This window comes from Leptospiraceae bacterium, from assembly GCA_024233835.1.
Taxonomy (GTDB): Bacteria; Spirochaetota; Leptospiria; order Leptospirales; family Leptospiraceae; genus JACKPC01.
In genome coordinates, this window is record JACKPC010000002.1 from 1065414 (window position 1) to 1123084 (window position 57671).

The window sequence follows — 57671 nt, forward strand, 5'->3', positions numbered from 1 at the left end:
CCATCGAAAACCAGATGGGCGAAATGGTAAAAAATGCCCAGGAAGCAAAACAGGCAAACGAAGAAGCCAAGAAAGCTATCGACAATATAAGCGCTGCTGCTGAAGAAGCAGTTAAATCCATTACAGAAGCATCTTCTGCCTCAGAAGAACAGGCCAAAGGTTTACAGGAACTTTCCGAAGCCATTGAAGAAATTGCAGCTTTAGCAGACGAGTTGCAAAGTTAGGTGCCAGCTATGGAAACAGTAATGGAAAAGGAGAACCTTAAACGGAACGAAACTCAAATAGCCACGTTTTTTATAGATAAAGAGTTATTTGGCATTGGGATTCACAGGATAAAAGAAATTGTGCGTTATCCTGAAATTACAAAAGTTCCCAGGGCAGCAAAGTATTTAAAAGGACTTACTAATTTAAGAGGTAATGTTCTTCCGGTGATTGATTCAAGAATAAGGCTTGGCTTACCTGTCTCAGATATTACCGATCGTTCAAGGGTTTTGGTACTTGATATTAACAATTCTCTTGTAGGTGTTATTGTTGATAGTGTAAAGGGTGTGGCAAGTCTAGAAGATGTAAGAGTTGAAGTCCCTCCCGCGATATTATCATCAGGAGTTGATGGAAAATTTATCCAGAATGTAATTCATTCAGAAAAGAATGATACAATCATTATGGAGTTAGACATCAGTACTCTATGTGACTTTGAAGCTCAAAAAATTGAATCCCAAAAGATTTCAAAAACTATTGATACAGCGGAAACTTCAAAAAAAGTAATCAGCGAAGAAAAGCAGCTTGTTACTTTTCTAATCGGTCAAGAAGAATATGGATTAATTATTCAATCCGTAAGAGAGATACTGAGAGTCAGTAGAATTACAGAAGTACCGGAAGCTCCCAAATATGTTCTCGGTGTATTATCCGTGCGAAATAAATTATTGCCCATTATTGATATTCGAAAACTTTTTTCACTTCCTTCCCTGGCTGAAAATCGGCTTGATGAAATTAGAAAAATCGAAGAATCCTATAAGACCTGGTTAAAAGCCTTTCAGTTTTCACTCGATTCGGAATCTATTTCAGCTCGCGACATCAAAAAACTTCAAACTTTGAACTGGATAGAATCGATTCGCACTTCGAGTGAAGTTATTGGAAAACTTTTGCAGAAACTACGTTTTCTTCATCAAGACCTGATCTATCATTCTGAAAAACTTCAGAAGGAAAAGCAGAGTATTGATTCAGAAAAAACCCAGAAATACTTAGCTACTTATATCATTCCAGCTTATGAAGAAACCTTAATCATTTTAAATAATCTTCAGGAAGTATTTCAGCATGAGCTAAAAGAAGATCAGAGAATTTTAGTAGCTGATATTTTTGGAGCTTCCGTTGGAGTAATGGTGGATAGAATGCAACAGGTAATTCGGGTACCTGAAAATATTATCGATCCACCTCCAAAACTTTTGAATCATGAGAAATCCGATAATTTACAGGGGATAGTAAAGCTTCAGGACGGATTAAGATTAATTTTATTATTGGATGAGAAACATCTATTCGATGAGAAGCTGTTAAAGTCAATTCAGGATCTGTCAAATACCTCTGAAGAAGAAATTTCTGATGATACAGAGAACAAAGGAGAGAAAACTTTGCAACACGATGAAGTCCAAATGGTAACCTTTAAACTCGATAAAGAAGAATTTGGTCTATACATTTCTGATGTTCGGGAAATAAATAGGTTAGAAGGGATTACCAGGGTACCAAATGCTCCATCTTTCGTAGAAGGCATCTTGAATCTTCGTGGTTCTGTAATTCCGGCCATTGATTTAAGAAAGCGATTTAATCTTGAGTCCATTCAGCATAATGAATCAACCCGTGTGATTATTGTTGATATTGAAAACAAAACCACAGGTTTAATTGTTGATTCGGTTTCCGATGTCATTCGAATCTCTAAAAATATTATTGAAGATCCACCTGAGATTCTAAGCTCAAACGTTGAAACAAGATTTATTGCCGGAGTCGGGAATCTGGATAAAGAAGGAAGGTTTATCATGATTTTGGATGTAGACAAAATTTTTGATGAGGAAGAAAAAGAAGAACTTCAAAAACAATAGGTTTATAACTCAAAGATTATGCCAGATTTACAAAAGAAGATCAAAGTTTTGGTTGTTGAAGACTCAGCCTTTATGCGAAAACAGTTAAAAACTATTTTAGAATCAGATCCGCTAATGGAAGTTCACCTTGCGAGAGATGGCGAAGATGGAGTGAATAAAGCCAGAGAACTCAAACCGGATGTGATTACTATGGATATAAATCTACCGGGAATGGATGGTTTAACTGCTATGCAACACATTTTGCATGACAACATTTGTCCCGTAATTATCGTAAGCTCCCTTTCACAGGAGGGAGCTATGATTACTTTTGAAGCTCTTGAGTTAGGAGCCTTTGATTACGTTCCTAAACCCGGAGGAACAATTTCTTTAAACATAAGAAAAGCCAAAGAGGAAATCATTTCTAAGGTAAAAGCAGCAGCAAAAGCTGGAGCTGTTAATCGTATTCGCAGAAGGATGCATCATCTTCGAGAAAGTTCTCCGGCAAACCGAGTTAGTCCTGTTAAAAAGAAAAATATTACAACTTCTTCGACAAATACGAATGTAAAAAAAGCAGTGTGTATAGGTATTTCTACCGGTGGACCGAAAACTCTATCTGAAATCATTCCTTTAATTCCGGAAAATTTTGGAGCCGCTTTATTCATTGTTCAGCATATGCCAGCCAATTTCACCACATCTTTTGCCAATCGTTTAAATGACTATTCTCAAATTCCTATTAAAGAAGCTGAAGCCGGAGATACGATTCAATTAAACCATGGTTATATAGGTAGGGGTGGATACCACTTACTTCTAAGAGAAAAACCAAATGGAGAAAAGCAAATTCGCCTTTCTCAGGAACCCGAACACTTTTTTATTCCTTCAGTAGGAATCATGATGGAGTCAGTACTTAGTGTCTTTGGTAAAAATACTATAGGTGTTCTTATGACAGGAATGGGTGATGATGGAGCAGAGGCAATGTTGCATATTAAAAAATCAGGTGGAATCACAATCGCTGAAAGTGAAGAAACTGCCGTAGTCTTCGGGATGCCCAAAGAAGCAATTGATAGAGGAGCTGTAGATATTATTGTCCCTAATTATAAGATTATCGATGAAATACTTAAAGCGGTAAAGGATCTGGATAGAAGATGAAAACAAAAGAAGAACTGCTACTCGCAATCTCAAGCTCGGAAGAATCTACCCGTTTATACGCTGTTGAAGATATTGCAGATTCCAAATATTCGGACCTGGCTATAAATTTAGTTAAACGACTGTCAATAGAAAACTCAGCAGCAGTAAAAAATAGTATTATTTCCGCTCTACAAAAATTAGACTATTCTCCTTCCTATCCGGAGCTTTTTGCTTTTTTCTCTTCCCCGGATGCATTCTTGCGAAATTCCTCTGTTAGCATTCTATCGTCTTATGGAGAAGAGGCTGCTATTTTTTTAACTTCTTACCTTGACCATTCAAATAGAGAAGTGCGAAAGTTAATTATCGACTGCCTGATGGAAATAGTGAATTATCATCCACACACTCGCTCACAAGTTCTGGATGTAATGCGGGCCTGCCTTCATGACCCCGATGTCAATGTGGTTATAACCGCAGTAGAATATATTGGCAAACTGGGAGATAAGGAAAGTTCGGATAGCCTGATAGAGCTATTTCAAAAAACAAATATTCCAATGCTCCGCTCTTCCATTCTGGATACTATTTTTATACTGGGTGATGAATTTATATTTAATAAAATGTGCGATTTACTTATTTCGAATATTGATAATTTAAAATTCCTCTTTCTACCTCAAATTCTTAGGTTTTTAGCCGGAACAAAGAGAAATGAAGAATTTACCTCACTAATTAATTCTCTTGAGAAGCCCGAAATCTATGCAGATGATATAATTAAAGCCCTCTCCTGGATCAAGAAAGAGAAACAGAATGATTACTTTTACCAGTGTTGCTTTCCTATTATAAAAAACCTTATTCCCAAATTGGAAAATAAGGAATCAAAATTTAGCTTCGCTTCTTTACTGTTAGATTCGGAAGATCCGGAAATTGTTTTTTTTCTAAACGAATGGAAAGAGAATGATTTAGAATTAAATAAATTTTTAGAGGAAAATAAACTCCTATAATTTTTTACAATCAGGAAAATAAGTTGAAACAGGACTCTTCATATATATCAATAGACGAATTTGAAATCTTATCCAGTTTTATCTACCGTAAAAGCGGTATCAAATTAGAAAATAATAAAGCATATTTTATGAATAATCGTGTTCAGAAGCGATTAAAAGATTTGAACTTTGCAAGTATTTCTGACTACATTCGATATCTTAAATTCTCAGATAGAGACGGCAAAGAACTTCAGCAATTACTAAATCAGGTTACAATAAATGAAACTTTCTTTTTTAGAGATTATCCTCAACTGGAAGCTTTTGTTGAATGTTTAAAAGATGTAGTAAATAAAAAAATGGAAACCAATCACTACTCACTAAACATTTGGAGTGCCGGTTGTTCGACAGGAGAGGAACCTTATACCTTATCTATAATCCTCCATGAAATTCTTGATGATATTGATAAATGGAAAGTTAAAATCATAGCCAGTGACATAGATGAAGAGGCCTTACATAAAGCCGAAAGCGGTATATATGATTACAGAAGTTTAAAAGAGACACCGGAGGAATATATCAATACATATTTTTCCTTTGAGCCCTCTATAAACAAATATTCAGTTCAAAAAAATATACGTTCAAAAATAAACTTTGAACATTTGAATTTAAATGATAAACATAGTATGAGAAGTAAAAATAATTTTGACATTATCTTTTGTAGAAACGTATTAATTTATTTCGATGATGAATCCAGAAAAAGAGCCGTAGAATATTTTTATTCAGCTTTAAACAAAAACGGTTACATTTTTCTTGGCTCAAGTGAATCTATGGGCCGTATCACTTCCGCCTTTAAGTTATTACGGATAAACAATAAATATCTTGTATATTCAAAGGAATAACAATGAAAAAGATTCTTGTTGTAGACGATTCTCCAGTTGTAAGAAATTATCATATGCTTATTTTAAAGAAATATGGTTACGAAGTCAATGGAGCTGAAGATGGAGTTGAAGCTTTAGAAAAATCTTTAAAAGAAAATTTTGATCTAATTCTTTGTGATATTAATATGGCAAACATGGATGGTTTAACCTTTATACGAAAGTATCGAGAACAGGAAAAAGAAACTCCGATTATTATCATTTCAACCCAGGAAGAAGAACACCAAAAGACTCAGAGTTTTGATGCGGGTGCGAATTATTATATTGTAAAACCGGTTATTCCGGAAAAGTTAGCGGAGCACATTAAGCTCCTTATAGGTTAATTATGAAACTTACGATTAAACTTCCTTCAAGTTGCACAATTCGAAATGTGGAAGAGGTAAGGGAGAAAGTGTTTGATAAATTTAAAGGCCTTGAAAAACTTAATCTAATCATAGATGTAAATGATATAGAAAAATTGGATACGACTTTTTTTCAATTTTTACTTTCTATAAAAAAATATGTAGAGATGAATAATTCCGAATTTCATATAATAGGAAACTCAGAAAGTCTACATAATATTATGTTATATTACGGGATACAACTATAAGGAGAATTGCGAGTATGGCAAGAAAAATTTTAGTTTTAGACGATGCTTCCTCTATGAGATCACTTTTATCAATTACTCTGAAACAAATGGGCTTTGAAGTAGTTCAGGCCATTGACGGGAATGATGGAATAGAGAAATTAAAACAGAATACTGATGTAGAATTAATTTTTTCCGATTTAAACATGCCGGGTAAAAATGGAATTGATTTTGTTAGAGATATAAAGTCTATGCCGGCATTTAAAACAATACCGGTGGTAATGCTAACAACAGAAAGCCATGAAGATAAAAAAGATGAGGGGAAGAAAGCCGGGGCTATGGCCTGGATAGTAAAGCCATTCAAAGTTGAAACCATACAGGCTGTTGTTAAAAAAATTCTGGGTTAATTATGGAAAAAGAACTCGAAGAATATAAAAAGCAGTTTTTTCTTGAATCAAAAGAACTACTAGAAACTGCTTCAGATAATGTTCTTAAGATAGAAGCTAATCCAGAAAACAAAGAACTTATCAATTCTTTATTCAGGGCAATTCACACAATTAAGGGTTCTGCAGGGAGTTTCGGATTACAAAAAATCTCAGAGTTCGTACATTACGTTGAAAATTTAATCGGTTTAATTCGAGATGATAAAATAGTGGTTAACTCGGAAATAATTGATTTGATACTTGATTTATTAGATTACACGAGTGAAATTTTACAAGAAAGTGAAGCCGGAAATGATTTTACAATTGATGATATTTATATAAATAGTATTTTTACATATACCGGAGAGCAAAAGTCCTTAAAAAGTCCGGAGGATAAATCTACTAAAACAAAAGTTATTTCAAAAAAGAAATTATATATTGCGGAAGGGGTGTTAAGAGACCTACAAGATAAATATAGTTTTGGTATGCGAGCCTATAAAATTTTACTCCATTATACTGATGAAGAGTTATCTAATGGATATGATCCTTTTGTCCTTTTGAAAAATATATATACCAATTCTATAGAATATATTTGTTTAACTGAAATTTCAGTTCCCTCTCTTCCTGAGTTTCAAATAGGTAAATTATATCTTAATCCGGTAATATATATACTTACTCGCGAACAACCTGAAAATATTTTAGAATTAGCCTTTGACGAATCCTTAATTGAATTATATGAGTTTACTGAAGTTTTCGAAGATAAGGTATCTTCACAAGAAAAACAGAAATCTATAGATACCGAGATAGATTTAAGCAATATAGATGAAGATACCTTAAATGAATTTTTAAATGGAATTGATGATATTTACAATTATCTTCAACCGAGCCTACTTGAGTACGAGAAGACCCAATCCTTAGAAGAACTTAAAAAAATTTATCGCTATATACATACAATAAAAGGAGACGCTTCCTATCTCGGTTTAAATGACATCGTGGAAGCGAGCCACGATCTTGAATCCTATATTGAGGAATTAAAGAGTTCGGAAAAAAAACCTGAAAAAGTCGATATTGAAATGATATTCGTGAGTATTGATAATATCTTTCACAAGATAATCAATATAAATAATCGTATTCGTCGTTCTACTAATATTTCAGATAACTTTTATAATAAAGGAGATAAGGGTAATAATGATTCTGAGTTTTACTCTTTAAGTCCGGGTTTAAAAGAAGCTTTTTTTGAACATTTAGAACAAATATGTGGTGTTATAACTACTAAACTTTCTAACTTGGATGAGATAAATAATCAATCCATTATATTACGTTTATTGAAAACAATTGAGCATTCAAGCAAGTTTACATCTATCCAAACTCTCAATTCACTCGTGAATGCTTCTATAATGCTATTTAGTGAGAATCCGATTCGCTTCAACCTTCTCAAAGAATCTATAAAAGATACTCTTATCTTCATCCAAGGCTTTCTCGGTCAGAGTAAAAAACTTGGCCAAATACTTATTGATGAGAACATTATATCTAAAGAGGATCTGGATTTTGCTTTAAAGAAACAGAAGCCAATTGGTGAGATTTTGCTTGAGACTGGAAAACTAAAAGAAGAAGATCTACAAAGTGCTCTCAAGAAACAAAAATTAATGGAATCCGGAAGACAATTAAAACATAGCAGTATTTCTCTTATAGAAGGAAGTTCTTTTATGAGAGTAGACGAGCACAAGATAGAAAGTTTTTTCAACCTTATCGGTGAATTGATTGTAGCCAGAAATACTTATGACTTTTATCTCGGAGAATTAAACTCTAAGGATCTTCAAGTAAATAATCATAACATTTCCAAAGCCTTAAAAGATAATTTACATGTAATCTCAAGAATAACAAATGAAATGCAAAGAAGCGTGATGTCGCTTCGAATGGTTCCGGTAAAACAGGTCTTCCAAAAGTACTATCGAGTAATTCGTGATATTGCCAGAAAGCAAAACAAAGATATAGAATTGAAAATAGTTGGCGAAAATGTAGAAATGGATAAGAAAGTAGCCGATGCTCTTTCAGAACCCATGGTACATTTAATTAGAAATGCCTGCGATCATGGTATAGAAAAACAAGAAGAACGTAAAAAAGCCGGCAAACCGGAACAGGGACTTATCACCTTAAAAGCATCCTATGAAGGTAATAATATACTCATCCAAATAATTGATGATGGAAAAGGTTTAGATAAAGATAGAATATTAGATAAAGCGAAGATGATGTCATACCCGGTAGATTCCTTATCTGAAGAAGAAATTTATAATCTAATTTTTTTACCCGGTTTATCTACAGCAGATAAAGTTACGGATGTTTCAGGAAGGGGAGTTGGTATGGATGTGGTCATGTCAACAGTGAAAAGTCTTGGAGGAAAAGTTAGGGTTTATTCAAGTCCGAATCTCGGCACCAATACCAGTATATCACTTCCTGTTTCCATGGGAGTTAGTAAAGTTTTAATTGTAGAAACCGGTGGTTCTGACTTTGCAATTCCTCTTGAAAACGTAATTGAAGCTATCAAAATTTCAAAAAAGCAAATTCATATTATTCAGGGAAAATTGGCTTTTTATTATCGAGGGGAAGTTTTGAATCTCGAACGATTCAATTGTATATTAAATAATACACATGTAGAATATAACGATTTGATTATAGATGAAATATTTCCTGTGCAAAATATAGAAATTCCAATAATAGTCCTACGTTCAATTGAAGGAAAATTTGCTATTATTGTAGATAAATTGAAAAAGAATATTGAAATAGCAATAAAACCTGTTCCTAAGCAGTTACAACATATAAATCTAATTAGCGGTGTGACTATTATGGGTGATGGTAGTGTAGTACAAGTAATTAATATTGAAGAAATAAAATAGTTTAGGAGAAGATAGAAATGCAAACCAGTAAGTATATCGCAGAAATACTAAAAACTAATATTGATGAAATTTCCCAAAAGTGGATAATCGGTATTACAGAAGAAGCCCCGCAAATTATCGATCTTTCGGGTAAGGAAATTATAGATAACGAAGCTAAACATACAGTTATTCTTTTAGCTAATTCTCTAGAACAAAGTGACGATTTGGATTCTCAGGAATTTTCCGAATTCAATACCTATATATCAGAGTTAATCAAAGAATTTGCAATTAAAAATATAAATTCAAATGAAATTTTAACTTTCACAAATACACTCAAATACTCCATCCTTCCTTTTTTAAAGACTTCCGACGCTGAAACATATATTTCTAATATGCTTTTTTTAAATAGTATTTTTGATAAGCTTCTATTATTAGTCTTTAGTGTATATGCCCTGACAAATGAGGAAACTATCAAAGAGCAGGCAAAAGCAATTCTGGAGATGTCTACTCCTGTAGTTAAGGTTTGGAATAGAATTATTCTTCTTCCTCTGGTAGGAATACTGGATAGCTCAAGAGCAAAAAAAATGATGGAAGCCCTGCTTACTGAAATCGAGTCTTCTCAGGCAAAAATTGCTATTCTCGATATTTCAGGAATACCCATTATTGATACCCTGGTCGCAAGACACCTGATTAATACAATCTCAGCTGTGAAATTAATGGGAGCAGATTGCATTTTAACCGGAATAAGTTCTAAAATTTCTCAAACCATTGTTCATCTTGGTCTTGATTTAAGTGGAATTGTTACCAAATCCTCCCTGGCAGATGGCTTGCAGCTAGCACTTTCAAGAACCGGGCAAAGTATTCAGTAGGTAATTAATGTGGAAGCAGAAGTTACAATCTTAAAACTAAAGGATACTCTAATAGTCCCGGTTCAAGTAGAATTACATGATAATGCAGCAAAAGCTTTACAGGAAAAGATTTTAATGTCTATAGAAAAAGAAAATGCCCAGGGTTTAATTATTGATATTTCAGGTATATTTATTGTAGATAGTTTTTTAGGTAGGATACTTGCAGAAACTGCAAAAATGGCAAAGCTCATCGGCGCAAAGGTGGTTTTAACCGGTATGAGAAAAGAAGTGGTAATGACTTTAATTCAACTGGGCTTAAACCTAAAAGATATTGATACTGCATTGAATCTGACAGAAGCTCTTGAAAAAGTAAATCCGGAGTTTTTCAAAGGAAATGAAGAATAACTATGAGCAATAATGACAAGCTGTGCGAAGTGCCTATAAACACTTTTGAAGATGTATTATTAGCCAGGAAAAAAGCCAGGGATATAATGGATAAATATGGTTTTCCGGTACTTGAGCAGACAAAATTCATTACAGCAATCTCTGAATTGGTTAGAAATGTAATAATACATGCTAAAGACGGTAAAATGGTAATATTGAGTCTTTCATCCGGTACCAAAAAAGGAATCAAATGTATCGTTTCAGATAAAGGACCCGGAATAAAAAATTTAAATCAAGCTTTAACGGAAGGATTCAGCACAGTAGGTTCTTTAGGTCTTGGATTAGTAGGAGCTCAAAAACTTAGTGATGATTTTAATATCAAGTCACAGGTATCTATAGGGACAGAAGTAATTATTATTAAATGGCTTTGATTAACGTTTTTTTTGAAAAACCTTTATCCATTAAAATAACTGAAGAATATAATGTATTATTCGCCAGGAATTCGATTCGAAATTATGCAGTTTCAGTTGGATTCGAAGATTCTGAATTAGAAAAGATTGAACTCGTCGTTTCTGAATTAGGAATGAATATTGTAAAGTATGCAAAGAAAGGAATATTAAAGGTTAGTAAAATTTCATTTCTGCAATATAAAGGTATTGAAATTTCTGCACTTGATGATGGACCGGGCTTTGATAATATAATTGAAAAAGTAGAAAAAAAAACTCCTGCACTCATAGGAGAATCTCTTGGGGCAGGTCTTTATACAATTTATCATTTAATGGATGAATTTCAGGTTAATTCCCAAAAAAGCAATCACTCTATGCTTGGAACTGAAATTATTGTTAGAAAATGGGTAGATATCCCTTCTTTTATGAAAGTATCAGCGATTTCTCAACCAAGACTTGGTGAAAACAAAAATGGCGATATATTTTTCATTAAAACCCTACCTGAATATATCTTCTTTAGCGTTATAGATGCTCTTGGACATGGTGATGAAGCAGCTCTTGTTGCTAAAAAGGCTTATAATTTTCTAAAAATTTTCTTTTATCTTCCTTTACCCACGATTATTGACGAACTCCATAAATTATTAAATAATACAAGAGGAGCTGCAATTTCAATTTGTAAAGTTATACCTGTTCATCAAGCTATTGAATACATAGGTATCGGTAATGTAGATTTTAAAGTTTATGGCTCAGAAGCTAAAGTTAAAGCATATAATTACCATGGTACTTTAGGTATGCAGATAGAATCTAATCAACATCAAACCTTTTCCTATAACCGAGGTTCTACCTTTATCATGTACAGTGATGGCATTGCAGAACATCGTTTGGAACAAGCCCAGCTTAGACTTCAAACCCAAAATCTTGCTAATTATATAATGGATACATATAATAAAAAACATGATGATGCTACTATCTTAGTACTACGTTAAATCCTCTCCTTTTATTTCTATCTTTACCTCGTTTTCTTCATATCCTATCAATATCCTGGTATCCTTTAAATCCCTATTATTTGCAAGTAAGCGACTTAAGGTAGTAACTACATGCTTTTCTATAGTCCTCTGCAAAGGTCTTGCTCCATATAAGGGATGGAAACCTTTCTGACTAAGATAATCAATAAGAGTTTCCTTATATTCTAATTGTATATTTCGAGAGCTAACTCCATCTCTTTTTTGCAATTTTGCAAGTTCTATATAGGTTATTCGTCTAATAGATTTTTCATCTAAGGGGACAAAAGGAAGTATATAATCGAGACGGTTTACAAATTCGGGTCTAAAAAAATCATAAATAGCCTTTTTATAATCCGGTTGTGTAATATCAAAACCAGGAGATGGTTTACTCTGACTTCCAAGATTTGTTGTCATTATAACTATACAATTTCTAAAACTAACATCCCTTCCTGATACATCACTAAATATTCCTTCATCCATCAAACTTAATAATACATCAAAAAATGATGGATCTGCCTTTTCTATTTCATCAAAAAGTATCAAGCTAAATGGATTAGCTCTAACATGTTGAATTAACTTTCCGGGATTGGATACATTTTCTCCGATTAATCTTTGCATTTGATGAGGATACTGGTACTCACTCATATCAACTCTAAAAATTGGGTTTCTTTTTTTCTGCTGCCCGAAGAAAAATTCAGATAAAGCCCTGGCAGAAGCTGTTTTTCCAACCCCTGTAGGTCCGGCAAATAAAAGGGTTGCAATCGGCTTCTCTGAATCCATTATTCCAAGTTTATAATTGTTTACTACCTCAATCAATTTTTTTATAACTGAATCTTGACCTACTATTCTTTTAAAGAAAAATTCTTGTATATTTAATTCATCTATCAATACATCATTTCTAATGATGGATTCAGGGAATCCTGAATAAGAACTAAATATTTTTTGTATATAAGTTGAATCTAACTCTTTGATATGTTCCCGATGTGCTGCTCTTGCTGAGTTTACAATTAATCTTAAAGCTTTTCCCGGAAATTTTTCATTATGCAGATATTTTTTACTCAATGCAAAAACGGTTTCTTTAGCAGAATCATCTACTGATATCTTATAATTATTATTTAGATAGCTTGAATAATAATTTAGTATTTTTTTTACTTTAGAATAATCCATTTCCTTAACTGATATAATATGAAACAGTGACATAAAGGAAGGTAACATTTGAAATGCTTTTTCATATTCTCCCGGACTTAGATCTCCTATCATACTAAATTTCTTTTCTTTTAAAAATGGATTCAGATAAGCTGCAAGTGAATCAATAGGTGTTTCACCACCGGTATATAGTAATTGCATAAAATCTGTAACAAACAGATAACTATTCCAGTTCTCGAGTTCCTCAGCCAGCCTTTCACAATTCTCCTGCCATTCTCCTAGATATTTTGCATTGGATACAAGACGTTTTGAGTTCGTATTCCAAAAGTGAATTCGAACATCTTCTTTGTCTTCACTATCATCATAAGGTATGTCTTCATCATTTTTAGTCGAGTCAAAAAATAAAGTTCCTGAGGAAGCACCTGCATTTCTTATATTTCCTTGATTCCGACTAACACTTTTTATGACATCCTGTATTATGCTTGTTTTTCCCGTTCCTGAATCACCAACAAAAAGAATATTTTTTCTCTCAGAGTATATAGCCTGCAATGCTTCTTCTATAATTTCTTCTCTCTCATAAGCGGTTGATAAATTAAAACTAATATTCTTCCTAAATAGTTTAATTGGTTCCAGATCTGCAAATTCCGGGATGATTCCATAGTTAGGTTTTTCTATACCTACTTTTGCATCTTTTTTTAATGATATATGCACTTCCATTATTTTAGGATTTTCTTTCATTATATAAGAAAGAGCTTCTTCAGGCATTACATTTCCTAATCTCTGTTGAACCTGTTGGCTAATGAGATACTTCAGTTGCTCTTGTTCAAAAAATAAAAAATCAATACCCATATATGGCAAAAAACAATGAAAATGATAGCCATATTCATTTTTACCGTAATAAGCTGCTACCTTCATTTCTACCTGCTGAGGAAGTATATACGTTTTCTTCTCTTCGTGATATGCAAGAGAAACAGCTACATTGTACATTTTCAGTTCAGGCTTTATAAAAAAATCTTCCTTCTCAATATAATTTTCTGATACAAATTTCTGAATCTCTTTCTTAAAAGATTTTTCACTTTTAACAATAGCATGGAATCCTATTTCAGGAATAGTACCATAGGTATATCCCCTATTTGTTTTCCAGCAAAGCATATTTACACTTTGTTTACTCACCTTATTCCTCTTCTTTTATAATATGTGGATAAAACATCAGTAACCAATCCTCATATTCAGGCTCTTTATAAACTGAAAAACCACTATAGAAATCATTTATAAATCGTATAGTATCTTTACTTAAATCTATATAAGTATCATACTCATTATCGCCATATGCGGAATGATAAGCATAGCTTCGTTTCCATATCAGATTATCCTCATCTTGCCAATTAGATGAAAAAGTGTAATTATCACTCCACACTTCCGGAAAGGTTTCACTTTCAAGAATTTTATAGGAAAAATATATAGGAATAGGTACCTGAAAAGAGCGCAAAAAAATATGAAATCCCTTCTCTTTTGTAATAATCTTTTCTAAGCCCGGTCCTTTAAGAATAATATAAATTGCATTTTCTTTTCGAACATTTTGATAAATAGTATCTGCTTGAACTTTTTCCAAAAACACTTTATATAAGGAACTTAACTTCTCAACCGAGGCAAAGCTTTCTTCACTTTCACTGATAGCTTCGATTTTTATAATAAAATCCTTATCCTTCTTCCTGAACTGGTTAACAAAATAATTCATATATGCGAATTTAATATTCTGAACCAGATCAGGATGATATTCCCGATTGGGCTTAACTTCATCATATTCTTCAAACGACTCTTCAAGCGTTTTTGTGTAATAGGTAACTTCTTTAATATAATCTTCAATCTCCAAATAAGAAAATATTTCTTTCCCCAAATGTTTATCATTTAAGTGATGAGGTTTTTTCATTACCCTTGTGTGTGAAAAAGAAATTTTTGGAGTTTTTATACTGGTGAGTGCATGATAACTGATAACCTCTTCATTGTAATATTCTTCTTCTATAGCTTTACACTCCATCGAATATTCCCAATACAGAGTTCGTTTTTCAATCGGTAACTCTTCAAGAATAGTTTCGATACGTTCCTTCAATTCACGTATTTTTTCAATTATAATTGCTTTTTCCTTAACTTCCCATAAAGATTTATATATTTTATCTCTTGCTTCTGAAAATATATCCTCCGTCTGAAGTTTTATAAACTTTAACTCCGGGGACTTATTTTTATATCGAATTAAAAGAATACTGGCATGTTTTCCTTCAAAACTTGATAACTGTTTGCCTGCAACTTCTACAATATTTTTTTCTAATTGTCGTTTTAAGGATCTAGCTCCATATTTTTTATCTATCACCTTTTTAGTCATTTCCATTAAGGCTTTCCTATCAATACTAAGCATTAATGATCTTTCAATAAATCCATCTCTTTTAATAATTTTAGCTATTTGTAATTGAACTAATTGTTCAATATCCTCATCCTTCAGATTTTCAAATGGTAAAATTTTATCTATTCTATTTAAAAACTCCGGTCTGAAAAAATCCTCACAAGCTTTTCTATATACACTTCTCTTATCTAAATTTTCACTATCAAAACCCGGTATCTTTGTAGCTTCTTCTGCTCCCAGGTTACTTGTCATTATTATAATAGTATTAGAAAAATCAGTTGTTTGTCCATTAGTATCTGTCAGTCTCCCTTCCCCTAAAACTTGTAATAACAAATCATGAACTGAAGAATGAGCTTTTTCTATTTCGTCAAACAAAACTAAACATGTACCAAGTTGTCTTACACGACTTGTAAGATATCCATCCGGATTTGAATAGGATCCAATTAACCTCGATACGGCATCAAATGAGATATACTCATTCATATTGATTCTTACAAAGGATTTATCATCTTCAAATAAGTACTTACATAATAATTTAGCTGATTCAGTCTTTCCCACTCCGGTAGGCCCTATAAACAGTAAAGAAGCAAGAGGCTTTTTCGGTTCATTAAAACCCGCTTTCACCAACTGCACTATATCAACTAATGATCGTTTAGCTTCTTCTTGTCCCACTAATTTTGCATCAAAAAAAGCCTTTACACGCTTTTGTTCTAATTTTCGAGTCGTATCAGTGATTACGCTTTTAAATCGAAAATACTTTCTTACAGCATACTTAATATTATTTTCATTAACCCTACCATATTTTCTTGCGGATTCATAAAGTAAGTTCACCGGAAACGATGGTAAGTCTTTTTTTGTTCTGGTATTTAAAGATTGTTTAATAATCTCAATAAGTGCTTCATTAGAAAAGCGTATTTTATCTTCTTTTTCTAAAAGAACTCTATGGTATTGTAATACATCAATAAGTTCTTCTGTTTGTAAAGTATCAAGCTGTATAGTATAGAATAAATCTGTAAACTTTCTTTTACTTGCTTTGATGCTGGCCCATTCTTCCGGACTGGCTTCTGCAATAACCGCAATTTCACGGTTTTCCATATACACTTGCAAAACATCAGCCAGACTCAACTTGCTCTGAGATGTATGACCCACTCTAAAAAAAGCCGGTAGATTTTTAATATAAAGTCTATCGGTTCTTGGATAGAAAGAGGTTTTTATTCTATTTGTTCTTTCTATTATCTTTGTAATTCGAGTATAATATCGACTCGGTTTTATTATATCTTCTTGCCTATGAATAATATAATCTAAAATGGCTTCAAATCGCCTCTCCCAATAACCTATTATACTCATCCCCGCAATCACTCGTAACGGATCCACATACCAGGTTTTTGTAGCAACATTTTCCCAGCTTGATTTCAACTCTGAACGTAAATTTGTATATTCTGCATTGTGAAACTGTTTCAGTGCCTGGTTGATAACTGAAGTTTTACCGGAACCCCTTTCCCCTAAAATCACAATACAGGGTGGTTTGTCACCTTTTAAGGCTTTTTCAATCTCCCTCACCGCGTTTTCTTGAGAAGGTATCCTTGCATAAGAAGCATTGTAATTCCATTCCATACCTACTTTCTCTATCTCTTCTCTTCCATTAAAACTTCTAAAAATATTTAGCATCGAAAGGTCTTCAGAACTTTTCTTGATCATTTCGAATGGACTGTTTATGAAAAGCTGCATATCAATATAAGTATGAAATTCATTAGTATAGTAATATTTATTGAAATCTATTTCCGTTTCATCCTCTTTAAGTTTATCTCGGAAAAAGTTTAATATAATATCTGTTAATATAATATCTTTTTTATTCTTTCCCTGGCCTATCACCATAATCAGACTATCTAAAGCAGGAATACATACATAGTGGATATTGTTAACAGTAAAGTAAGCCAATAAAAATTTTCCATTTATAATTTTTTTCTTAAACTTTACATAAACCTCTTTTGTCTCTATATGAAATTCAGGACTAAGGCCTGCTAAAATTAGAATATCAGCTTTTTCAAGGTCTGGAAAAAAGTCATTAAATTGTGTCTCAATTTTCTTCTTAAATTTCTTTACAGCTACATCATATTTTTCGTGTTTTACAATAGGTATAGGAAATAAAAGTGGTCTGATAGAATAATTTTTAGATTTCTTCTGTTTAATTAAAACAGGCAATCTTATTTTCATGGAACTCATTTGAAAAATCTCCATAAATTCATAGGATGGTTTTGAATCAAAAATTTCCATAAATCAGATTCTTTAATGTGTAAATTCTTCATATTTTTATCTCTATAAAAAATATCCTTTATCATTCCTGCTTTGATAGTTCTCTTTGGAGTTCCATTCTTTTCTGAATATTTTTTCTTTATAGAAGTGCAAATATTCGTACAATCAGTTGAATAAAAATTCTCCAATTTTTCAATACCAATATAGGCAAATGACTTCTTATTCTTGGTTTGTATACTAAACTTTCCGGCTTCTCCTTCCCAGAATAAACCGGCTCCTTCTCCCTCAAATTCAAGAACAAAAAATGCTTTTTCTGCATCGAAATCAGCGCTGTCTTTACTATAGCTTTGCAGAGCTTCCGGATAGATTTTATTACATATATATATTTCTCTGTTTTCTTCTTGGATTTCTTTAATCTGATAAGTATTCAGATTAAATTTGTAATTAGGATAGTTTTCTTTTATTGCTCTGTGCATAGAAATATAATATTTAAATAAAGATACAGCCATACTTGCTTCTGCATAGATTACAATTTGCAAATATTTTTCTCTATTATGGTAAATATAATAATCTAAACATAAGGAATATAAGCTTTTTTCCCAGTCATTAAATAGAGCAAAAAGATCTTCACCCGGTTTCTCTACATTTAAGCGAGAATCAAAACACAGTCTCTCTAAATCATAAACTTCACTTTCGCACTTTTCATAATTCTTGATAAACTCCTCCCTTTTACGAAAATCATCCCAGGGAAAACTATCCGCTTGCTTTGACTTATTTCTTTTAATTTTCTTTAATTTTTCAGCTTTAGCCTGATCCATTTTAAAGTTATTAAAAAATTCGATATAATGTTTACCATTTAAAATTTCATTCAACTGCCGTCTTTTAGAGGTAACTTTATCCAGGACAGATTTGGAATTTTTTTCTAGTTTCTGATTTTCTATTGAGTTAAGCTTCTTAACCTTAACTTTAATCTCAGAATCATCTTCCACTCTTAAGTCAACTTCATATTCTCCCTGTCCCGAAAATCGGTTAATTTCATAAGATAGAGGCAATAATAATTCATCTTGCAATACACGTTTCACCTGTCTTGCCCCGTAGCGAGTATCTACTGCCCTATTTGAAAAATGTTGTACAAGAGCATTATCATATTCTAATTGTAGATTCTTTTCAATAAAACCACTTCGCTTCTGCATTTCCTGAATTTCCCGTTTTACAATCAATTCTCTTTCTTTTTCTCCTAAAGAAGAAAAAACTACAATTCTATCGATACGATTATATAATTCAGGTCTAAAATATTCACTGATGATCGTTTCATAGCGATTTCCAACTTCCTTTGAGTTTCCGGTTTCCCTGGCAATGCCGGGTGGAGATTTGAAACTTTCCCTTGCTCCCAGGTTAGAAGTCATAATAATGATACAACTACAAAAATTTGCAAGTTCTCCTCTCGAATTAGTTAATCTTCCTTCTCCTAAAATTTGCAAAAGTAAATCATAAAAATCAGGATGAGCTTTCTCTATCTCATCAAACAGCACAACCGCAAATGTGGATTGTCTGATTTTGCTTACCAGGGATGCTTTGTCAGACCCCACATCTCCGGTAAGTCTTAACAAAGAATAAGGATTATTATATTCAGACATATCAAGACGAATAATACGGCCTTCATCACCAAACATGAAATCAGCAATAGCTTTCGCCATTTCGGTTTTACCTACTCCGGTTGGACCGGAAAAAAAGAGCGAGGCTATCGGCTTACTAGAGGGAGATAGGTCTGCTTTTACAGTCAGTAAAGTATCCACTACAGTATCAATGGCTTCTCTCTGCCCGAATAAACGATTTGCAAAGTATTCTCTAACTTTGCCGTCATCTAAGTTCTCTTTGCTCGATAACATAAAAGCAGGAATTCCCGACTCTTGTGAAAAACTTTCTAATACAATATCTTCTGAAATCGAAGATAAATCAATACTACCTAATAAAATTGCTTCCAGGGATCGGATAGTTTTTCCCGGAAATCCTGAATAGGGAAAAAAACGTTTCTGTAAGCGAATTAATTTAGTTATGCTTTCTTCCTGAATATGAATTTTTAATTTCTTTGATAATTCTTGAATAGAGGAAAGGATAATACTTTTCATTATATCATCGGATTTTGTTGGTATCCATAAATTATAAAAGGCGGAGGCAAAGGCCGGATATCGATGGCTAAAAATAGCGTATTCATCAGCTGTACATTCAGCAATAACACAAAATTTTTGTGCTTGAATAGATTCCTTTAATGCTTCTCCAACACTCACCTCATTTCCTTCATATTGACCAATTTCAAAGTATTCAGGAAAATGTCCAAGATATAATACAACATCATCTCTCTCTAACTCTTTAGATAGTTTTTGTAAATTTGTTTGCCATCCACTATCATCTGTCAAACTACGAATAAATCTCGAAGCACTGGTTTCTTTACAAACTCCTTTTTTAATACTTTCTAATTTATGCTTAATAAAATAATATATTAACGCAGACTTACCTGAACCGGAAGGTCCTATAAGCATAATACTTTTTCTTTCATTTTCTTTAAAAACAGAAAGAAGTTCCTCTAATTCTTCTTCCATATGATAAAGTTCAAAATCAGGATGTCTTGGTGATAAAAGAATTTTATTATAATAGGCATCTTTACTGGTAGTACTTTCATTTTTAGATAAATTTGGAAGTTCTATACTTTTGTTTAATAATATTGTATGAAAACCTTTAAAGCTTTGAATACATAAAAATCTTTCGAATTCTTTAAAACGCTTCTTGCGGTTAAACTCAATAAGCAAAGAGGACTGAAGAAGTTCTTCTAATTTATCCAAACTATTAGCAAATACTTCTACATTCAGATAAGGAATTAGGGCCTTATAATTACCGGTCCCCAACTCCCAATAAATATAGTCAAAACTTATTTTTATATCAGAAAAAATATTCTTATGATTTGCTAAAATAGGAAAAGAAATTCGTTTAGAAATAATCTGAGTAGGTGCTTCTAATTGAACTAATTTAATGATTCCCTGCTCAGACGCATATTTCTCCAATAAGTTAGAATAATCTTCCAAAACCCTTCCCGAACTGGTATTCACCTCCAGAAGTTGCCCCGGACTAAAGCAAGGTATTAAAATCCTGCTCTTATTGGGAAGAATGTATTCTGCAATACAAAACTGATAATCAATTTTTTTTGACAATTGTTTGGCCTGTTTTTGTTTTTATTTAATAATGAATGAGTATGCTTTTTCGTCCACCTTAAAATAATGTTTTTAGGATAAAAATAAGGTCTTCTTTTAGTTCCTTATATGTCCGCAGTACTGGCAAACTGCTTTTCCCTGCAAAATCGAATATTTTCCTCCGCAATGCACACAGGACTTTTCTCCAGAGCTTCTTTGAAACAATTGTTTATTGATAAGACGGTTTTTTTGCCTATCATAAACCGATGATATTAAATTATTCTGGCTCAAATACCTGGCAAAATCATATGCTTCTGAATCAGAGACCTGTAAAAACTTTGCGAACTCAGGAATACTTATATCTTTATTTTTGTTAATATAATTTTGTATTTCATTTTTTTCTAATTCATCAAAATGATATAAAGCCCTTTTAGTATTCAACTTTCTTAGATAATACAATGGAACAAATAAAAATAGAAGAAATATATTAATAAGCATAGCGGTCATATATCGTTTTCCTTCTATTAGTTGTTTTGCAAGTACTTCGATATACATAATAGAAATATAAACTGACAAAGCAAAGATTCCTCCTCCCAGAAAAATTCCTAAGAATATATCACCATCACGAGAGCTTGCCTCCGAAGTAATGCCTACCAGCATAAATGTCAGCCCCCAGGTTAATACCGGGAACTTAAACATATTCACTATATAAGAAAAAGTTTCTACTACTACAGGAATCGGTTTTTTCTTTTTCTTTTCACTTATTGACTTATGATATTCGACTTCGCAATACGGACAAGTAATTATATTACCGGTATTTAATTCATTATAAGCACCACAATTTCGACACAACCTGTGACCTTCTTCAAATTGAAGAGCAGAAGGAGAATACACCATATTTTCTTCTTTCTTTATAATCAGCTCTCCTTCCATAGAAGAAATTAATTCATATAAACGTCTTTCACCTACAGGAAAAAGTTTTAAAAGCTCTGTTATATTAAGTTTTCCTTCCTCCTCTACCCTTTCTATAATTTTATAGGAAGAGTTTCCATAGTAAATACTTAATATTTCCCTTGTCCAAACAAAATATACAGTTAAACTTAAGATATATAAATATAATATAGCAGGTTCTAAAGTACTTAGAGGTAGAATTGAAAAATAAAATAAAGGAGAAGCAAAAGGTACATGATAGGATTCTCTCTTTTTTTGTTTTAAAAGATTTTCCAGATGAAAATAAAACATTCCAAATACTATCAGGAGAGTCATATTACCAGCCAGATCCGTTAAAATATGGCTAATTCGATTTTCATCCATTTTTAATGCAGGATTCAATAACCAGAAACGGGACCATTCTAAAAAAAAGAAAGAGACCAGAACAAATGTTGATAGATTTAATAGTCTTATAAATAAAATTGAAAATTGCAAAGGTAAGAATCTACATACTATAGCCAGTACTGATGCCAGTATGAAAATATACGGTAGAACTCTTCCCTGGATAAAAAACTCTTTAAAAAGCGTTTTAAGGTAAGGTCTTTTTATAACCCCCTTAGACAGATGCAAGGTATTCTTTAACCAGGGGGACTTTTCCTCACTTAAATCAAAGCGTAAAAGAATAGATCCATCTCCCTGCTTTAACCACTTATCTTTTGTAATCCAGTTTTCTACATCCCAGGTATTTAAGGAAAGACCTGCCGGGAGTTTTAATCTACATTCAAACATATTTATCTTGATAGGTAAATAGAAAAAAACAAATTCAAATTTTATTATATCCTCATTATTTTCAAACTTTGTAGAATAATAATAATCATAAGAAAAACTTATCTTTTTTGTTCCGGGCTTTAATTCAGGAAAGCGGATATAATTCCGTTCTCCACCATATTTATATTGGCTAAATTCTAATTTGTTTCCTGAAGAGTCTTTTAAAGTAATATTCGAGATTCTTTTTCTTAACGGATACATATAAGGGATAGTTCCCGAGAACAGGGTTCTGTTAATAGAAGGAATACCCTCCTCTCCCGTAAAATGATATGTTTCAGTTACTCGAATAAAATCTTCTTTATGAATAATTAAGTCGACTTCTAAAGTTTGGATCTCTACAGCGAAAACAGGACGGAAAATAAACAGCAGGAATAAAAAAATGAAAAAGCGCATTCGAACCCCCAAAAACTACCCGCGTAGTATAGGGGATATGACTTTTTTTTCAAGAATTTTATTTCTATTTTTTTTGAATTATAGGTTTTATTCGAATGGCCTGCAAACCACTGACTCCCTGCAATTCTTCAAGACTCAATTCTTCTACCTCTTTCTCAAGAAAACCTCGTTCTATTAAATATTCTATATATTCCATATATTCCACATATTCTTTGTGCTGGGAATAGATAATAGATATCATTCCGGGTTGTGTAATTCTTTCCTCGGTATTCTTTACTTTTGCTTTATCAATTCGCTTTTTTAAGATTTCATAACGTATATTATAAGAGCCACTCACAATAAATTGAGTATCTTCCAGTCTATATTGTATACTTAAGGGCATATTCTGCACTAAAATTAAATGGGTTACTTCAAAATCCTCCGAAGTTTCTGATTTCAATTTTTCCGCCACATTTGCTAATCCACATAATACCTTTATCTGCCAGATTCTAAGCTCTTTCAGATACATAGGATCATAGTAATTATTTTCTACGAGAGATTCTCCGATATAAATACTAAAATCCACACCGTCAGTTGCATTTTTCTCGAAATAATGCGGACATACCTTTTGAGCATATACTTCTTCTGTTTCTATATAATCAGATAAACTTTTATTAATAAGGCTTATGTTTTTGTCATACTCTTTACGTTTTTGATATATAGCCCCATGCTCGGAATCTAACAAAGAAATGTATTGATTATACTCCTCCTTCAATTCCGGCTGCAATTTTACAATTTTCTGCAAACCAGGGTCCACTTCAGTTTTAAAATAGTCCACAACAACAGCTTCATCACCGGTTTGAATCCCTTCTTCAAGATGTTGGATTTTCTTATTTATCTTATATATCATTTTATCTATATAGGAAAAAGGCATAAGTGAATAAGCTCCCTTTAACAACTTACGTGCCAGATTTAATTGCAAAACCAAATCTTCCTGTATAGCATGATTTCTTCTACTTGAAGAACCTCGTATATCAGACATGGCAAATAAAGGATATACATTATCAAAACGTATTTCTTCCGGCTCTACCGATTCCTCTTCCAGAGCTTTTTTATGGAGATAGTTCAAAGCCGCCGATTTAAATTTCCAGGAAACTGAAGGATGTATAGCGGTATATTTTTCTTGTATAACGAGTTGTGTATTTCTCTCCATTTCGTCTAGAATTTTTCTTGTAGCCAGGCTGAATAAGGAAAGTACCTGCTCCATTTTTACCTTAAACAATGGTGAAAATAAACCCGGAATATGTGAGAATATTTGTAAAGCTCCAATTAATTTCTCTTCATAGTATAAGGGAGCAATAAAAATGCTCCGAATTCCTTTTTCACCCATTTCTAATTCAATCTTTGATTTTTTCTCCAGCTTTTGCAAATCATCAATAGTTATAGGTGAAGAACTTTCCAACAACCTGACATATAAAGAATCTTTAAAGTCTTCAAAACTCCATTGACTGCATAAAATATGCTTTCTATGAATCGCTTCTTCAATACCTTTGTTTATGAGAAATATTCTATCTTTATCAATGGCTGCAAGACCCAATATTATTTCTTTTATTTGTAAATAGGCTCGGATTTGTTCCTGTATTTTTAGAAACTTTTCAAATGATGTTAATGCATCTCCTTCTATTAAACTTTCTCGTAGAGAAGAAATAAGTTGATGCTGCGTTAATTCTATCGCTCGAACCAATAATAAACCTTTAAACTCAAAATTATTTAGATCTATATATTGTCTCCAAACAGTTAAGTTATCCGCATTACTCTTTATATGTTCCAGTTCTTCTGAACTCAGAACCGATATTTCTTTTTTCTTAACAATTTCAATATAGCAAACGTCAAGATTTATTAAGAAATAATTTAACAATCCTGTATCCTTATTCTGAACCTGAAAAACTTTTTCTACTCCTAATTCAAGCTGGAGACCGTAAAACTCCTTTGCAATAAAAAGATAAGCGTTTAACTCTTTAAAATCTTCAATGAATCCTGTACCATAAGAAAGAAAAAGCCTAAATTGTTTTTCTGGTGTTACAAATAGTTCTTCGAACTCAGAACTTGCATAAATAACCACATTATCAAACGGTTTTAAAATGCCTATATATTGTTTTTGAGAATTTACAATCGGATGTAAGAGATCAAGTATATCCTTATATTCTAGTATATTTACCTCTTCACCTGTTTTTACTAACTGTCTATCTTCGATAGAGTCTATGATACTTTTTATATAGCTTCCCTTTTTATCATCATTTACCAACTCTGTAAGTTTACCAATTAAAGGTTCAAAGGAAATTTCAGCATGAATATTAATTTTTTTTTCCAGAGTTTCAATCATAGTAATTCCTCCATTTAGTAAACAAATCGACTTTCATTATCTTAAGACATTTTAAAAAACATAATTTTACTTTGTAATTCCTTAACTTTCAACATTAAACTTTCAGAAATTTCTGTTAATTCAGCAGAAGCATTGAAAGTTCCGGCACTTTCAGCTCGTATCCCTTCTACGCCTTTCACAATCTCATCACTTGTCTCAATTTGCTCAGCAGTAGCTTTTGAGATAGCATATGTAATCTTTAGAGATGACTGAAACGATTGATTAAACTGCTCTCCGCTTGTTAACTGATTTTCTAAACGATTATTAATTATATCTACTTCTTCCTTTGCCATAAGTACTTTATTAAAAATATCTTCAAAAGCTTCAGCAGATAACTGCGTGGATTGTTTACCATCGAGGACTTTTTTATTTGCCATATCTGAAAACTTTGCGATTTCATTTGAGTTCTTCAAGGTTTTCTCAGCTAATTTAGAAATTTCAGATGCTACAACGGCAAAACCTCTTCCGTATTCACCGGCCCTGGCTGATTCTATAGAAGCATTTAAAGACAGGAGATTTACTTGATCGGCAATATCAGAAATGGACCGAACAATATCGTTAATTTTATTAGTAGTCTCATGAATGTCTTCCATTTTTATATTAGTCTGGTTTATGGCTTCTTTACCCTTTTCAACATAATCCAGGGTTAATTTGGAAGCATCAATAGCTTTAGCGGAAGAGTTGGAAAGTTCTACTGCTTCTTTTTGCAACTGGGTCTGTAATAGCTCTGTTTGTTTAACAATTTCAACTGATGTTTTAGTTATAGAATCAATTCCTTTTATGGAACTCAATATAATTCCTAATGCCTTTGATATACTTTCAACAGATTCTGATTGGCTTTTAGTACCTGTATTTAAGCTATGACTACTTCTATCTAATCGTTCTGCATATATAGCAACATCGTTTGATAAGATTAGAACGGAAGAAATAACTTTTTGAATAGACTCGACAACTTTTTTTATATTTAATATCATCTTACCAAATTCATCGTTCGTTACTATAGGAATCTTTCCGCTCATGTCTCCCCTCGCTAATTTATCCAGGGTTCCGGAAACTCTATTAATTCCAATGTTGATAGAAGTTGATATACTATTTACTGATATAAACACTGTAATCAAGTTAAATGCTAAAAGAACAAATATATGAATAAGAATGTTCTTTATAACTAAATCTCCTACAGTCACAAAATATAATAAATATCCAATAATTGCTGTTGTAATGATGACTAAACCTAAAACAAGAAATAGAATTCTTCTTGTTATACTAAAAGAATCAGTTGTCAGGTTTTCAACTTCAATTTCACTCAGTTCTGATGATGATATAACTTCAGCTAAAAAAGATTCTGTGATAAAATAGGCAACTAATGCGGAAATTGGAATCGCAGATAATATAGCAACAGGAAGGGCTAACATCTCTACAAATTTTAACTCAGTTAAATTAATAAAAATAATGAATGCACTTCCACCCGCTACTATCCAGCGAATACTTATATCAAATAAGACAACTAAGGGAAATTCCAGTAACTTCTTTTTTAGTTCTTTTTTCTCATCAAGAGTTCCGGAATGATCATAAACTTTATTCAAAAGAGGAATTAACTTAACTTTTCGAATAATAAGACCAATCACAATTCCAAAAATACTTCCCATAATTGCCGCTATTCCAAGAGCATATATTTTCTCTTTCACTAAATCGAGACAAATAAAACCAAAATAAACAACAATAGGAACCGGTGCTGAGTATATAAATAATTCTATCCGAAAGAATAATCTTATAAACGAAAGCGTAGATAAGTTCATAGATACATAATCTATTCATATTGAAAAAAGATACAAGCTTTTTATGGAAAAAGTTTATCAATCACATCATAAAATTCCTTAGCACCCAGAATGGAGAAATGATTTTTACCTTTTATTAATGTCGAGCGAAGCCCCGGATTTTCTTTTTTACGAAAGACTTTATCTCTTAGATATTCAAGACTTGTTCTTTCGACTATACCATCACCAAATAAAGAGTCAAACCGCCCATTCCCCTCCGAAAAAAAAGAGTAAATTTGGTAAGCATCTATATTATCAAGCTCTCCATAGTAATGACTCATTGCATATCTTCTTATCTGGGCAGAACTCTCCCAGTCCTCTTTTCTGATAACACCATGAGATAAATCTTTGATTCCATCACTACGCATATTTCCAATCATCCCAATTAGCTTAAAAGCTGTATCAGGAGAAACTTCCATAAGAAATCCGAACCAGAAACCAATTTTTTCCAGGTAAGACCCTCCATCCGGTGAACTAATTAAAAGTACCTTTTTAATTTTATTTAACCAGGGTTTTTCAAGTTGCATAGCACGATATAAGGTACTCCTAATAATCAATCCTCCCTGGCTATAGGCAATAATATGCAAATTCGGTTCATTGGATTGAGAAAAATATTCATCTAATAACTCTAATAAATAGTCTCCGTTTTGAGAGGTATGAAGTCCATGGTTAAAGCGTATAAATAAAGGAGGATAAGATCTCCTCAATAAACTATCCGCAAGCCCTAAAGATACCTGCTTTTTTTCCTCTACTATTTCTTCTTTATCTAACCAGACCGTTTCATCACAAAATAAACCCGGTATATATAATATAGGTGTTTTCCCGTTTTCCTTTATAATAGATTCAATGGCTTCTCCTACACTAATATCCACACCTTTTTTGCGAAAACTCATTTTAATGTGACTTAAACTATAACTATTATGATGAGAACTTCCTAATATACTACTAATTGCTTTATTATCATAAATAAAATCAATAGCAAATTTTCTGGCAATTTCTAAAGATTCAGAACTAATCGAAAAAGCAAATTCTACGTGCTCCATGGAAGAATCCATTGCATTTTCCACTACATCTTTAGAATACCTCACATTATCACGAGCTATTTGTAGACCCTTTTCCCAGTCTTCTACGAAGAAGAAAAATAATGATAGGAAATGTAACAGATTTCCGGTCAGGTGTAAACTTCCTCCCGCAATTTCTTTCCCACTTAGCAAAGCTAATTTACTCAACTGCTCTGCAAAGCGAACAGAACCTTCTGAAATTGAATGTAAAAATTGTATAATCGGAAGCATTACACCTTCTCTTCTTTAAGTTTCTTTTGGAATGTAACAGGCTCTCAGAACTCGATCTTCCTCTTCAAGCCCCGCTTTATCCCAGGATAAAATAGTGGCCAATTTTTGCATAATCTTTTTATGCTCTTCTTCTACGGGCAAACCCGGTATTCCTACTCCCGATCGACGTAAATAAAAGTCTCTTGCTGTAACGATGTCTTCATTGCTACAGATATATTCAATCTCTTCTTCGTATATTTTTTCGTAATTTGCAAGAGAATAAACATTTCGTCTAGAATTTTTTAAAATTTTCTCAGCCTGACTTCCGTATCTTTTCGCTATCGTTTCTAACTTCTCACCTTCTATTTCCGGAAATTTCTTTTGTAAGTCATCAACCAGTTCTTTTAGAGTATTATATCTTCCTGAAATTAGTGGTGTTCGATCTGTTGTGCAAGATACATTAGTATTTCCTAAATATTTGGTCAGATGATTTACCAGATTCTCTGCAACCGCGCGACTTGTTGTATATTTACCACCCAGAGCAGAGAAAAAACCCGGAAGTCCTTTTTCCTTGTGATCCAAAATTTCCGACTTGCGAGAAGCATTATACGTATCCGACTTTTCTCCGGGATCTTCAACGAGCGGACGTAAGCCTCCATAAAAATAATCTACATCATCGATGCTAAGCTTTGCCAGACCAAAACTATAATTAACCTCATCAATTAAATCCAGAATTTCTTTCTTAGTAACTCTCATGGCATCCGGTTCTTCATTAAAAGAAGTATCGGTGGTACCAATCAGGGTTTTATTCCTCCAGGGAATCACAAAAAGATGGGATCCATCCCTCTTCTGCAAAACGATACATTTATTACCACTTATCTTTCTTGTTACAATATGAATCCCTTTGGAGCGTACAAGTTTTGCATCCATTTTAATTCCCGCCATATCTTCTATGTAATCCGCCCAGGGACCTGCTGAGTTAACCAGGGTTCTACTCTCTACACTAATAAGCTCCCCACTCAGTACATCTTTTAAATCTACTAAAAAATTACCAGTTTCCAATCTTGCTATTTTGATTACCTGTGTATAGTTTCTGGCAACAGCCCCCTGCTCCCTTGCTGAAAAAATAAATTCGGTAGTATGCCTTTCCGGATTAATATTAGTATAGTCATAATAAAGGTAAGCTCCACGTAAACGGGCTCTGCTTATTTCAGGTGCTTCATAAATTGCTTCTTCTCTTGAATACGATCTGTATTTTGGTATGAGCCTATCTGTACTTATATCTTTATTTTTATCATAAGATAATTTATCATACATCAACATGCCGGCTCCCAGCATAAATTTTGTTTTCATATCATAAATTGGTATAAAAAAGCCGAGTGTCTCTACTGCATGAGGGCTTATTTTTGCAAGAATTCTTCTTTCTCTTAAAGATTCTCTCACGAGTCCCAATTCAAAATTTTTTAAATACCTGAGCCCTCCGTGAATCAATTTGGATGTAGCCTGACTGGTTCCCGATGCATAATCAGATTTTTCAACCAGAAGCCCCTTTAAACCTCTCAGGGTACTATCCCAGAGTATATTTGCACCGGTAATACCACCTCCGATAATGAGTACATCGTATACCCTGTCTTTTAATGACTGAATGTTACTTCGAAATTTATTTGCATTCATTTGTAAACTCCCCTGTTATAATTCATGAGATTTATTTAATATACTTATTTTTTAAACAAACCTCGAAAGAATATTGTTTCTACAAGTTCCATATATTGTTTGGCATCCAGTATCTCTTCTTTGAAATGCCCATCCAATAAAATATCTATAGCACCACTCAGCATTCCCCAACTTGCTCCGACATATACAAAAGGTGGAGCTTCTTCTATAAGATTTTGTTTTTTAGCATTTTTATATATACTTTCTAAAAAGACCAATCTTTCTTTTCTTTCAAATTCCATCTCCTGAATAGTTTCAGGAGGCAAATTATTTACAACGATACTTTCCGAACATTTTTTAACGACCTGATAAAGGGTTTTATCATCCAAACAATGTTCTATATACGTTCTAATGGCAGAACGTATTTCTCTTGCCGGATCAAGATTTACATCTATAGCTTGCATCTTTTCTCTCAAAGTCCGATAAAAATCCACTACGATCTTTGCCATTAAATCGTCTTTGCTTTTGAAATGGAGATAAAGCGTTCCCCTACCTATTTCCAACTTCTTTGCAAGAGTATCCATGCTAACCAGGCTCGGATGATTTTTTCGAAAGAGAAGAATAGCCATTTTTATTATTTTATCTTCTCTCTTTTGAAATTCTTTTTGTTTCCTTTCTTTTACACCCATTTTAATCCAGTCCCAGTGTTCCCCCGGGATTCATAATTCCATCCGGGTCAAAACAAGCTTTCAAAGCACGCAAAGAGTTCAAGCCCAGTATTCCTATTTCCTTTTCTAATAAATGAGTGGATAATCTCCCGATGCCATGGTGATGTGAAAGAGAACCATTATTCGCATGTATTGTTTCGAGTATTCCCAGATGAAACTCTCGAAATAAATCTGCTTCGTTCTTTTCATCCATAGGGCTCATAAAAATAAAATACAAATTTGCTCCGTTTTCATAACAATGAGAAATATGAACTAAACAAAATGTATTTGGTTTCTTTTTTATATAATTTCTTACTGAAGACCAGAGTTCCAAAAGGCTATCCCAGCTTACTGCTGTTTCAAGGGTATCAATCATAAGTCCCCTATCCATCAAAGCATCCCTTAAATATGCGCTGGAATATCTTTGCTTGAGCCATTTTTTAACAGGTCCTTCACCGGTTTCAAAAGCCATATTCTTTGTAGCTATACGCCGAATTTTTCTAATGACCAGACTTGCATATTCCGGATCACCATCTACAATTACATGCATTAAACACCTTTTCATAGGTTCATAGCCCAGAAGTCTGAGAAAATAATCTTCAATACTATTATCCAGACCGGCCATTTTAAAAGAAATATCCGTCTCTTCCGGATCCTGCAACCTAAAAAAATGTGGATGTCCAAATCCTCCCTGCATCACTTCCCTCATTACTTTCACAGCGGAAGGAAAATCTTTAAAAACAAAAGATGTTTTTTTAGAATTCTCAGGATTATATTTTCGAACTTTCATTGTAATCCTACTGATAACACCATAAACACCCTCTGAGCCTATAAAAAAACGAAAAATATCAGGCCCTATAGAAGCCGCCGGATAATCCCTGGTTTGAAAAATTCCTTCCGGACTTAGCACACGCAAAGAGAGAACCATATTTTCAATCTTACCATATCCCGTAGAAGCCTGCCCCGCTCCTTTCGCAGCAACCCAACCTCCAACCGTAGAAAATTCAAATGACTGAGGAAAATGTCCGCAGGTATAACCCTTATCATTCAAAAACTCTTCAAGGACAGGGCCGTATACACCCGCTTCAACCGTAACCGTACTATTTTCTTCATTTAAGTTGATTATCTTATTTAAATATTTTAAATTGAGAGAGATTCCACCCTTAGGAGCCTGTAGTGCTTTTGTAACAGAAGAACCGGCTGCATAAGGTACAATAGCGATTTTTTCTTTTTTACACAGTTCTAGTATTTTAATAATTTCTTTTTCTGTTGTCGGATATACAACGGCATCCACCACATTATCTATAAGACCCTGCCTTGCTTCGAGTATTTCAAGATAGAATTTACCACGAGAATTTTTAGCCCTCTCAATATCACTCTCATCAAAATGATTATCTCCTACAATTTCTTTCAGTGCCTGAATCGTAGCCTCTGTCAAACGACTTTTTTGACTTAAATGAACCTTATCCGAACCCGGCAAGTAAACCTCACCCTCGTTGACTTTCTTACCGAACTGCTTATCTAAAAAGTGGATGGCATGTGGTTCCAGCGCTTCTTCATGAGTCGGATCTCCCCATTTGCAAACGTATTTATATGTATCTCTTGGCATGTTCAGCACCTCATAAATTGAATATAATTCATATTATGAACGATTGTCATAATTTTTCAAGCATTTTTTCTTTTAAAATCTAATAAAAAATTGATTTTTTTTAAAGTTCAGAGAAACTAAAGAAGGAGTTAGTATATGTCAGAAATCGAGTCCCTTAAAACCGAAATAGAAAACCTTAAAAGATATATCAAGAAGCAAGAAGAGATTATCAACCAACAAAAAATTAATTGCGAGGAAAGTAATTATCGTTTTCATAACATTTTAGAATCTACGATTACAGGACTTATCGAAGTCAATACAGAAGGTAAAATAATCTTTGCTAATACTTCCGCAGAAAATATCCTTCGATTAAAAAAAGACACCATTACAAAATACTACTTCTCTGATATAACATGGAAGCAAGTTGATTCAGAAGGAGAACCCTACCCTATAGAGAAACTACCTTTAAGCCTTGCCTTATTCGAAAAAAAATCCGTAGAAAATATAGAGCACGGCATAATCGACAACGAAGGTCATGTTATCTGGCTATCAGTAAATGCTTCTCCCTTATTCAATCTTGCTGGAGAACTCTATGGGGCCGTCGCCAATTTTATTGATATTAGCGAACAAAAAGAAACCCAGGACAACCTGAGAGAAAGTGAAAAAAAACTCCGACAAAACGAAGAATATTATCGAAATATATTCAGTTACTCAGGCACCGGGATGGCTTTAATTAATTCTGCCGGAATCGTAAAAGATGTAAACATAGCTTTTACCGAAATATCTGGCTATTCCAGGGAAGAACTGATAGGATCTTTTTTTCCGAAGTATATACTGAGTGATACCGAAATTTTCATTTCTCCTTATAAAAAAGTTCGAAATTCCGATCTTATAGAAATAAAGCTTAAGCACAAGTGGGGAGAATATATATGGATATTATTGGGGACTACATATATTACAGATAACATATATTCTGATTATTTAATTCTTGCTCAAATACAGGATATTACAGCAATCAAATTCGCAGAAATTTCTTTAAAGAAAAATGAAAAACTTCTAAGTCATAGCCAGGAAATGGCAAATGTTGGAAGCTGGGAACTAAACCTCGACACGAAAGAATTTTTCCTTTCCCGTGAAGCCTCCCTCCTCCTCGAAAAAACCCCGGAAACAAAAGTAGATCTAAATACGTTTTTAAACTTACTCAGTCATGAATCAAAAGAAAAATTAAAGAAACTGATTCAGGACATGGAAAAAAGTTCAAATTCATTCGAAATAAATTTGGAACTACGGACATTCAATCATAATAATAAACACATTAAAGCACGAGGTGAATTGGTAACGGATGAATATGGAGTAAAAAGTATTATCAGCTCAATTTTAGATATTACCGAGTTTACTTCAATTCAAGAAGAATTATTATATGCCAAACAAAAAGCAGAAGATGCCTACAGGGCCAAAAGTCTTTTCCTTGCCAATATCAGCCATGAAATCCGCACTCCCCTAAATTCTATTCTGGGCTTTTCCAGCATATTAATAAATCGAATTAACACAATACAAAATACAGAGAGAAAACAGTATCTTAACAATATTCATACCAGCGGAAGAGTTTTGATGGAACTCTTAGAAGATATATTAGACATATCTAAGATAGAAGCCGGAAAATTAGTCCTTAAAAAAGGGGACTTGGATATTGAAGACTTAATCAGGGTAAGCAAAAATTTATTTGAAGATAAATGTAAAGAAAAGCAAATTAAGTTTTACATACTGGTGCAAGATAATATACCCAAAACTCTTGAGACAGATCCCACTCGTATCAGACAAATTCTCTTTAACCTTATCAGTAATTCTGTAAAATTCACCGAGAAAGGCTATGTGAAACTCCATATTAACATTCAGGAAGAAGAAAAGCAATATTATCTAATTATTGCTGTTGAAGATACCGGTCCCGGAATTCCTTCAGAAGAAAAAGAAAGTATTTTTGAAAGCTTCACACAGAAGCAAAACCAGGATCCGAAGTTCGGAGGAACCGGGCTTGGTTTGACTATTGTAAAACATCTGGTTGAATTACTAAAAGGTAATTTGAGTTTACATTCTGAATTAGGCCAGGGTAGTGTTTTTACAGTAAAAATCCCGGTAGCACTTAAAAGTAATGAAACATTTCAAAAAATATATAAATCCACAGAGCTCCTCTTCGAAAAAAATGAATCCACATTGGAAACCTATTCGGAAGTAATAAGGGAGGAAATGCAACAGGTAAGTTATTCTCTCGAGAATCTTTTTTTAGCTGAATGGAAAGAAATTTTTGAAACTATGGTGATTAATGATATTATCATTTTTCTTGAAAAAGTTGAAAAAGAAATTGAAAATAAAGAATCCTGTAAAATAATAAAACAGTGGCTGGAAAGAGTAAATACGCATACTAGAACTTTCGATCTAGATCGATTATCTCAGGATTTTTCAAAATTTCCGGAAATCCTCAAGTCTTTACGAAAGGAATCCTGACATGTTAAATAAAAAAGAAAAAATTCTTATAGTTGATGATAACACCCAAAATCTTCAATATTTAGGAAGTATTCTTTTAGAAGAAAGATATCAAATTATTGCTGCAAATAACGGAAAGAAAGCACTTGAACTGGCAGAACAGCAGGTACCCGATTTAATTCTTTTGGATATCATGATGCCGGAGATGGATGGATTTGAAACCTCTCAGAAACTAAAAGAAAATCATAAAACAAATCAAATACCCATTATTTTCTTAACAGCTAAAACCGAGTTAGAAGACTTACAAAAAGGTTTTAACCTCGGTGCCGTAGATTATATTACAAAACCCTTTCATCCGGTAGAGCTATTACTACGTTTAAATACCCATCTTTCCCTGAGTAAGTCTCAACGAGAATACAAAGAACTTCTTCACATTTTATCTCATGACCTCGACAATTATTTTGGCATTATCCAGGGTTCTATACAGGCTATAGAATCCGATTATTCCGATCTGCCCTTTTATCTACCTATGCTAAAAGAATCAACACACCTCGGCATAGAACTTGTAAAATTGGTCAGAGATATGCGACACATAGAAGAAAAACCTCTAAAATTAGAAGCGGTACACCTCCTTACAGCATTCGAATATTCTAAAGATATATTACAACCAAGCTATTTCAAAAAAAACTTAAGTCTCGAATTAGAGATTCCGGATACCATTTATATACTCTCTGAAAGAGTTTCCTTTATTAGCTCGGTAGCCAATAATATATTAAGCAATGCTGCCAAATTTTCATTTAATGGCTCTACAGTATATGTTCAAGCCAGAACAGAAGCATCACAGGTTATTGTAAGTATAAAAGATACAGGCATCGGAATTCCCAAAGATATTTTAGATGGGATTTATGATATAAGAAAAAGCACAAGCAGAAAAGGAACGAATAATGAAAGAGGCACAGGCTTCGGAATTCCTCTTGTTCAGAAGTTTGTAAGTTACTATGGTGGAAGTCTCGAAATTAAATCAAAAGTTTCCGAAACAGACAAAACAGAGCATGGAACGGAAGTTATTCTAAAACTTCCACTGGCCAAATTTCAATAGAGTCCTTCCCTAATTTATATTCCGCTTATCTTTAAAGAAAAGTTTCCTTCAAAACCATCCTCTCGAATCGGAAGGAAAAAGCAATCTTCGATTTCAGTGCTCTTTTTACAGACAATTCCGGAATCGGCAAAATATCCCCTGGGAAAGAACTTCACCTGCATTTCAGGTAAGGAAATCTGGATATAATACTGTTTATGCAAAATTACTTCATCCGAAAAACCCTGACCGAAAACATCTCTTTCCGTAATATGAAAAGTTAAGCGAAATACGATTTCTTCCTTATCAGATCGAATTTTTTTAGAGTCAAAAAAACCGGCATAGACCAAATTTCCATCTCCAAAGTCTTTACCTTCCAAATTAACCCTGGATAGATGTTCGTCAAGGAAAGGTCCATAACAATTCTCAGCTTCCTTACTCTGATGAAATAATTCAAAATCAACCCCTCTCGGTTTTACGTTCAAGCCAAAAAAATACTCACTCTGACCGAAGAAATCGGAACTTTTCTTAATCATCCCTCCGAGATACTTGATACTAATGCGATAATTTCCAAAGAAAAAACGACTGACGATTTCATACATTTCCCGCGAACGAACCAGGGAATCTTTATCACCGTATGTCTGGTGAATGTAGGTGACACAGGATTCCGGAATACAAGCATTTTTTAATTTACCGGGAACCTCTGCCCAGAATCCATTCACTTTTCTTAAATAGTAATGAGTCCCTACCACACAAAGAGTCCTAGGCTTTAATTCTTCCGGATAATTTTTATAGCTTAAAAGTTCCGTTTCTACATCCTGAACTTCAGGTTTAAACTTCTCCAAATCTTCCACCAGGGATAAAAAGATTAGTTCTTCAGGAAAAAAAATTCCTTTATGAGGAGTTCCTACTGTAGCAACTTTATTAATTAGCTTATTCTTTTTTTGAGGGTGTAACTTTTTTTGTATCAGGGAACGAACTACAAAGCCCCCTTCAGAATGGGCAAGAAGATTTACCGCCGGAGCATTTGTTACATTCAAAATAATTTCAATAAAACGATAGAGTTCATCGGCATAGAAAAATAAATTCTTATGCTGGTAGTTATAATAACGAAATACCCAGAAAGACCGGTATAATATTTCCGGATCCCGGGTATACTTTTTAAAACTTAAGAAATTGGCTAATTCTTCCGGTTGTAAGGCACTAAATCCTCTAAAAAAATCGGGGTCTTCAATCCCTTCCAGACCTCCCCGGTATTGTTCCGCCATAAAACCCAGATCTTTCTCCTCAGGAAAAAAACCTACGACCCGGCTTGCATCGAGATACTGCTCATCTTTTAGAAGCCTGAGAATTAAACCTTCGTATATATACGCTTCGCCTTTTTTATGAGGATATACGGTTCCGAGATTAAAACCCTGGTAAGCCAAATCTCTCCCTCCTTCCCGGTTAAGATCCGAAAATCCTCCAATGAGAATCAGGGGAAGTTTTTTATTGGAACCGTATATATCCTTCATACTCTTAGCTTAATTTGTTATCTAAAAGCCCTTTTGCAATCACTCTAAGAGCCATTACTTCTTCCGCTCCTTCAAAAATGGAGAAAACCCTTGAGTCTACGTAATAGCGAGAAACTGCATATTCCTCAGCATATCCCATTCCTCCGTGGATCTGCATATTTTCACGGGTTACCCACTCAGCAATTTTAGATGCGTAGAATTTGACAAGTGTAGCTTCCATCTGGCCTTTTCCCTCATCCATCAATCTGGCCACATGATTAGTGAATTGGCGAGAAGCCTGGATAATCATGGCAGAACGAGCGATTTTCCACTTGGTCAGGTTATACTCATAAATAGGTTTCTGGAAAACCTGTCTTTCCTGTGCATAACGCAAACCCTGCTCAAAAGAAGCCTGCATAACCCCGTTTGCACGAGCTGCTGTCTGAATCCTTCCACCGGCAAAACCTGCCATTTGCATATAAAAGCCCTGACCGCGTCCCTTATCTCCACCCACAAGGTTTTCATCCGGAACAAAATAGTCTTCAAAAGCCACTTCGAAAGAGTGCATTCCGCGGTATCCGATAGTAGAGATAGCCGCACCTTCCATACGACCGCCTCCTTCCTGCTTGTGCTCAAAGCTGTGCCCTTTAAACTTGGGTTTCTCAGCCAGAAGGATAGACATTCCCTTATGCTTCAGGGAAGGATCAGATTCTGTACGACAGAGAACCATCAGTACATCTGCATATCCGGCAAAAGTACACCAGGTTTTTACCCCGTTAATTTTCCAACCACCCTCACACTTGGTAGCCACCACGCTCATATTGGCAACATCGGAACCATAATTCGGCTCGGTAACCGCTACGCCGGCCATAATTTCACCGGTGGCGAGTTTATTCAGCCATTTTTCTTTTTGCTCGTCGGTTCCACCTTTTAAAAGGGCTTTGGAAAGAATTTCCGGGCGGGTGATTAAACTTCCGGCTGCTCCGAGACTTCCCCTCGAAAGCTCCTCAGTCACAACCAGCATACTGATGTTATCATGTCCGTTATCGGGCTGGAAACCACCATAAGATTCCGGAATACTCAAACCAAATGTACCCATTTCAGCCAGTCCGTTAATGATTTCATCGGGAATAATATCGTCGTGACGGTGAATATGCTCTGCTTTCTCTTTTACTACACCTTCAGCAAACTTACGAAAGGTCTCACGAAAAGTTTCGTGTTCTTCAGAAAGGCCGTAAACTCCGGCATGACCTTTTTCTACAATAAGGTCTGCAATTTCACTATATTTGCTAATTTCAGTAGCGTTCTGGATAAACTCATCCATTTCATCGGAAAAAAGAGCCTCTCTAACCCTGGCCGAAGTAAGGCCGAATTCTTTCGGTTTAGAGCTTAATTCAGAACGAATATGCGCTACAGTTTCACCGGCAAAAGCGATAGCCATTTTCTTCTCGAGTTCGCTCGTTCCGAGGGAATCATTCCAGGCATAATTTACAAAGCTCTCAGCAACCTGCTGCTCGGCAGTCAACCAGGCTAACTGGTAGCACACATACTGATTTGTGTCCATTTTTGGAACCGATACTTTGCCATTTTCAGAAAATTTCTGGGCAAGAGCACCTGTTACTTCGTCTACTAGCTTAGCAGAAGCCTGTAATGCCTTATCCGCTGCTGTTCTATCCATTTACTAGTCCTCTCATATCAATATACAGATACTAAAATCCCGCCCTTGTCCTATCTGTCATGTATTTTATCTTTCCGGAGACTGATTTAAAACAGGTAGTTTTTTTGATCACAAGCCGGGAATTGGTCGGGATAGGTAAGTGGAAAAAGTATGGATTGAAAGTAATTGTAGTTGATTTATTTTAAATAAGTTAAGGTTATCAAATATTCACATTTTCTTTTAAAACAGGTAATGAAAACTTCTGGTATAAATTATCTTTATCTACTCCCGGATTTTGCAGACCCTTCGTTCTTTCCGAAACTTCTCGAAACACATATTCTCGCAATTCATCCGTAGATATAAAACCGTCTCCGTCGATATCCGCCTTTCCTTTAAAAGCATTAAGGATAGCCTCTGTAAAAAGACCATTCTTATAAGCAGGGTGCTCATAAGAAGCTTCTCCTCCTCTTGAAGAAGAAAGTATGATTGAACCGGTTCTACGAAAAATATCACTATAAATAAATCTATCTTTTACCAATAAATATTTACGTATTCTTTCTGAACCAAAAGCTTTTCGTCGGGGTGAACTTACGGAAGCCGGATCAGAAAAGATATTTCTTGCCACAAAGCCTCTTGAGTGAAATAACTCTTGAGTTCTGAGCATATACTCTTCATCCGGCTCACCGGATTCGCAGGTATCAAGAAGCATCAATTTTTTTCGGGCCGATATACCAGTTAAAAGGTTTTCAATCATGGAAAAATCAGCCGCTGTTTTTTCAAGATTCTCGATATCCGTTTCATGGGTTAAATAATAGTACCTCGAATCATTCTCACCTTTTAGTTTTGCATGAAGACCGTGTCCCGATACGAAAAGTATCACTATATCATCTACATCTGTATTTTCTAAAAAACCTTTTGACTGTTTTATATTTCGGATATTTACCTGTTCATTTATTAAACAAAGAGTAGAAACCTTTTCATAAGACTCTTCCATACTGAGAAAAAGTTTTTGTAAATCCAAAACATCCTTATGAGCAAATTGCAGATTCGGAAGCTCTTCCGAAGTATTTCTATACTCCGAAACTCCGAAACCCATGAAATACAATTTGGGCTTCTTCTTTCCGAGATAATGGGCATGAGTCAAAGCCCGGAGAGATTCAAAACCTTTCTCATTTCGGACAGATACTTCTATCTTATTATTCCCTGTAGATAACTGAATTTTTTCAGTTACTCTATATTTGTTCATATTCAGGGGTTTTCCCTCGCTATAGACAGGTACATCATTTACATATATATTATAATTTTTTAATATACTTTGTTTGTCTTCAAACTGCAAACGGAGCTTTAAGAACTTTTGAAAATCCTTTTCATTCCCCTCTTCTCCCTTATCTGCGAGTCTCTGTCGATTTAATATCTTCACTTCGGGTAGAGAAATTTTTTCTATCTCCGGGGGAATCTCATAGCCTAATTTTTTCCAGCGTTTCAAATACTGTTTTTCTAAGTGTTCTATAAGTTCCTTATCCTCAGAGGCTAAATTTCGAAGAATGATGTCCGGACGATTATGACTTAAAGCAAATTGATCCACTCCATAAGCCGAAAGACCGTTCACTGCTGCTACAGCCTGAACTGCATTTCTTGAAGAATCAAAATAAGTTTCAGGTGTAAAAATAAACCATTCTTTTTCATAAAAAGAAAATAGGGTAGCTACATTTTCTACAGAAGGAAATCTCCATATTTTCACAGTCCTATCCGGAGAAGAAGTAAAAAAGAGATTCTTTTTCGGATGAAATTGTATTCCGCTGATTCTATCTTTATGAGCATATACTTCTTTATTATACTCTCCCTGAATGGATAGTATTTGTATCTGTCCGTTTTTGCATCCTAAAACCAGGTAAGTTCCGCAGGGAGAAAGAGAAATACATTCCAGGTTATTAAATACCTCTGATGGAATAGTATACAGTATTCTATAATTTTCATGTTTTCGAATATCCGAAAAATAACCAAATCGCCTTTTGTTATCAAAAAAAAATACCGTATTTACTCCCTGATAAGTTCCGGTTTGTATATCCATAATAGATTTTGATAAGTAAAGACTATCTACAACATTTCCCTCCGGATCCAATATTGTTAAAATTCCTTCTTCATCCAGACAAAGCAATACGTCTTTTGAGTCATAGTTAAATCTCTGCATAGACAGAACTCTCGAATTTACTGTAAGAGTTTTGATTATTTCACCGGATATTGCACAAAGATAAATTTTATTTTCAGAATATACAAATATTCTCTGCTCACAAAGACAGATTTTTTCGATAGGTTTCCCGAAAACCTGAAGTTTCTTTTCTTGCTTATATTCAGAACTCCAGATATAAACACAACCATCCTCCATCCCCAGGTATAAAAAATTATCTGCATCCTGTAAACAAAGAGAATGAACCGGTTTAGAATAGGCTTTCATTTCAAACAACAAAAACCCGGGACGATTCCAGGTTTTCATAGTCAAATCAGAACTCCCTGAAATAAATATATGCCCTCCGGGAGAAAACATTAATTTACTAATATATCTTTTTTCATGGGAGCCAGTCTGAAAGGAATGAAAATCTCCCGTTTCAAGATCAAGCATATAAAAAGAGTCTGCATTTCCTCCGCAAAGAAGAAACTTTTTATCCGAAGCGAAATCAATACAATTTATAGATAAATCTAAAAAATACTCCTGTAATAGCCTACCCTCCGGACTATATAAACCCAGACCAAAAAGTTCATAGATACAGGCCAGATAGATACCATCATAAGAAAAACGTATCTCTTTTACCTGTCTTTCTACAGAAAAAGAAGATAAAATTTCTCCCTCTGTATTTAAAAGATATATACGATTATTGTCAGGACTATAAATAGAAAAAATATCATTCTCCAAAGAACAAGTTATAGACCGAATTTGATGCACTTCCGAAATTTTAAACTGTTTTAATATTCTAAAATTCTCAGTAATTAAATAGATGGTATTTTTGTAGCTTAGTATAATTCTTTTTGTATCCGGAAAAATATCTATTGCATCTATCGAACTGAGTATTTTCTCTTTTCGAAAATGTCGATTTTTAATCTCGGAATAAACCAGAGTCCCATCAACAGAAAAAGAATAAAAGCCTTCCCTATTTCGGCTAAAACGAATCAATAAAACTTCAGTTGAATGAAAAAAATAATCTTTAAGAAGCTTCCCGTCAGCATTCCATAAAAGAATACTACCATCCTTAGATGCACTTAAGAAATACTTCCCATCAGAAGAAAAACTCAGGGCTGTAACTTCTGAACTATGCCCATTTTGTATACTCAGTTCAAACTGAATTACATTAGTTTTCAAACTCTTCGTCTGAATTGAGTGGCTCCTGCTTTTTAATTTTTTTAGGAAGTATCCCTCTGGGCTTCAAATCGTTCAGCTCAATTTCCTCATCTTCACTTACTTTTTCTTCTTTATTTTCCGGCATGATTCCCTCCTGCTTCTATATTTTTCTTTTTGTTTAAACAAGTTTCATATAACTTAATATATTTTAAAAAATTATAATAAGAACCTAAAATAGCAATCACTAATCCTACTTTCCCATCCAAAAATCCGAAACGCAGAATGTACATGTGAAAAAACTTCCATAAGGCTTTGGAAATAGAAAGAATCACTCCGGAAGATTTACCACTTTCAAATTTTTCCTTTGCAGCCAGACTCGAATACCTATCGATATACTTCAGATGATCGGAAATATTTTTGTAAGAGTAATGATGTAAGGGTCTCTGTAAACTACCGGTTTTGCCATCCAACAAAACTTTTTCATGAACTAATAAGCCGGAAAATTTACCTCTTGTTTTACGAAATAAGCGAACCTGCCGATTTGGATACCAACCCCCATGATAAATCCATTTACCCAGATAATAGGTTAATCGCGGAACAGAAAATCCATCATATTCTTCCAGAAAAGCAGAACTCATAGAAAGAATTTCTTTTTTTAAAGCAATCGGAACCACTTCATCTGCATCGAGGGAGAGTATCCAATCGTTCTTTGCCAGGGATAAGCAATAATTTTTTTGATTCACGTAATTATCAAATTCCCTGATATAAACACGGGCCCTGTATTTTTCAGCGATTTCGAGGGTTTTATCAGTAGAACCTGAATCTACGATAATGATTTCATCTGTAAAACTAAGGCTTTTTAAACAGGCCTCAATTTTATCCTCCTCATTTAGAGTGATGATACAAGCGGAAATCGAAACGCTCATTACTGATAGCGTATGCTTTTAAATCGGTCTGTAAATGGAATTTCAAGTCGAGCAAGGGTAATATCTTCTGAGGTGAATATCCGGAAAAAACGGGGATCTATCCCTTCACCTTTCAACATAATAACAATCAGGGCAAGACCGAGTCCGGCTCCTTCTGTATTATCTGCATTGTCTACGAAAAATAAGGCAATATCATCGTATCTCATCGCTTTAGAAAGCTTTTCTCGAATCGCCCGTTCTTCCTGATAAGCAATCGGTGTATTATTTTCCACCACGACTGTCATTCCATCAGAATTATGACTAAAGGTAACTAAACAATAATATCCCGAGCGTTTGCACTTATCTCCATATTCATCGAGGTTTTCTTCATTGAGGATCTTTTTATAATCCTTCATTCCGGAAGCATAAATATCTTCATCGGTAATGTCCATGCCTCTCTCTTCAAAAAACACTCTTTTCTGGTTGGCTTTACAGGCGTTGATGGATAATTCTTTAATGATGGTGTAGAGCGTAGCAAGCATAGAAGATTTATTATAGCCATCTAAAATTTCCTCCATCTTAGTTCTTAAAATTACCTCTACGTCGGAAGACATCTTGAATGTTCGTATAGATAATGAGTTATTAGAGAACTCCGAAATCTCTAACTCCTGTTTTATTGTATTTTCTTCGTACAAAATACGCCCCATTTCCCTTTATATGTCTTTAAGCATATTATACTAGCAAAAAAAATCAATCCCCTTTTTTAATAAAGAAACCGAAAGCATATAAAAAGATTTTTCAAATTATACTTGAGAATTTTTTTTTATTCTATTCTCTGTTATAAAAAATAAACTTGGGAGAAAATTATGTACGTAGATTGGACAAGAATTAAATCCTTTGCCAATGAAGATGATCCGGAAGATCTGGAATGGTTAAAAAGCATGATCCAAAATTTATTCGAAAACACACTTGAAAGATTAAATGAACTGGATTCTCTCATGGAAAATCGGGATCTGGCTAAAATACAGTCCCTTCTTCACCAGTTAAAAGGCGTAGCTGCCAACTTCGGACTGGTCATCTTGCAAAACCAATGTATCAGGGCTGAAACCGAGGCGAAAGAAGGAAATCAGGAAAAATCTATTGAAGAATCTAAAAAAATAAGAGGAATCTGGGAAGATACCCGTATTGAATTACAAAACCGATACTTCCCTTCCTGAAATTATGGATTCAAAGCAATTTCTACAGCTTTTCTACTTCCATTGTAAATACCATCTTTCAGGTTTCTTTGAATACAATCATTCATCCTTTTTAGTACATCGTTCTTTTTACTAAGAAGATCAAACATTTCCACGGCATGTTCAACTTCCCGGCATTCTATTGTACCTTCCCCTAATTCCATAGAACGGGAAGCTGAAGCTGCTTCATGGTCTCCAACTCTGCGGATAAATATTTTGGGAATCGGAAAAAAAGCCAGCTCGGAGGGTTTGGTAACCAGAACATCTGCCACCCGAATCAAGTAATCTGTAGCCAAAAATGCCGTATAATAACTGGCAAAATGGAAAACTGTCACCGGTTTCTTGGGCTCTTCATTTTTATCCAATTCATAATTTCTACAGAAATGAGATAACGATACACTCTCATTGATAATATCAAAATCAATTTCCAGTTCTTTAAGTTTTTCTATAATTTCATTATAAAAATCAACATGATCCCCGGTATTTAAAAGTAGAGAAATCTCACCGTTCTTCAAGCGAGCAGCTATCTTCTCAAGAAGAGTCATGGTATATTTCTTTTGGGCTCCCGCTCCTCCAATCGGAAGTAAAAACCTCTTGGGTTTTGAAGACTCAATACGTTCAATTCTGGCAGCTGTATCCTCTTCCAGATGTGTCAGGATGGGTTCCGAAACCCAGTGTCCGGCTACCATTAAATTTTCTTTCGGTACTCCCATATTTATAAATTTCATATAAGAAGAAGGACTCTGAACCAGATTTAAAGCACCGGGCACCAATAAATAGTATTGGGGAAAATTATCAGGAATTAAGTGGATCACCCTCGAAAAACCCGCTGCAACAGCCACCTGCCCATTAATCGGATAAGTAGATAAATAGGGAAGTTTGGGAGAAATTCCGGATACCAACCTTTTATATTCTTCGGCCAGGGTTACTGACAAAAAGAGAGAATTGGCATTTCCCTGTGAAGTAAGTTGTCCCCAGAGCCATTCAATAATTCCACCATTCTCCGAAGATAGACGACTCAGATAACTATAGACTCCATCAATTTCTTTAATGGCTCTCGCTTCATTAGAATCAATGGCTAAAATATCATGCAGTATAGTTCGCTTTTGCTGAATAGAATGAGAATACAGAGAATAGGCCATGCGATGGTGTCCGTAACCCATGCGAATCGTTCCTACTATCAATCCATCCTGCATAGACTTCCCTTCTCCCATAGCTACCACTTCCAGACCTTTTAAAAAATCAGCATCCTTTGCAGATAATTTAAGTTCCTCTTTATCTGAAATTCCATAACGAAATAAAATGGTGGATTTAAGTAGAGTAATGTAGTAGCGAGAAAATTGATCAATTTTGATTCCAAAAAGATTATCTGTATTCATAATTCCTTCTTTTTTTTTATCGTTTCAGTTTATAAGTAAACCCTCAAAAATAAACAGGATATATCATGTTCCGGTTCCTATTTGTAGTCTTTGCAGCTTACCTTTTCTTCCCGGCTTATTATGCCTATTTCATTGCAGTATTATTTTTAGGCTTCATGTTTCAAATTCTTTTTCATCCTCGCTATTTGAAAATCAGTTATTATCGTATAATTTCTTATCGCTACTGGGAATTCTGGCCGGCTCAAATTTTCTACCTGCCCTTAATATTCATAATCTCATATCTTTGCTTCCATTATCGTTTGTTTCCGAAATTTCTGAGTCTTGTGAATCCCTGTTTCCCATTTGGAGGTTTAAGTTTTGATTCAAAATATAAAATGCTCCTACCTTTTCAAATAGCTCCAGACTATATCGCCCAAACCCTTTATATTTCTCCGAGTTCAGAAAAGGAAGAAGCTATTAAAAATATACAAAATACCTTTTCTTATCCCTTCGTTGTAAAACCCGATAAAGGACACAGGGGGAACGGTTTTAAGATTATTCGTTCTCCCTTAGAATTAGAAGCCTATCTCAACAATGCAAAACAGGCATTCCTGGTTCAGGAATATATTCCCTATCCTCTGGAATATGGTTTCTTTTACATTCGCCTTCCCTATGAAACCAAAGGTTTTTCTCCTTCAATTACTCGAAAAATACTGAGTGAAATAAAGGGAGATGGAATTTCCAGCCTTGAAAAACTTATTTTTCAGGATCCGAGGAGCCGGTACTTGAGTTCAATATTTATGGAACGTAATAAAGAGAATCTTCGCCTGATTCCAAAAAAGGGAGAAACCATTGTATTGGGTAGGGCCGGAAACCATTGTCAGGGTGCTATTTTTGAAGATGGAAAAGAAGATATCCGGGAGAAAACAAAAGAAGTCTTACTCCAGATCTGTGATTCCGTTCCGGGTTTTGATTTCGGGAGGATGGATATTAAATTTAAAAATGCAGAAAGTTTACAAAGTGGAAACGGATTTAAAATCTTAGAGGTAAATGGAACAGAAGCAGAATTCACCCATATATATGATAGAAAAAATAATCTTTTCTATGCTTATCGAGAATTATACAGGCAGTGGAATTTTATTTTCCAAATAGCTACTATGAGAAAAAAGAAAGGAGAAAAGTCCAGAAGCCTGCTAAAGCTTCTGAAACTATATTTGAAGTTTTTTCTGTTTGAAACCAAAAAGACTCTATCAGATTAATTGGTGTAACGAGAAATCTCGAGGATAAGAAACTCTGTTTTAGAACCATCAAAATCTACAATGGCACTATCTCCCTGTTTTTTTCCAAGAAGAGCCATACCGAGAGGAGATTGATAACTGATAATACTTTTTTCTGTATCTGTATCCCAGGGTCCAAGAATGGCATAATTTAATTCTTCCTGGGTTTCCGAATTCTTAAGTTTTACACGGCAACCGATATGAATCCGGCTGGTTTTAACATCAGAAAGGTCAATAATCTTAGCACTTTTCAGCTCCGCTTCCAGTTTAGTAAGCTCAGCACGAAGTTGAACCTGTCTTTCCATGGCAGCCTTATATTCAGCGTTCTCTCTAAGGTCACCTTTTTCCTGGGCTTCCCCTATATCACGAGAGTTTTCCGGCATTTCCACATTTACAAGATATTCAAACTTCTCTTTCCTTTCATTATAAGCTTTACGAGTTACTAAAACTCCCGATTCAGGTAAGTAAAGGTTGATATCGTCTTCTTCATCCTCTTCCACCACAACCGTATCTTCCCACTGAAAACCGGGATTCGATTCTGTTATAAGGTTTAAAAACTTATCTTTATCCGGATCATTTATATAAGAAACTTCTTTAAATAGAACATAGAATTTTCTTAAAGTATCGTTATCAGAATTCGAGATAATATCTTTCAAAGTAGCATTTTTACTACCAAAGATTATATCCATAGCACTATTTTTCAGCTTGGTACCCTTGGGCTCTATTTTCACCAGAGGTTTTAAAAAGCGGAAAAGCTTCAAGGAAAGGTCTTTAATTGAAATCTTTAACCACTCATAATTCCAGCTTTTAGTCAAAATCGACTTGGCTATCCATAAAAATATTTCAGGATAATTTTTATTCTGCTCCATCACATTCTGTATGAATTGATTCAGTTCATCAAATTTCTTTTCAGATACCAGAAGAGAAAAGACATGTTTATTTACTTTTATAGGCACTTCGTAAAGAATATCGAGGAGAATTGAAATCGCTTCTGAATGAGAATCCAAAACGATTTGAACAAATTCTTTTTTAATCTCTACGTTAGTTATCTCCTGAGAAATCTTTAATAGTTCTTCTTTTTCAAGAGATTGAATAAGAGAAGACATTTCCTGTGGTTTTATCATCCTCGGAATTTCTTCAGGGCTTGTCTGGGCAACAGCCAGATCTAAGAAGATATAGGCCAGTATTTTACGTAGAGGATCTTTACTATTCTCTTCATCCAGATAAAAATGCAGGAAGTTCTCAAAGGCATCTTCAGCTGCTTCTATATCCTTAAGTGCATCTAAAGCGATATCCAGCTTCTTATTCAAATCTGTTAAGGCATTAAATTTTTCAGTTAACTCTTCTGAAAGCGTGATAGGCTTGCTGCGGTAGATCACTTCATCTTTCTTCTTCGGATTAAAGCCTACAAAAGGATCTTTTTTCAGAGCCTGTTTGGCTTTTGTCCACCACTTGGACCAATCTTCTGATTTTTTAAGAAACTTCTCGACGACTTCTGTTTTTATCTCAGACAAAACCATCTTGTTATCATCCTGAGAAGTCAGCAACATTACCATAAACTTCGCGACATCATTTTGGAAAAGCGCATTGATCTCATCAGGATTTTCGTAATATTGCACCCATATATGATCTTTCTTAAGAGGCTTCAGGCTATTGATAGCCATTTGTATGGATAACTTATGATTTTCCTTATCTTTAAAATCTACATAGATAGAATCTGTTTCACTGCTGATCGAAACAATCTTGCCAACACCCCAGTTTCTGTGTAAAACATAATTGTTTGTATCAAATACAATGTTTCTCTCAAAGTTATTGATACAGGCTTTAATTGGCTTTTTATTATTTCCGATTTCAGAAATTTTTAAAAACTCGTCTAAAAGAGAATGGCTCTGGTATTTTACTTTATACCATTTAATAAGTTCATTCCTCGCCTTCTGAGAAAGTGGTTCATGATCCAAAACCTTTTTCAATAGAAATATTACATTATCTACATCTTCATATTGCTTGTAAATTTCAATAATAGGAAAAAGAAGGATGACAATTCGAGCTTTTTCCCGGTTACTTACCAGGATTCGTTCAATTTTTTCAATGAATTGTATATCTTCATAAGAATGCTCAACGATAGTAGGCCAGATCTCATCCAGTTGTGAGTAGTCTTTTGCTCTTACAAAATATTCCGCGGCCTGCTTTAAATAGACCATCGCCTTGTTTTCATCTTCATGCAAAATAGATAAGGCGTATTTCTTGGCTACTTCAGGATTCTTTCTGTCCTGCCTGGCGAGCTTTTCTAAAACTGGCTTTAGCTCTTTATTTTTATTCAGTTTTTCAAGGGCTTCCGCTTTATATTTTAAAGCAAGCCTCTGGTCTCCAAACTTTAAAATTTTATCTGCAATATGTTCTACAACAGTCCATTTTGAATAGTTTTTAAAAACTTCCAGAAGAGAACGTAAAACACTCATATCCTCCACTTTCTCTTCTACTAAAGATACGATTCCATGTAAATAACGGGCAAAAATACTATCCGGATAATCTTTCAAATGCTCCTGAATTTTTTCTTTGGCTTCGTCAACATGCCCATTTCCCTGGTAAGACTCGATTAAATCATCTAAAATTTTAAATTTAGTAACAGGAATAGACCCCGGATCCTGTCTGAGATAAATTTCCTCATTAAACAAAGCGGTAAGCTTTTCAATAGGACTTTGAATTTTTTCTCCCTGAACGGTAGCGTGTTCGGACATTAAGATTACTCCAGAATATACAAGATGATATAAGTAGTGAATATCGATATATGTAGGTGAGAACGCGAAAAAACGAGTATCTCACTTTTCCAAGGTATTTAAGGGGTTAAAATAGTAAACCATAAAATATAACCAAAGCGAGTTTAGTTATATTTTATGGCACTTCTCGAAAAGAATACCTTATTTCAGGTATATATTTTGCTTAGTTTGTATTGCTGGTGTTACCGGAAGTACCGCCGGAAGCTCCACCGTCGCCATTACAACCTACTCTGTCTAAAATTTTCTTTAATTGCTCTTTTTTAGCTTTGTCTTCATCATCAAAGTTTACATCTGCACCATCAAAATGAACTTCAAATACATCAGTTAAAACTTTCAATTCATCCATGAAGAGATAAACCATTTCGCCGGAAGTTCTGGGCGTAGAACGAATTTTAAATTGTTTAAAAACCAGAGTTTTTGTCTGAGGAAAAGAATTAATATCCTGAGGAATGCTGGATGGAATTTGAGCAGTCAAAGGTCTCCAGCCTACAAAATCCAGGGAACCAAATTTAACAATATGGTTATCTCCTTTCCAATCTTCTAACCAACCTTCCAACTCGTATTCGTTTCCTCTTCCGAGAACCCAAACCGATAATGCTCTCGCTACACCGGGAAGTTCAATTCCGTAAATGGTGAAAACGGCATTTTTAGGCTGTCTTTTTTCCTGATCCTTTTTGTAGTCATCACGACTCAGATCATTATCAGTAATGTAACTTCTGATTCTTTCAACTTCGTATTGTTTTGTTCTGGGCGGACGAACCGTTACTTCATTGTACCCAGGATAGGTAAATTGGAATTTTACTCCCAAAACCTTGTTTTTCTCTACATCGATATATTTGAGATCCTGAGGTTTAACCTTATCGATGAGTTTAACTTCTCTCAATGCCTGAGAAGAAGGAGCTAATTTTGGATCATACTTGAAATTGTTATCTTTCTCATAAGTAGGAGGAATTGCACTGTCTTTGTCAGTGAAAACCTGCCAGCCGTATTCAGCTTCCTTTACACAATCCCAGGATTCAACAGTAATAGCTTTTATTTCAGCACTGCTCAAATCACTCCCAATAGCAGTTCCCAGAGCATTACTTTTTGCAGATACAGTTCCCAGGATAAGGCCAATAGCGAGTAATGATGCCGAAAGCACAAGACTTGTCTTTCGTATTTGTTTCATATTCTTTAATCCCCTTTTCAACAGTCTAAATTAATTCTACCAGTTGTCCTTGATTTCATATCCAGGATACATCATGTCAGTTTTATCAGTTCTAACTTCAAGATTATCCAGATAGAAATAGAAATCCCCACCCACTTCATGAGTGTCACTGGTTACATATAGAGAAACAAAGCGAAGATTTTTATCCTGTAAAGAAAATCTTGAACTTTGTGGAATAAAACCCGGAACAGAAGCTGTTAATTTTCTCCAGCCAAAAAAGTCCAGCTTACCCAGTCTAACGCTGTGAAGCTTGCCTTTGTAATCTTTCAGCTTTGCGTAAAGAGTATGGTTATAATTTCTTCCCAGAACCCAAACAGAAACCTGTCTCGCTTTGCCTTTGATGATGTATTCATGAGGGGGAGATACTTCTACTCTGTCAAAACCTCTGTTAGCAAAATAAGTTTTCACACCCAGAATGTGGTTTTTATTCATTAATTCCTCTTGTCCATCAGATGCAGGCTTTAGACCATTGTCACCTTTCACCATTGGAACAGACCTCTCATCAAATACATCTTTAATGAGCCCTCTTTGTACCATTTTTACAAGCTTGGTTTCTCCGAGAGGTGTAGTCGACTTTGCTCTCCAGTCTTCTGCTTCCTCAAAATCCTCTAAAATAACTCTTTCAAGAGGATCTTTTTTACCGGAGTCTCCGCCGGAAGAAGCCCCTGTACTGCTACCAGAAGCGCCAGCACCAGCAGGTTCTTCTGCATAAACGGCAGCTATTGATAGCAACAGAAGTGATACCATCGCTATAAACTTTTTAAAATTCATCAGAATCTCTCCTCATTTCGAACGGACTTAATTTAATTACCTTAGTAAACGTATAAACTATTTTGCAATTCTTATTCTTTATTTTCGTCCATTAAGGCTTTAAATTTTGATAAAATTTCTATCATCCTATCTACACCCTCTGAAGGTATAAAGATAGAAGATTTCTTGCTATTTGACCATTCAGAAACCTTAAGATAAAAACCCGCCTGGTTTTTCTTCAAATCAATCAAAAAAGTCTTGTTATGGGTAACAATCTTTTCTGTTTGTATCTCAGGATCCATCTTCCCTCCACCAACTCCCTTTATCTTAAAGCCTGAAAAGCCAAATTATACACTTATATATATCGGAAAAGAAAATATAAAAATTAGCAAGAGAAATAATAATGCAAATTTCTTATGCTTCTTTCTTTTTTTTTCTCTCGATTGCAGTGTAACAGCTCTTTACGATATTCTCTGCGTTAAGCCCAAAACGGTCAAGCAGTTCCTTCCATTTTCCGGAAGTCCCAAAAGAATCTTTCATTCCTACCTTAATCACCGGAACCGGAAAATTTTCAGATAAAAACTCACTCACCGCAGAACCCAAACCTCCCACAACACTGTGCTCTTCACAGGTAACTACTGCTCCACATTTTCTGGCAAATTCCAGGATTCTGTCTTCATCCAGAGGTTTAATCGTAGCCATATTCAGAAGAGAAGCGGAAATCCCCTTTTCTGCCAGTATTTCAACCGCTTTTTCTGCTTCTTGAACCATAAGTCCGCAGGCGATAATACAAACATCTTCTCCGAGAGAACGAACTTCTGCTTTTCCTATTTCAAATTGATAAGGTTCTTCTCTTTTTAAAATCGGAATTGCCGGTCTTCCCACTCGAACATACACAGGCCCTCTATAATCAGCAATCTTATGAATTACCTGTTTGGCTTCTGTGTAATCCGAGGGACAAATTACAGTCATTTCGGGAATCACCCGCATAATGGCAAAATCTTCAATACACTGATGAGAAGCACCATCTTCTCCCACCGAAATTCCACCGTGAGAGGCCACGAGTTTCACGTTTAATTTTGGATAAACTACCGAATTTCGGACCACTTCCCAGGCCCTTCCCGATAAAAACATGGCAAAGGAAGAGGCAAAGGGAACCAGGCCTGCAATCGCAAGCCCGGCAGCATGACCGACTAAATTCTGCTCAGCCACCCCTACATTAAAGAAACGGTTAGGGTATTTCTTTGCAAAAAGTGCTGTCTTGGTTGAACCGGAAAGATCCGCATCCAACACCACCACATCAGGCCTATCAGCTCCTAGCTCTAAAAGAGCATCTCCGTAGGCATCACGGGTGGCTTTTTCTTCAACTGAAGTTGAGTCTGTTAAACTTCCCATTTTATCCCTTCAAGGCTTCTGCTTTATCAGTATTTTCCCAGGTAAAAGTATCTCCCCTTCTACCAAAGTGTCCGTAAGCAGCGGTTTCCCGGTATTTCCTGCCCTTCTCGGTAAGTTTCAAGCCGGTAATAATTCCTTTCGGAGTCAGGTCGAAATTGGCTCGAATTCTTTTAGAAAGCTCTGCTTCAGAAAGAGTTCCTGTACCAAAAGTATCTACTAAGACAGAAACCGGCTCTGCTACACCAATCGCATAAGCTAACTGTACTTCGCATTTCTTTGCCAGGCCTGCTGCCACAATATTTTTTGCAATATAACGTCCCATATAAGCAGCAGAACGGTCTACTTTAGATGGATCCTTTCCGGAAAAAGCTCCACCCCCATGCCTTCCGTATCCACCATAGGTATCTACAATAATTTTACGACCGGTCAAACCTGCATCTCCATGAGGTCCACCTATTTCAAATTTTCCTGTCGGATTAATAAAAAAGCGGGTATTTACCAGAAGATTCGCCGGAATAATTTTCTTAATACATTCTTCAATGACAGCTTCTTTGATTTTATTCTGGCTCACTTCAGGAGTATGCTGGGTAGAAATTACAATTGTATCGATTCTCTTGGGTTTGTTATCTACGTATTCCACCGTCACCTGTGACTTGGAGTCCGGTCTTAAGAACTTTAATTGCCCGCTATGTCTCAAATCGGACAGCTTTTTTAAAAGTTCATGGGAGTAATAAATCGGCATAGGCATAAGTTCTTCGGTTTCATCGATAGCAAAACCAAACATAAGCCCCTGGTCTCCGGCTCCCTGTTCTTTAAAAAGTCCCTCTCCTTCCGTAACACCCTGAGAGATGTCAGGACTCTGTCTGTGCAGGTGCGAAGATACAACTGCATAGTCCGCATCAAAGTACATGTTTATATCGTTATAGCCGATTTCTTTAATCACATCACGAGCCAGAGTAGCCGTATCGACTTTTCCCTTACTGGTTACTTCTCCGGCAATGACTACAAGATTGGTTGTAACCAGGGTCTCACAGGCCACACGAGAAGATGAGTCCTGTTCGAGATACGCATCAAGAATAGCATCTGAGATTTGGTCACAAATTTTATCAGGGTGTCCTTCCGAAACTGACTCGGAAGTAAAAATGAAGTCTTTTAAAGACATAATACCTTCCTTTTTTGTTAAAAACAGGTAATAGGAGAGATTGTTGTTTCAAGCAATTTAAGAAACACAGGGTAATGGTAGGAGTAAATGTGAATTAAACCGTCCTTCTCTCCCCATGGGGTTTAAGGCCTGCTTTTCAACTTATTTTAATTACAAGGAATTCTATAGCCTACAATATGTCAATCGATTAGGTAGAAACAAGGGATAGAAAGGAAGTGGTCGCTTGCGTTACCATCGGATACTTTGATACCCGATGGTGGGTGCATCGAAACTGCTTTTAATTATGTCCCTCTTCTTTGGCTCTTTGTTCATTCGTTACAAAATTAAAACTCATTCCTTTTGCTTTATCTATATCAACAGTCATTTTGACATCAGAGATAAACTCAATACGAAGCACTTTGTTTTCAAAAAGTTTTGCTTCCTCTTCAGGTCCACCTTCCAGAAGTTTACCTATTTGATAGGTAAGCGTTTTTTCTGTCTTTCCGGTAAGGTTTACCTGGTATTTCCCGCTGACAGGAAGATATACATCTTTTCCTTCGACGGTCATTTTTCCCATATCTCCGGAACTATTGCTAACTATAAGCTGTCCGTCTTTAATTCTTATAGTATCGGCATGACTATTGTTATGATACCAGCTACCATTTGTACTGGCTAATAATTTTTCCAGATCAGAGCTTAGCTTCTGTGTTGGTTCTGCATTCACCTTCTTTTCCGTTTCGGAACCTGTTCCTTTTTCTTGCTTCGGAGCTTCACAAAAAAGAAACAGAGATAGAATGAATAAAATATAAAAATATTTTTTCATATTTTAAAATATCCTTTAACTAAATTATTATAGCATATAACCGGATTAGATCGAAGAAAAGTCAAGTTATTTTTGACTCGCTCTTTTTATTTTTCGAAAAGCAGGTGCTTATTTACGATTACAAAAAAACAGTGATTTTTTAAAACTAACAGTATTTATTTCTTGCATTTAATAAAGGACTCCCTATTAAAAATAGTCTTAAAATTATCATGAAAAACAAGACTTTTCTCTCATTCTACGTGAATCTCAGCCTTAAATTAGAACTCTTCACGGTATTCGTTCCGATTCCCACCTATGTCTATTTTATCGTGATTTTAGGCTCCTCCGGACTTTTAGGAAGCGTTCAGGCGATCGTCATTGCCGGTTTAGTCTGCGGAGGCTACACAGTTATTTGGGGAATCGCGATTCGCTATTTCCGTTTAAAAAAGATTTTCGACCAAATAAAGCTTCTTGAGGAAGGAAATTTAAATGAAGACCGTAAGCGTGATTTGAAGCTTATAATTTTACAGTATCCTTTCAAAGAAAGCCGCACCATTATTGAACGCTGGCTCGCCGGAGGCATAAGCGGTGCCCTGCTCTATTTTCTAATTACCTGGGAAGTAATCTGGTCTATTCCTTTTACGGTTACCTACGGCTTTCTTTTCACCATCCCCATCTCTTATGTTTTCTATGGTTTTATATCCGAATCAGAGATGAGAAAACTATTAAATCAGTATGATTTTCATAGCGTAGAAGTTGAAGATTCTGAAGCTCCTTTCATGGGGTATTTCCGACGAATTTCTCTTGTACTTTTTGCTATTGTTATTATTCCCACTTCTATTTTTGGCCTATTTTTAATTGCTTCTGTAAATAATCTCTTTAAAGTAAACAATCCGGGTTTATCCATTGGTATAGTCTCTTTTCAGGCTCTTGTTGCTATTGCTATTTTAACTTATGTGGTGGGAAAGTCAATAAAAATGGGACTTTCTAATGCTAATTCAGTACTTGAGGAATTAGGAAAGGGCAACTTTTTAGTAGAAACATCACGTATTTCTTCTGATGAATTCGGCAAACAGGGTTTCCTTTTGAGAAAGGTTATTTATGATCTTCGTAAAATGTATGATGAAATAACAGACCTAAACTATAACCTCGAAGCAAAAGTAGAAAAACGAACCAAAGAACTATCAGAATCCCTCGAAACGATTTCTAAATTAAAGTTCCAGCAGGATGGAGATTACTTCCTTACCACATTACTTTTGAAACCCCTCAGTTATAATAGGGTCATTTCGGGCAAGAGAATCCAAATTGATACTTTCACCAAACAAAAAAAAGAATTTCAGTTCAAAAATAAAACCCACGAAATCGGAGGAGATATTTGTATTGCCCAGGACATCAAACTAAAAAATCGAAACTATACAGCTTTTTTAAACGCCGATGCGATGGGAAAATCTATGCAGGGGGCCGGAGGAATCTTAGTTCTGGGCTCTGTATTCCAATCTATCCTTCAAAGAACGACAAGCTATCAGGATTTTTCAAATGTATATCCGGAAATGTGGTTAAAAGCGACTTTTAAAGAAATGCAAAAGGTTTTCGAAAGCTTTGATGGCTCTATGTTAATATCTTTAACTTTTGGTCTGGTGGATGATAAAAGCGGAATGGTTTTCTTCATCAATGCTGAACATCCCTGGACAATTTTACTCAGGGATAATAAAGCAAGTTTTATTGAAAACCAGATGTATTTTCGTAAAATTGGAACTACTGGAATTAAGGGGAGTATTTTTATTTCTTGTTTTAAAATGAAACCGGGAGACCGCTTAATTATGGGTTCCGATGGAAAAGACGATCTCGTATTATCAAATGACTCAGAGAAAGGCAGACTAATTAACGAAGATGAAACATTAATTCTTAACTATATTCAAAAAGCCGAAGGTAATATACAATCGGTCTACAATAATATCGTAGAAGATTATAGTCTTATGGATGACTTTTCTTTATTATCCATTTCTTATCCTCATAATGAGGAAGATTTGGATTTAAAGAAAGAGGTTCAGGAAGTAATAAAAATCGCCAGGGCTTATATCCGATCCGGAAAAGAATCAAAAGCTATTAATACTTTAGAATCTTTTTATAATCTACATAAGGAAGAGGAAATTGGTAAGGCCCTGGTAAAACTTTATATAAAAACAAATCAATATAATAAAGCCTGTAATTTAAGCAGACAGTTTTTAAGAGAAAATGAAAGTGATTCTAATCTCTTATTTAAAATATCCTATTGTATGAAGTTAAACCAACATATTGAAGAGGCTATTGAGCTTGCAGAAAGAATAAAACTACGAGAACCGGAGAATATTCGCAATCTAATCCATCTTGCAGACTTATACACTTATATAAAAAATTCAAATAAAGCCAATAAAATTTTAAGGAAAATCCTGAGCTTAAAACCGGACAATGAATTGGCCTTAAGAATAAAAAAAGATATTGAGATTTAGCATATATCTTCTTTATCTATTCTCCCTTGCCTTCCTCAAGCTAAAGCTTAAGGAAAGAAGGCATGTTCTATTCTCTCTTGACTTTT

41 protein-coding genes (1 of these 41 only partly in view) are annotated in these 57671 nt (G+C 34.6%); 18 read left to right on the top strand and 23 right to left on the bottom strand.

Translation table 11 applies throughout. The features are described 5' to 3' along the window. The 13 genes in view from H7A25_14010 to H7A25_14070 are tightly spaced (at most 44 nt apart) and all read left to right on the top strand, a layout consistent with a single transcriptional unit that may run on beyond the window. A protein-coding gene (locus H7A25_14010) for a methyl-accepting chemotaxis protein (protein ID MCP5501017.1) crosses the window boundary here: on the top strand, positions 1-224 show its end. 1741 nt of this gene lie to the left of the window's left edge; the window shows 224 of its 1965 coding nt (coding positions 1742-1965); the start codon falls outside the window, past its left edge; its stop codon occupies positions 222-224. A 9-nt stretch (positions 225-233) separates the two neighbouring features. Then, positions 234-2090, top strand: coding sequence for a chemotaxis protein CheW (locus H7A25_14015; protein ID MCP5501018.1), 1857 nt, complete (start codon positions 234-236; stop codon positions 2088-2090). 18 nt (positions 2091-2108) lie between these two features. Continuing rightward, entirely contained in the window at positions 2109-3215 is a 1107-nt protein-coding gene (locus H7A25_14020) for a chemotaxis response regulator protein-glutamate methylesterase (protein MCP5501019.1), read from the top strand. Continuing rightward, positions 3212-4189 (top strand): HEAT repeat domain-containing protein, encoded by a 978-nt coding sequence (locus H7A25_14025; protein ID MCP5501020.1) that lies wholly within the window; start codon positions 3212-3214, stop codon positions 4187-4189. Before H7A25_14020 ends, H7A25_14025 begins: the two co-directional genes overlap by 4 nt. Before the next feature lie 44 nt (positions 4190-4233). Then, the gene (locus H7A25_14030; protein MCP5501021.1) at positions 4234-5064 is read left to right on the top strand and encodes a protein-glutamate O-methyltransferase CheR; all 831 of its coding nucleotides are present in this window, start codon (positions 4234-4236) and stop codon (positions 5062-5064) included. A 2-nt stretch (positions 5065-5066) separates the two neighbouring features. Beyond that, positions 5067-5423, top strand: a complete 357-nt coding sequence (locus H7A25_14035) for a response regulator (protein MCP5501022.1) — start codon at positions 5067-5069, stop codon at positions 5421-5423. Between the two features lie 2 nt (positions 5424-5425). Next, the gene (locus tag H7A25_14040) at positions 5426-5689 is read left to right on the top strand and encodes an STAS domain-containing protein (protein MCP5501023.1); all 264 of its coding nucleotides are present in this window, start codon (positions 5426-5428) and stop codon (positions 5687-5689) included. A 14-nt stretch (positions 5690-5703) separates the two neighbouring features. Next, a complete protein-coding gene (locus tag H7A25_14045; protein ID MCP5501024.1) occupies positions 5704-6072 on the top strand; it encodes a response regulator in 369 nt (122 codons plus the stop codon). 2 nt (positions 6073-6074) lie between these two features. Beyond that, positions 6075-8981, top strand: coding sequence for an Hpt domain-containing protein (locus tag H7A25_14050; protein MCP5501025.1), 2907 nt, complete (start codon positions 6075-6077; stop codon positions 8979-8981). Between the two features lie 17 nt (positions 8982-8998). Further along, positions 8999-9829, top strand: a complete 831-nt coding sequence (locus H7A25_14055; GenBank protein MCP5501026.1) for an STAS domain-containing protein — start codon at positions 8999-9001, stop codon at positions 9827-9829. 9 nt (positions 9830-9838) lie between these two features. Next, the gene (locus tag H7A25_14060) at positions 9839-10213 is read left to right on the top strand and encodes an STAS domain-containing protein (GenBank protein ID MCP5501027.1); all 375 of its coding nucleotides are present in this window, start codon (positions 9839-9841) and stop codon (positions 10211-10213) included. A gap of 2 nt (positions 10214-10215) precedes the next feature. Next, positions 10216-10623 carry an anti-sigma regulatory factor gene (locus H7A25_14065; protein ID MCP5501028.1) on the top strand — a complete coding sequence of 136 codons (408 nt, stop codon included), beginning with the start codon at positions 10216-10218 and terminating at the stop codon, positions 10621-10623. Beyond that, positions 10614-11624, top strand: a complete 1011-nt coding sequence (locus H7A25_14070) for a SpoIIE family protein phosphatase (GenBank protein ID MCP5501029.1) — start codon at positions 10614-10616, stop codon at positions 11622-11624. Before H7A25_14065 ends, H7A25_14070 begins: the two co-directional genes overlap by 10 nt. Here H7A25_14070 and H7A25_14075 read toward each other — a convergent pair. From H7A25_14075 to H7A25_14120, 10 genes are all read right to left on the bottom strand, one after another. Next, on the bottom strand, positions 11616-13961 hold the full coding sequence (locus tag H7A25_14075; protein MCP5501030.1) for an ATP-dependent Clp protease ATP-binding subunit: 2346 nt from the start codon (positions 13959-13961) through the stop codon (positions 11616-11618). The two genes, H7A25_14070 and H7A25_14075, sit on opposite strands and share 9 nt — an antisense overlap. A 1-nt stretch (position 13962) precedes the next feature. Continuing rightward, on the bottom strand, positions 13963-17460 hold the full coding sequence (locus H7A25_14080; GenBank protein MCP5501031.1) for an AAA family ATPase: 3498 nt from the start codon (positions 17458-17460) through the stop codon (positions 13963-13965). Next, entirely contained in the window at positions 17406-20645 is a 3240-nt protein-coding gene (locus tag H7A25_14085; protein ID MCP5501032.1) for an ATP-dependent Clp protease ATP-binding subunit, read from the bottom strand. Before H7A25_14085 ends, H7A25_14080 begins: the two co-directional genes overlap by 55 nt. A 96-nt stretch (positions 20646-20741) precedes the next feature. After that, positions 20742-22775 carry a hypothetical protein gene (locus H7A25_14090; GenBank protein ID MCP5501033.1) on the bottom strand — a complete coding sequence of 678 codons (2034 nt, stop codon included), beginning with the start codon at positions 22773-22775 and terminating at the stop codon, positions 20742-20744. A gap of 64 nt (positions 22776-22839) precedes the next feature. Further along, positions 22840-25137, bottom strand: coding sequence for a GAF domain-containing protein (locus H7A25_14095; GenBank protein ID MCP5501034.1), 2298 nt, complete (start codon positions 25135-25137; stop codon positions 22840-22842). 41 nt (positions 25138-25178) lie between these two features. Beyond that, positions 25179-26972 carry a methyl-accepting chemotaxis protein gene (locus tag H7A25_14100; GenBank protein MCP5501035.1) on the bottom strand — a complete coding sequence of 598 codons (1794 nt, stop codon included), beginning with the start codon at positions 26970-26972 and terminating at the stop codon, positions 25179-25181. A gap of 41 nt (positions 26973-27013) precedes the next feature. Beyond that, a complete protein-coding gene (locus tag H7A25_14105) occupies positions 27014-28282 on the bottom strand; it encodes a hypothetical protein (GenBank protein MCP5501036.1) in 1269 nt (422 codons plus the stop codon). Positions 28283-28297: 15 nt separating this feature from the next. Beyond that, a complete protein-coding gene (locus tag H7A25_14110; protein ID MCP5501037.1) occupies positions 28298-29935 on the bottom strand; it encodes a glycerol-3-phosphate dehydrogenase/oxidase in 1638 nt (545 codons plus the stop codon). 44 nt (positions 29936-29979) lie between these two features. Next, positions 29980-30603 (bottom strand): TetR/AcrR family transcriptional regulator, encoded by a 624-nt coding sequence (locus H7A25_14115; GenBank protein ID MCP5501038.1) that lies wholly within the window; start codon positions 30601-30603, stop codon positions 29980-29982. A gap of 1 nt (position 30604) precedes the next feature. Then, on the bottom strand, positions 30605-32230 hold the full coding sequence (locus H7A25_14120) for an FAD-binding oxidoreductase (protein ID MCP5501039.1): 1626 nt from the start codon (positions 32228-32230) through the stop codon (positions 30605-30607). Between the two features lie 135 nt (positions 32231-32365). Here H7A25_14120 and H7A25_14125 point away from each other — a divergent pair, with 135 nt between their 5' ends. Both H7A25_14125 and H7A25_14130 read left to right on the top strand, forming a co-directional pair. Continuing rightward, entirely contained in the window at positions 32366-34711 is a 2346-nt protein-coding gene (locus tag H7A25_14125) for a PAS domain S-box protein (GenBank protein ID MCP5501040.1), read from the top strand. A gap of 1 nt (position 34712) precedes the next feature. Next, positions 34713-35789: a hybrid sensor histidine kinase/response regulator gene (locus tag H7A25_14130; protein MCP5501041.1), complete on the top strand. Its 1077-nt coding sequence runs from the start codon at positions 34713-34715 to the stop codon at positions 35787-35789. Between the two features lie 14 nt (positions 35790-35803). On the opposite strand, the gene H7A25_14135 is transcribed toward H7A25_14130, so the two are convergent. From H7A25_14135 to H7A25_14155, 5 genes are all read right to left on the bottom strand, one after another. Further along, entirely contained in the window at positions 35804-37279 is a 1476-nt protein-coding gene (locus tag H7A25_14135; protein MCP5501042.1) for an alpha/beta hydrolase, read from the bottom strand. A gap of 4 nt (positions 37280-37283) precedes the next feature. Beyond that, positions 37284-38936 carry an acyl-CoA/acyl-ACP dehydrogenase gene (locus H7A25_14140; protein ID MCP5501043.1) on the bottom strand — a complete coding sequence of 551 codons (1653 nt, stop codon included), beginning with the start codon at positions 38934-38936 and terminating at the stop codon, positions 37284-37286. A 199-nt stretch (positions 38937-39135) separates the two neighbouring features. Further along, on the bottom strand, positions 39136-42270 hold the full coding sequence (locus H7A25_14145; GenBank protein ID MCP5501044.1) for a hypothetical protein: 3135 nt from the start codon (positions 42268-42270) through the stop codon (positions 39136-39138). A gap of 110 nt (positions 42271-42380) precedes the next feature. Beyond that, a complete protein-coding gene (locus H7A25_14150; protein MCP5501045.1) occupies positions 42381-43175 on the bottom strand; it encodes a glycosyltransferase family 2 protein in 795 nt (264 codons plus the stop codon). After that, entirely contained in the window at positions 43175-43849 is a 675-nt protein-coding gene (locus tag H7A25_14155) for a histidine kinase (protein MCP5501046.1), read from the bottom strand. Before H7A25_14155 ends, H7A25_14150 begins: the two co-directional genes overlap by 1 nt. Positions 43850-44020: 171 nt before the next feature. Here H7A25_14155 and H7A25_14160 point away from each other — a divergent pair, with 171 nt between their 5' ends. Continuing rightward, positions 44021-44371: an Hpt domain-containing protein gene (locus H7A25_14160; GenBank protein MCP5501047.1), complete on the top strand. Its 351-nt coding sequence runs from the start codon at positions 44021-44023 to the stop codon at positions 44369-44371. Positions 44372-44373: 2 nt separating this feature from the next. On the opposite strand, the gene H7A25_14165 is transcribed toward H7A25_14160, so the two are convergent. Next, positions 44374-45768: a hypothetical protein gene (locus H7A25_14165; protein ID MCP5501048.1), complete on the bottom strand. Its 1395-nt coding sequence runs from the start codon at positions 45766-45768 to the stop codon at positions 44374-44376. Positions 45769-45833: 65 nt separating this feature from the next. Between H7A25_14165 and H7A25_14170 the strand changes: the two genes are divergently transcribed. Beyond that, complete coding sequence (locus H7A25_14170; protein MCP5501049.1) at positions 45834-47006, top strand: ATP-grasp domain-containing protein; 1173 nt, start codon at positions 45834-45836, stop codon at positions 47004-47006. On the opposite strand, the gene greA is transcribed toward H7A25_14170, so the two are convergent. From greA to H7A25_14205, 7 genes are all read right to left on the bottom strand, one after another. Continuing rightward, on the bottom strand, positions 47003-49762 hold the full coding sequence (gene greA / locus H7A25_14175; GenBank protein MCP5501050.1) for a transcription elongation factor GreA: 2760 nt from the start codon (positions 49760-49762) through the stop codon (positions 47003-47005). The two genes, H7A25_14170 and greA, sit on opposite strands and share 4 nt — an antisense overlap. A gap of 202 nt (positions 49763-49964) precedes the next feature. Continuing rightward, positions 49965-50969 (bottom strand): endoflagellar filament sheath protein, encoded by a 1005-nt coding sequence (locus tag H7A25_14180; GenBank protein ID MCP5501051.1) that lies wholly within the window; start codon positions 50967-50969, stop codon positions 49965-49967. 36 nt (positions 50970-51005) lie between these two features. Beyond that, positions 51006-51779 (bottom strand): endoflagellar filament sheath protein, encoded by a 774-nt coding sequence (locus H7A25_14185; protein ID MCP5501052.1) that lies wholly within the window; start codon positions 51777-51779, stop codon positions 51006-51008. A gap of 71 nt (positions 51780-51850) precedes the next feature. Beyond that, a complete protein-coding gene (locus tag H7A25_14190; protein MCP5501053.1) occupies positions 51851-52060 on the bottom strand; it encodes a DNA-binding protein in 210 nt (69 codons plus the stop codon). A 112-nt stretch (positions 52061-52172) separates the two neighbouring features. Then, positions 52173-53153: a transketolase family protein gene (locus H7A25_14195; protein ID MCP5501054.1), complete on the bottom strand. Its 981-nt coding sequence runs from the start codon at positions 53151-53153 to the stop codon at positions 52173-52175. Between the two features lies 1 nt (position 53154). Continuing rightward, positions 53155-54315: a methionine adenosyltransferase gene (locus H7A25_14200; GenBank protein MCP5501055.1), complete on the bottom strand. Its 1161-nt coding sequence runs from the start codon at positions 54313-54315 to the stop codon at positions 53155-53157. A 277-nt stretch (positions 54316-54592) separates the two neighbouring features. After that, a complete protein-coding gene (locus tag H7A25_14205; protein ID MCP5501056.1) occupies positions 54593-55117 on the bottom strand; it encodes a hypothetical protein in 525 nt (174 codons plus the stop codon). A 209-nt stretch (positions 55118-55326) separates the two neighbouring features. Here H7A25_14205 and H7A25_14210 point away from each other — a divergent pair, with 209 nt between their 5' ends. Then, positions 55327-57585 (top strand): SpoIIE family protein phosphatase, encoded by a 2259-nt coding sequence (locus H7A25_14210; protein ID MCP5501057.1) that lies wholly within the window; start codon positions 55327-55329, stop codon positions 57583-57585. Positions 57586-57671: the final 86 nt, after the last annotated feature.

Coding starts and splice junctions, on each gene's coding strand:
- H7A25_14015 (MCP5501018.1), top strand. CDS start 234: ATGGAAACAGTAATGGAAAAGGAGAACCTTAAACGGAACGAAACTCAA.
- H7A25_14020 (MCP5501019.1), top strand. CDS start 2,109: ATGCCAGATTTACAAAAGAAGATCAAAGTTTTGGTTGTTGAAGACTCA.
- H7A25_14025 (MCP5501020.1), top strand. CDS start 3,212: ATGAAAACAAAAGAAGAACTGCTACTCGCAATCTCAAGCTCGGAAGAA.
- H7A25_14035 (MCP5501022.1), top strand. CDS start 5,067: ATGAAAAAGATTCTTGTTGTAGACGATTCTCCAGTTGTAAGAAATTAT.
- H7A25_14040 (MCP5501023.1), top strand. CDS start 5,426: ATGAAACTTACGATTAAACTTCCTTCAAGTTGCACAATTCGAAATGTG.
- H7A25_14045 (MCP5501024.1), top strand. CDS start 5,704: ATGGCAAGAAAAATTTTAGTTTTAGACGATGCTTCCTCTATGAGATCA.
- H7A25_14050 (MCP5501025.1), top strand. CDS start 6,075: ATGGAAAAAGAACTCGAAGAATATAAAAAGCAGTTTTTTCTTGAATCA.
- H7A25_14055 (MCP5501026.1), top strand. CDS start 8,999: ATGCAAACCAGTAAGTATATCGCAGAAATACTAAAAACTAATATTGAT.
- H7A25_14065 (MCP5501028.1), top strand. CDS start 10,216: ATGAGCAATAATGACAAGCTGTGCGAAGTGCCTATAAACACTTTTGAA.
- H7A25_14070 (MCP5501029.1), top strand. CDS start 10,614: ATGGCTTTGATTAACGTTTTTTTTGAAAAACCTTTATCCATTAAAATA.
- H7A25_14080 (MCP5501031.1), bottom strand. CDS start 17,460: ATGGAAATTTTTGATTCAAAACCATCCTATGAATTTATGGAGATTTTT.
- H7A25_14090 (MCP5501033.1), bottom strand. CDS start 22,775: ATGCGCTTTTTCATTTTTTTATTCCTGCTGTTTATTTTCCGTCCTGTT.
- H7A25_14095 (MCP5501034.1), bottom strand. CDS start 25,137: ATGATTGAAACTCTGGAAAAAAAAATTAATATTCATGCTGAAATTTCC.
- H7A25_14100 (MCP5501035.1), bottom strand. CDS start 26,972: ATGAACTTATCTACGCTTTCGTTTATAAGATTATTCTTTCGGATAGAA.
- H7A25_14105 (MCP5501036.1), bottom strand. CDS start 28,282: ATGCTTCCGATTATACAATTTTTACATTCAATTTCAGAAGGTTCTGTT.
- H7A25_14110 (MCP5501037.1), bottom strand. CDS start 29,935: ATGAATGCAAATAAATTTCGAAGTAACATTCAGTCATTAAAAGACAGG.
- H7A25_14115 (MCP5501038.1), bottom strand. CDS start 30,603: ATGGGTGTAAAAGAAAGGAAACAAAAAGAATTTCAAAAGAGAGAAGAT.
- H7A25_14120 (MCP5501039.1), bottom strand. CDS start 32,230: ATGCCAAGAGATACATATAAATACGTTTGCAAATGGGGAGATCCGACT.
- H7A25_14125 (MCP5501040.1), top strand. CDS start 32,366: ATGTCAGAAATCGAGTCCCTTAAAACCGAAATAGAAAACCTTAAAAGA.
- H7A25_14130 (MCP5501041.1), top strand. CDS start 34,713: ATGTTAAATAAAAAAGAAAAAATTCTTATAGTTGATGATAACACCCAA.
- H7A25_14135 (MCP5501042.1), bottom strand. CDS start 37,279: ATGAAGGATATATACGGTTCCAATAAAAAACTTCCCCTGATTCTCATT.
- H7A25_14140 (MCP5501043.1), bottom strand. CDS start 38,936: ATGGATAGAACAGCAGCGGATAAGGCATTACAGGCTTCTGCTAAGCTA.
- H7A25_14150 (MCP5501045.1), bottom strand. CDS start 43,175: ATGAGCGTTTCGATTTCCGCTTGTATCATCACTCTAAATGAGGAGGAT.
- H7A25_14160 (MCP5501047.1), top strand. CDS start 44,021: ATGTACGTAGATTGGACAAGAATTAAATCCTTTGCCAATGAAGATGAT.
- H7A25_14165 (MCP5501048.1), bottom strand. CDS start 45,768: ATGAATACAGATAATCTTTTTGGAATCAAAATTGATCAATTTTCTCGC.
- H7A25_14170 (MCP5501049.1), top strand. CDS start 45,834: ATGTTCCGGTTCCTATTTGTAGTCTTTGCAGCTTACCTTTTCTTCCCG.
- greA (MCP5501050.1), bottom strand. CDS start 49,762: ATGTCCGAACACGCTACCGTTCAGGGAGAAAAAATTCAAAGTCCTATT.
- H7A25_14180 (MCP5501051.1), bottom strand. CDS start 50,969: ATGAAACAAATACGAAAGACAAGTCTTGTGCTTTCGGCATCATTACTC.
- H7A25_14185 (MCP5501052.1), bottom strand. CDS start 51,779: ATGAATTTTAAAAAGTTTATAGCGATGGTATCACTTCTGTTGCTATCA.
- H7A25_14190 (MCP5501053.1), bottom strand. CDS start 52,060: ATGGATCCTGAGATACAAACAGAAAAGATTGTTACCCATAACAAGACT.
- H7A25_14195 (MCP5501054.1), bottom strand. CDS start 53,153: ATGGGAAGTTTAACAGACTCAACTTCAGTTGAAGAAAAAGCCACCCGT.
- H7A25_14200 (MCP5501055.1), bottom strand. CDS start 54,315: ATGTCTTTAAAAGACTTCATTTTTACTTCCGAGTCAGTTTCGGAAGGA.
- H7A25_14205 (MCP5501056.1), bottom strand. CDS start 55,117: ATGAAAAAATATTTTTATATTTTATTCATTCTATCTCTGTTTCTTTTT.
- H7A25_14210 (MCP5501057.1), top strand. CDS start 55,327: ATGAAAAACAAGACTTTTCTCTCATTCTACGTGAATCTCAGCCTTAAA.